The following is a 56052-nucleotide window of genomic DNA, read 5'->3' on the forward strand; positions in this document are numbered from 1 at the left end:
ACGAAGATGCACCAAACAGGTCAGACCGGCAGCGAGTGAACTCGGCTAACAGGTAGCGGCTGCGACCGCGCCGATCGAATGGAGCCTCGCTGAGCGGTTGGTATCTGGGTCCGCACACTCCTGTGCAACAAGACCGTTTGTAGATGTGCAGTCTGAATCTGTTGCTGCTATGCCGTCAGGCGCCGACGAAGGAGAGGCTTGAACTAACGGGAAGTCCTTGTAGACCTGTTAGGTCGCATTCTCGTCGAACGCGAAATTGCCATCCGGTTACTTGCCACTTGGAGATGGCAGTTGGCCAAAGCCAGCAATGACTGCGCCTGCGCCTATGAGCATAAACATAAAGACAAGTGCTACCGCGATTATGTGATACGCCACGGGCCGGTCCGAGTGCCGAATCTCGCCTTTCGGAAGCCGGAGTGGTCTGCGTGCAAGCCAGACCACGACGATGTGAAGCGTCCAGAGTGCAAGGCTGGCTACGAAGGCCGCCAGGGAGAGCCCCTTCACGGATGGGCCGCCCCATCGCATCCCGATAATCGCTGCGCATAGAAGCAAGCCCGCAGGGATGATTAGAAACCCTGTGACGCTGGAATTCGGCATTGAGTTGGGCAAAGGTCCTGTCAAGGGCACACCGCAAGCCGAGCAGTACCACTGTTTGGATTTAACGACTTCCCCACAATACGTGCATTGCCTAGATCGGGAGATAGGCTTCCACCCGGCCGATTCGGAAAATAGCGCGCCGCAGTGGGCGCATTCAGCCGCATCGTAAGCGCAGGGGGAGTGGCAGTTGGGACAGGTGGCGTCCATGCGACCTAACGTCGGAAATGACCGGCGGACAATAGGCCGGCGAAGCCGGCCGCTAGGACGTCCGTGTCGATTGACTTGTTAGACGTCACTGCGCGCTGCCAGACAGCTTCCGGAACTGCTCGTCGGCCTCTCCGCACGCGGTAAGCATTGCAACGACTGTCTTGTTCCACCATTCGGCCGCCTTCTCCAAATTGTCGATATCTTCATCTGAGACTTCAAGGCCCGCAAGTGACTTTGGGTGCATCAGTCTGTCGCGAACGGCAACGGCCTTCCGCATGGATTCCCATCCGTGACTTCCCGTGTCGGGAGCAAACTTCGCACCGTGATTCTTCACATAGGTCCGAAGTGAGAAGAGAAGATTGGGCAGGAATGGCTGGAAGTTCTCTCGAGGCTCCGTTTCGCCCTTGGAGTTCAACTGGAATCGCTCTTCCCGCAAGAGAGCGAGCTCGGCGTGTGTGAGCAAGTCAGTTTCGGCCAGCGACGCAAGCGTGGTCTGGCGGAACTGAAACGCAAGCCCTTCCACAAAGGCAATGTAAGTACGCACCAGAGTTCGTCGGGCAAACTGATCCGGTTTTGCGCGGCCGGCAGCAAGAGCTGCATCGACGTCTGCGGATAGCAGCGCGTACACGCGCTTCATTTCGTCAACAGCGGCACGACGGTCCATGACGTCTAACGTTGGAGGTGACCGGCACGTACCGGCAGCGCGCCGCAAGGTGCACGATCCCCCGCGCGCCTTGCGGCGCGCTGCCGGTGCGTGTCCGTGTCGACCGACTTGTTAGACCTCAACTCGACTTGCCCACCAAGCTTCCGCGTCTGGAAGAACATCAAGAACCTGCTTCGAAACATCTGCGACAGGCCGATTGTCATAGCGAAACCAGGCTTCGGTATCCGAGCCTTCCCGAGGTTGTATCCGGCGACGACTATCGGGGTGGAGATCCAATGCAGTGAGCTTGCTCGCGGGGATGAGCATGCCCCAGTGAGTCGTGAAGCCGGCCGCAGAAGCGCGGGTAATCTCCAACACGAATCCGCCACCCCACTTATCGAATTGAAACGTCAGCAGATCGACGTAGGGTCCCGACAAACGCCGGAAGTGCGGATAACTACCCTTGAATCCCACTAAGCGCAGAGCAGGCACTACGGCAGCCTTTAGCTCGGCATCCATGCTCTCGCGCGGCGTTGCCATTGAGGTCTAACTTGATTTAGAGCGCAACCCGCCCACGATTTCCCGCACCGCCACCCGAATAACAACCAGCACTCTGCACCTCGTCCCCCTGCCTGCCTTCATCCAAGTGCTTGTTTTATATCCGGCTTTCACCGCCCCGCTCTCCTCCCTCCGGCCTAACTACATCGGCGAACCCCGCCAACTCGCGGCATAACACCCACCGTGTCCACCCGACCGCCGCCACCCCCTCTCCGCAACCCCTTGATTTCCATTGCTTCGCGATCGATACTGTATGGATGAACAGCCATAACGCGCCACCCAATGTCCTCCGCATCGCCCCCCGACCGGCGTTGCAGGCAACCCGCATCCTCGGGCAGTTGCGCGAGCGGCTTCGTTACCTGCACTACAGCCTTCGCACCGAGGAAGCGTACGTTTACTGGGTCCGTTACTTCATCCGCTTTCATGGTTTGCGGCATCCCCGCGAGTTGGGACAGCCCGAGGTCGAGGCTTTCCTTACCATGCTGGCCACGCAGCGGCAGGCGTCGACCTCCACGCACCGGCAGGCCCTCAGCGCGCTGCTGTTCCTCTACAAGGAAGTGATGGACCAGGAACTGCCATGGCTGGCCGAAATCGGCCGGCCGATGCCGCACAAGCGCATCCCTACGGTCGTCACGCCGCCGGAGGTCGAACGCCTGCTCGGTTTTCTCGAGGGCGACGTGGGCCTCGTGGCGCGCCTGCTCTATGGCACGGGCATGCGGCTGCGCGAGGGACTGGGCCTGCGCGTGAAGGACATCGACTTCGCGCGCCAGGTGATCGTCGTCCGCGAAGGCAAGGGCAGCAAGGACCGGGTGGTGATGCTGCCGCGCTCGCTCGAGGAGCCGCTGCGCATCCAGCTGCGGCACGTACATCTCGTGTGGGACTCCGACCGCGCCGCAGGCCGCTCCGGCGTCTACCTGCCGCATGCCCTCGACATGAAGTACCCGCGCGCCGGCGAATCGTGGCCCTGGCAGTGGGTATTTCCCTCGCCCAAGCTGTCGATCGATCCGCGCACGGGCGAGGAGCGCCGGCACCATCTGCATGACGAGCGTCTCGCCCGCGCGATGAAGCGGGCCGTGGTGATGGCGGGGATCGACAAACACGTCTCGGCGCACACCCTGCGCCACAGCTTTGCCACGCACCTGCTGCAGGCCGGCGCCGACATTCGCACGGTGCAGGAACTCCTGGGCCACAGTGACGTGAGCACCACGATGATCTACACCCACGTGCTCAAGATCGCCGCTGGCGGCACCGGCAGTCCTCTGGACGCCCTTGCGTCCCTGTCGGCGCCGGTGGCCCCGCACTTGCGCGAACCGTCACCTCCGTGGGGAAACCTGGCACTTTGCGCCTAGCGTCGGCCAGGCAGGTGCGCGGCCCTTCATTGCAGCACCCAGAGGATGGACTGCCGGTACCAGCGGCCAGGCCCCAGGTCCGCTTTGATCTCCGGGATGGCAAGGCACTTGCCGGCAATCTGCAAGGCCCCCGCATCGAGGCGCGCGGACCCGCTCGAACGGATTACCCTGAATTCAGGAGCGCCGTCGCCCACCGGCACCAGGAAGGCGAACGTGGTCGTTCCTTCCTCTCCCCAGCGCAACGCGTCGGGCGGGTACTCGGGGCGGATGCAAGCCTGGAAAGAAGGGCGCGGCGCCAGCAGCGGCGGCTCTCCGCCGGGCGCCTCGGCGATGGCGGGGCCGGTGACCAGGAACAGGTGCGCGGCGGCAAGCAAGATTCGATGCATGAGCGCCAGAATGTACTTGCCTTGGAAGCACGGGCCCGGACCCGCGCCCGGCCAGGCGAGTGCAGGCTAGCGGTGACCCTTGGTCTGCGGCCGGTGGCGTTGCGCCATGGTGCGGGCCTCGGCGCCCAGCTTGGCCTGGATCTCGAACTGCCGCAGTTGCGCCGCGCGGCGCTCCTCGGCAGCCTTCGGGTCGAAGCGGCCGTTCACGTAGTTGGCCGCGTTGTCTTCCGGAGACTCCTCCAGGTAGTCGATACGTTGTCCCATTGCACACCTCCCTCTTGTCCGGGCCAGCTTAAGGCGGGCGATGCACTCCGGGCAAGGACGCGTGAGATTCGTTACGCCCTGGTGTTGCGGATTACCAGCGCTACATCCCGATCACGTCGGCAAATTTCTCACTCTCGGCGCTTTGCTGCAGTGCCCACATGTCCGCATAGCGCCCGCCCCGGGCCAGCAGTTCCTGGTGGGTGCCGCGCTCGATGATGCGGCCGGCGTCCATCACCAGGATCTGGTGGGCGTCGACCACGGTGGAGAGCCGGTGCGCGATGACCAGCGCGGTCTTGTTCTGGGCGGCGCTTTTCAGCTCCGCCTGGATCGCACGTTCGTTGGCGCTGTCCAGGGCCGAGGTCGCCTCGTCGAAGATCAGGATCGGCGGGTCCTTCAGCAGGGTGCGGGCGATCGCCACGCGTTGCTTCTCGCCGCCGGACAGCTTCAGGCCCCGCTCGCCCACCATCGTCTCGTAGCCCTTGGGCGTGGAGGCGATGAAGCCGTGGATGCGCGCCGCGCGGGCCGCTTCTTCCACTTCCGCGCGGCTCGCGCCGGGGCGGCCGTAGGCGATGTTGTATTCCACGGTGTCGTTGAACAGCACCGTGTCCTGCGGCACGATGCCGATGGACTTGCGCACGCTGCCCTGCGTCACGTCGCGGATGTCGCGGCCGCCGATGCTGATGCGCCCCTGCTGCACGTCGTAGAAGCGGTACAGCAGCCGCGCCAGCGTCGACTTGCCCGATCCGCTCGGGCCGACGACGGCCACCGTCTTGCCGGCGGGGATCTCGAACGACACATCGTGCAGGATCGGCCGCGCGGGTTCGTAGGCGAAGTTGACGTGGTCGAAGCGGACGGTCCAGTCCGCCTGTTCCTGCAGCGCCGTCGCGCCCGGCTTGTCTTCCACCTCCCGCTCGCGCTCCATCAGCGTGAACATCTTGTCCAGGTCGGTCAGGCTCTGCTTGATCTCGCGGTACAGCACGCCCAGGAAATTCAGCGGGATGTACAGCTGGATCATGTAGGCGTTCACCATCACCAGGTCGCCCAGCGTCATGCGGCCGTCCACCACGCCCAGCGTTGCGCGGTACAACATGGCCACCAGGCCGACGGCGATGATCATCTGCTGCCCGGTATTCAGCAGCGACAGCGTGGTCTGCGCCTTCAGGCGCGCGCGGCGCAGGCGCTCCAGGCTCTGGTCGTAGCGGTTCGCCTCGAAGCCTTCGTTGTTGAAGTACTTCACCGTCTCGTAGTTCAGCAGCGAGTCCACCGCCTTGGTGTGCGCGGCCGAATCGAATTCGTTGGCTTCGCGGCGGAACTGCGTGCGCCACTCCGTCACGCTGACCGTGAAGGCGATGTAGACCACCAGCGCGGCGATCGTGATCCAGGCGAACCAGACGTCGAACTTCACGGCCAGGATCGTCAGCACCATCGCCACCTCGATCAGGGTGGGAACGATGCTGTAGAGCGAGTACGAGATCAGCGACTCGATGCCGCGCACGCCGCGCTCGATGTCGCGCGTCATGCCGCCGGTCTGCCGCTCGAGGTGGAAGCGCAGCGACAGGGAGTGCAGATGCTGGAAGGTTTCCAGCGCGATGCTGCGGGCCGCGCCCTGCGTGGCCTTCGAGAACACCAGTTCGCGCAGTTCGGTGAAGAGCGAGGTCGACAGGCGCAGCAGGCCGTACGCCAGGAGCAAGCCGAAGGGGACGACCAGCACCGCCTTGGCGTCGCCGGGCTTCAGGTCCATGGCGTCGACCAGCTCCTTCAGCAGCATCGGCACGCCGACGTTCGCCAGTTTGGCGCCGATCATGAAGACCAGCGCGGCGATCACGCGCCACTTGTACTGCAGCAGGTAGGGCGCCAGCCGCTTGAGCGTGGTCCAGTCCGAGCGCGGCTGCGCCTTGCCGGCGCCGGCCGTGGTGGAAACGGGAAGGGACGAGGAGCTCAGTTCGCCGCCGCGGCGCATGGAGGACAATCCGGAGACACAGACAGAATCGAGATTGTGCCCATGTCCGCAAATGCAAGTGCCCCGCAGGGCATCCCCGCCGCGCCGCCGCCTTCGTCGAAGGAGCTGGTGCTCAAGGTGATCCCGCTGCCGGCCGACACCAACGGCAACGGCGACATCTTCGGCGGCTGGGTCATGGCCCAGGTCGACCTGGCCGGCTCGGTGCTGCCCGCGCGCGTTATCCGCGGCCGCATGGCGACGGTGGCGGTCAAGGAGTTCATCTTCAAGCACCCGGTGCGGGTGGGCGACATCCTCAGCTTCTTCAGCTCGGTCACGCGCATCGGCCGCACCTCGGTCACGGTCGACGTCGAGGTGTTTGCCGAGCGCTTCGGCACGCAGGGTCAGTTCGTCAAGGTCACGGAGGCGCTGCTGACGTACGTGGCGATCGACGACCAGGGGAAGCCGAAGGAAATCCAGAAGTAGCGTCACCGGGTTTTGTCATCCCGGCCTCGAGCCGGGATCCAGCCCGGCGGCCGATTGATCGCCGGAGCTGGATTGCGGGTCAAGCCCGCAATGACAAGGTGCGCTACTCTCCGTGCCGCCCCTCCCCGGACGCAAACCGCCCCGCCCCCTCCAGCCCATCGGCAATGCGCTGCTTGCTGCGCTCCCACTCCGCATGCATGGCCTCGGGTACGGCCTTGCCCCACTGTTCGTAGGCATTCATCCGGTCCGCCAGCATCGTCGCCTGCGGAAACTTCGCCAGCTGCTGCGCCAAGGCGATCGCGGCCTCGCGTGCACCGCCGCGCGGCACCACGCGATTCGCGAGGCCGATGCGCAGCGCTTCCTCCGCCTCCACCTTGCGCCCGGTGAGGATCAGGTCCATCGCGTGCCCCAAGCCCACCAGCCGCGGCAGCCGCACGGTGCCGCCGTCGATCAGCGGCACGCCGAAGCGGCGGCAGTAGACGCCGAAGTAAGCGTCCTCCTCCATCACGCGCAGGTCGCACCACAGGGCCAGTTCCATGCCGCCGGCGACGGCCGCCCCAGCAATCGCAGCGATCACGGGCTTTTGCAGCACCAGGCGCGTCGGGCCCATGGGCCCGGGCGGCCGCACGTCGGTGGGCGCGAAGTCCAGCTGGCCGATCACCTCCGCCGCGCTGCCCGCAAGCTGCGCGCCCGCCTGCAGGTCCCAGCCGGCGCAGAAGTGGCCGTGGTCGCCGTGGAACACGGCCACCTTCGCCCCGGCGTCGGCCTCGAAGGCCAGGAAGGCCGCGTGCAGTTCGCGCGCGGTCGCCGCATCGACCGCATTGCGGACCTCCGGCCTCGCCAGGGTCACGATGGTGACATCGCCTTGCTTCTCGGTGTGGACCATGTCGCGCATTAGACAGCAGCCGGTGCGCTGCGGCTAGGGCAAGCCCTGTCCCTGCTGGTGCGATGCGCCAGCTATAACGGTTCGCCACCACACGGGAGACGGCACCGGTGCAATTCCTTCAACTGGTGATCAGCGGCATCGCGCAAGGATGCATCTACGGCCTGATCGCCCTCGGCTTCGTCCTGATCTACAAGGCCACCGAAACGGTCAGCTTCGCGCAGGGCGAGCTGATGATGCTGGGCGCCTTCTTCGGACTGGCCGCCATGACGCTCATGGGCTTCCCCTTCTGGCTGTCCGTCATCGCCGCCATCGCCGGCATGGCGCTCTTCGGCGTGCTGCTGGAGATGCTGGTCATCCGCCCCATCCTGGGCCAACCCGCCTTCTCCATCGTGATGCTCACCATCGGAATCGGCTACGTCGCGCGCGGGCTCATCACGATGCTGCCCAACATCGGCACGGAGACGCACACCCTGCCCGTGCCTTACAAGGACCAGGTGTGGAACGCGGCCGGCCTGGTGCTGAACGTGGAGCAGATGGTGGTGATCGCCGCCACCGCGGTTCTTTGCGGCGTGCTCTACACGGCGTTCAAGTACAGCAAGGTCGGCATCGCGATGCAGGCGGCCTCGCAGAACCAGCTGGCCGCTTACTACATGGGCATTCCGGTCAAGCGCCTCAACTCCCTGGTGTGGGGGCTCGCTGCGGCAGTCGCCGCGGTCGCCGGCCTGCTGCTCGCGCCCATCACCTTCGTGCACGCGAACATGGGATTCATCGGCTTGAAGGCGTTTCCGGCCGCGGTGGTCGGCGGCTTCGGCAGCCTGCCGGGCGCCATCGTCGGCGGGCTCGTGATCGGCGTCGTCGAATCGCTGTCCGGCTTCTACCTGCCGGAGGGCTTCAAGGACATCGCGGCGTATGTCGTGGTGCTGATCATGCTGGTGGTGATGCCTAACGGGCTCTTTGGCGAAAAGCTCCGCAAAAAGGTCTAGATGCGTTTCCTTTTCAAGACCGACTACGGCCAGGACCTGAAGCTCGCCAAGCATGGCGGCCACGTCTTCTGGTATTCGCTGCTGTGCCTGTGGCTGGCGGCAGCGCCCTGGCTGGTGTCCGAATACCTGCTGGCGCAGCTCACCTTCATCCTGATCTACGGCATCGTCGGCCTCGGGCTGATGATGCTGGCAGGCTTCACGGGCCTGTTCTCCATCGGCCATGCGGCGTTCTTCGGCGTGGGCGCGTATGCCCAGGCCGTGCTCACCGGCATGGGCTGGCCTTTCCCGCTCGCGCTGGCGACGGGCGCCATCCTCGCCGCCGCGGTGGGCGTCGTCGTGGGCTTGCCGGCCTTGCGGGTCAAAGGCATCTACCTCGGCATTGCGACGCTGTCCTGCGGCTTCATCGTCGCCGAAGTGTTTGCGCGCTGGGAAAGCGTCACCGGCGGCAACGCCGGCAAGACGGTGGGGCCGGTCAAGATGTTCGGGTGGACGGCCGACAGCGGCAACTCCTTCTACTTCGTCTGCCTCGTGGTCGCGGCGATCTGCACGCTGGCCTGCCTGAACCTGCTGCGCTCGCCCACCGGCCGCGCCTTCGTCGCCATCCGCGATTCGGAGATCTCCGCGCAGAGCATGGGCATCCACCTGGCGCGCTACAAGACCCTCAGCTTCGCGCTGTCGGCGGCGCTGGCGGGCATTGGCGGCGCGCTCTACGCGCACCAGATCCGCTTCATCTCGCCCGACCAGTTCGACATCATCCAGTCCATCGACCTGCTGCTGATGGTCGTCATCGGCGGCCTCGGCTCCATCCACGGCGCCTTCCTCGGCGCGATCTTCCTGATCGGGCTGCCGCAGGCGATCGGCGCGGTGAAGGACTACCTGCCGCAAGCCATCGGCCAGGCGCCCGGCCTGAAGGCCGTGGTCTACGGCGCGGTGCTGATCGCCTTCGTGCTGTTCGAGCCGCTGGGCCTGTACGGCCGCTGGCTCAAGGTGCGCACCTACCTGCAGCTCTTCCCCTTCTACCGCAAGGGCCTGTTCAAGCGGCAGAAGTCCTTCCAGAAATCGGATCGCCTCAGATGAACGAAGTTCTTCTCTCGGCCCGCGACCTGAGCGTGCGCTTCGGCGGGGTGCTGGCGGTCAACAAGGTCAGCTTCGACGTGCGGCGCGGCGAGGTGTTCACGCTGATCGGCCCCAACGGCGCGGGCAAGACCACCGTGTTCAACCTGATCTCGCGCATCTACAACCCGACCACCGGCACGCTGTCCTTCGAGGACCAGCCGCTCACCCAGCAGCCGCCGCACCGCATCGCCAAGCTGGGCATCGCCCGCACCTTCCAGAACATCGAGCTGTTCGAGCACGCCTCGGTGCTGCACAACCTGCTGATCGGCCGCCACACGCACCGCGCCAGCAACGTCTTCAGCGAAATGTTCTTCACGCCCAAGGTACGCGCCGCCGAGATCGCGGCGCGCGAGAAGGTGGAGCAGGTGATCGAGCTGCTGGACCTGCAGCACCACCGCGACACCATGGTCGCCGGCCTGCCTTACGGCGTGCGCAAGGTCGTGGAGCTCGCCCGCGCCCTGTGCACCGAGCCCAAGCTGCTGCTGCTGGACGAGCCCTCTTCCGGCCTCAACGTCGAAGAGACCGAGGACATGGCCTTCTGGATCCAGGACATCCAGCACGAGCTGGGCATCACCGTGCTGATGGTGGAGCACGACATGACGCTGGTGTCCAAGGTGAGCGATCGCGTGCTGGCCATGAACCAGGGCGAAGTGCTGGCCACGGGCACGCCGCGCGAGGTGCAGGAGCATCCGGGGGTGATCGAGGCCTACCTGGGGTCGATCGAGGACGTGTCGTCGCTGCGAAGGGCCGTGGCATGAGCACCAATCCTCCCGCCATCAGCGACCAGCCGGTGCTGAAGCTGCTGAACGTCGAATCGGCCTACGGGCCGATCAAGGCGATCCGCGGCGTCAGCCTGCAGGTGCGGCGCGGCGAGGTGGCCACGGTGCTGGGCTCCAACGGCGCCGGCAAGTCGACCATCCTCAAGACCATCAGCGGCATCATCGACCCGCGCAAGGGCAGCATCGAATTCAAGGGCGAGGACATCACCGCCCGCGACCCCGCGCACATCGTGCAGCAGGGCCTGTCGCACGTGCCCGAGGGCCGCGAGGTGTTCCCGCTGCTGTCGGTGCACGACAACCTGCTGATGGGCGCCTACACGCGCAGCGACCGCGACGGCATCGCCCGCGACATGGAAGCGGTGTACCGCTACTTCCCCATCCTGCAGGAGCGCGCCGCGCAGGACGCCGGCCTGCTGTCCGGCGGCCAGCAGCAGATGCTGGCGATCTCGCGCGCCATCATGGCCGCGCCCGACCTGATCCTGCTCGACGAACCGAGCCTCGGCCTTTCGCCCAAGCTCACCAAGGAGATCTTCGAGATCGTGGTGCGCATCAACCGCGAGCGCGGCACCACCATCCTGCTGGTGGAGCAGAACGCCAACATGGCGCTCAACGCCGCCGACTACGGCTACGTGCTGGAGAACGGCCGCATCGTGATGGAAGACACCTGCGCCAAGCTGCGCGAGAAGGAAGACATCAAGGAGTTCTACCTGGGCATGAAGGAAGCCGGCGTGCGCGGCGAGCGGCGCTGGAAGAAGAAGAAGACCTGGAGATGACCATGCGCGCACTCTGGAACCTCGCCCACATCCAGCCCGAGACGCGCGTCGTGCTCGAGGGCGACACCATTCCCGCCATGTTCTGGAACGGCGTGACGCAACGCGGCGACCGCGTCTGGATGCGGCAGAAGGAGCTGGGCATCTGGCGCAGCTGGAGCTGGAAGCAGACCGGCGACGCCGTGCGCGAGGTCGCGGGCGGCCTGCTGGCCCTGGGCTTCGCGCCGCACGACACGGCGTCCATCCTCTCCAACACCGTCATCGAATGGGTGCTGGCCGATCTGGCCGTGCTGTCCTGCGGCGGCGTCGCCAACGGCATCTATCCCACCGACGCGGCCACGCAGGTGCACTACCTCTGCGAAGACTCGCGCACCAGCATCCTGTTCGTCGAAGACGACGAACAGCTGGACAAGGCGCTCGAAGTTCGCGACCGGCTGCCGATGCTGCGCAAGATCGTCGTGTTCGACATGGAGGGCCTGCGGGACCTCGACGAAGCCGACGTCATCAGCCTGGACGAATTGCGCCGCCTCGGCCGCGAGTACAACGCTGCGCACCCCGATGAAGTGATGCAGCGCGTGCAGCAGGTCCAGCCCGCCGACCTGGCGATCCTGGTCTACACCTCCGGCACCACCGGCAAGCCCAAGGGCGCGATGCACTCGCACCAGGGCCTGGTCTACACGGTCCGCGGCTACAACACGCTGATCGCGCGCTCCGAGGCCGACGAGTGCATGTGCTTCCTGCCGCTGTGCCACATCGCCGAGCGGCTGGGCGGCGAGTATTTCTCGCTCTACACCGGGGCCAATCTGAATTTCGTCGAGAACCCGGAGACGGTGCCGGAGAACGTCCGCGAGATTTCCCCGACCGTCTTCACCGCGGTGCCGCGCGTCTGGGAGAAGTTCTATTCGGGCGTGATGATCGCGTTGAAGGAAGCCAGCGGCGTGCAGCAGGCGGCCTACGCGTGGGCGATCGGCGTCGGCACCCGCATCGCGGACCATGTGATGGCCGGCCGGCCCGTGTCGGCCAGCCTGAAGGCGCAATACGCGCTGGCCAACTGGATGGCGCTTTCCAACGTGCGCAAGATGATCGGCATCGACAGGGCGCGCTTCCTGGTGACGGGTGCGGCTCCCATCTCGCCCGAGCTGGTGAAGTGGTACCTGGCGCTGGGCGTGCCCATGCTGGAGGTCTGGGGCATGACCGAGACCTGCGGCGCCGCCACCGGCATTCCGGCCACGCGCATCAAGCCCGGCTCGATCGGGCCGGCGGCCGCGTACAACGAGGTGAAGGTCGATCCGGCCACCGGCGAGATCCTGGTGCGCGGTCCCAACGTCTTCATGGGCTACTTGAACCAGCCGGAGAAGACGGCGGAGACGATCGATGCCGATGGCTGGCTGCACACCGGCGACGTCGGCACGGTCGACGAGGAAGGCTTCTTCCGCATCACCGACCGCATGAAGGACATCATCATCACGGCCGGCGGCAAGAACGTGACGCCCAGCGAGTTCGAGAACGAGCTGAAGTTCTCGCCCTACATCACCGACGCCGTGGTCATCGGCGACAAGCGCGCCTACCTGACTGTGATCGTGATGATCGACCAGGAGAACGTGGAGAAGTACGCGCAGGACAACGACGTGCCCTTCTCCAACTACGCCAGCCTCACGCGCGCCCCCGAGGTGCAGGCGCTGATCCAGTCGGAGATCGACCGCGTCAACAGGAAGTTCGCGCGCGTGGAGCAGGTCAAGAAGTTCTTCCTGCTCGACACGCAGCTGTCGGCCGAGGACGAGGAGCTGACGCCCACGATGAAGCTCAAGCGCAAGCTCGTGCAGCAGAAGTACGCCCCGCAGATCGAGGCGATGTACACCTGATTTTCAACAAGGAGACACCATGAAGCTGAAGTCCACCCTGGCCCTGGCGATCGCCGCGCTGGGTTGCTCGCTGGCCCTGGCGCAACAGCAGGGCGTGAGCAAGACCGAGATCCTCGTCGGCACCATCCAGGACCTCTCCGGGCCCCTGGCCGGCTACGGCAAGCAGGCACGCAACGGCATGCAGTGGCGCATCGAGGAACTGAACGAGCAGCAAGGCAGCATCCACGGCCGCAAGATCCGGCTGCTGACCGAGGACGACGGCTACGACCCCAAGAAGGCGGTGCTGGCGGCGCAGAAGCTGGTGAACCAGGACAAGGTGTTCATCGTGGCCGGCCACCTGGGCACGGCGCAGAACATGGCGGCCATGCCGGTGCAGTTCGAGAAGAACGTCGTCAACTTCATGCCGATCACCGCGGCGCGCGAGATGTACGAGCCGTTGAACCGGCTGAAGTACTCCTTCGCCGCCACCTACTACGACCAGATCCGCCAGGCGCTGCCCGTGATGGTGAAGGAAAAGAACATCAAGAAGGTCTGCACCATCTACCAGGACGACGACTTCGGCCTGGAAGTGCTGCGCGGCGGCGAGGCCGGCCTCAAGTCGATCGGCATGGACTACACCGAGAAGACCACCTACAAGCGCGGCGCCACCGACTTCAGCTCGCAGGTCGCCAAGATGAAGTCCTCCGGCTGCGAGCTCGTGGTGCTGGGCACCATCATCCGCGAGACCATCGGCACCATCGGCGAGGCGCGCAAGACCGGCTTCAACCCGGTCTTCCTCGGGTCCAGCGCCGCCTACACGGACCTGATCCACAAGCTGGGTGGCAAGGCCATGGACGGCCTCTACGCCACCATGACGGTGCAGCACCCGTACCTGGACGAGGCGGCGCCCAACATCCGCGCCTGGGCCAACAAGTACAAGACCAAGTTCAACGAAGACCCGACGGTGTTCTCGGTCTACGGCTACGTCATCATGGACAGCTTCATCCGCGCCGCGCAGAAGGCCGGTCCCAACCTCACCACCGACAGCTTCATCAAGGCCATGGATTCGATGACCTTCGAGCCCGACATGTTCGGCAGCCCGCAGTCCTCGTACACGGCCACCAAGCGCCTGGGCAACGACAAGTCGCGGCTGTCGCAGATCGTCGACGGCAAGTGGAAGGTCATGAGCGACTACGGCAAGTAAGCCGTCCTTCCCGCGGAAACGGGATTCCAGGGCCGCCCATGGGCGGCCTTTTTGTTGATACCCTCGCGGCATGCCCAACCCGTCGAGCAACCCCGGCCTGGAATTCCGTTCGCTGCTGCTGCTGGTGCTGGTCGCCACCGTCCTGTTCGCCCTGATCGTCTGGCCCTTCTTCGGCGCGGTGTGCTGGGCGATCTTCATCGCCATCGTGTTCTGGCCGCTGCACCAGCGCTTCCTGCGCAACAGCCGCGGCAAGCCCAACGTGGCGGCGCTGGCGTCGCTGACCGTGATCCTGCTGATCGTGATCCTGCCGCTGGCCATGATTACCGGTTCCATCACGCAGGAGGCCTCGGTGTTCCTGGGCAAGATGAAGTCCGGCGAGCTGCAGATCGGGCCTTTCTTCCAGCGCGTGATCGATGCCCTGCCGGCCTGGCTGCACGGGCTGCTGGACCGCTTCGGTGTCGGCAACCTGGCCGTGGTGCAGCAGAAGCTGATCACCGCGGTGGGCAGCAGCGGGCAGATGCTGACCTCGCGCGCGCTGGACGTCGGCCAGGGCACGCTGGACTTCATCGTGTCCTTCTTCCTGATGCTGTACATGCTGTACTTCCTGTTCCGCGACGGCGAGCAACTCACGCAAAGCATCGCCCGCGCGATCCCGCTGGAGCCGCAGCACACGCGCCGCCTGCTGCAGCAGTTCGCCCTGGTCGTGCGCGCCACGGTCAAGGGCAACATCGTCGTGGCCCTGGTGCAAGGGGCGCTGGGCAGCGCCGCCTTCTTCGTGCTGGGCCTGCCGGGCGCGCTGCTGTGGGGGGCGGTGATGGCGCTGCTCTCGCTGCTGCCCGCCGTCGGCGCCGCCATGGTGTGGGGGCCGGTGGCCGCCTGGTACTTCTTCACCGGCGAACCGGTCAAGGGCATCGGCCTGGTGATCTGGGGCTCGCTGGTGATCGGCCTGGTCGACAACGTGCTGCGCCCCATCCTGGTCGGCAAGGACACGCGCATGCCGGACTACCTGGTGCTGCTGGCCACGCTGGGCGGCATCGTGGTGTTCGGCCTCAACGGCTTCGTGATCGGCCCGGTGATCGCCGCGGTGTTCCTGGTCAGCTGGGAGATGCTGGCGAGCGTGCGCAAGCAGCAGGCCTCGCCGCCGCAGCCGCCCCTGCCGCCGGCGGGCGGCTAGGATGGCGCCCATGAAGACGGAGACCCCGCGCGCGCCCGCGCGCCAGAACCGCGAGCGCGTGCTGGCGGCCATCCGCGAGGCAGCCATCGCCGAATTCAGCCAGAACGGGCTGAAGGGCACGTCGACGCAGGCCATCGCCGAACGCGCGGGCCTCACCAAGCCGCAGCTGCACTATTACATCGAGGGCAAGGAAGAACTCTACGAGGAGCTGCTGATGTCGGTGGTGGCCGACTGGAAGGGCATCTTCGACGCCGCCTCGACCGATCCGGCCCAGGTGCTGGGCGACTACATCGCCTCCAAGATCCGGCTCGCCTTCGACAAGCCGGAGATCTCGCGCATCTTCACACGCGAGGTGCTGGACGGCGGCCCCTACCTGGAGCAGTTCTGGCCCGACTCGCGCAAGAACACGCGCGAGAAGGTCGCCGTCATCAACGGCTGGATCGCGCGCGGCCTGATGCAGCCCGTGGACGCGCACACGCTGCTGTTCTCCATCTGGGCCATGACCCAGTTCTACGCCGACTCCGCGCTGCAGGTGCAGCAGCTGAAGAAGCCGAACCAGCCGGGGTGGATGCCGGAGCGCGAGAAGCTGGTGGCGGAGCTGACCGCTTTCGTTCTGAGGGGCTGCGGGATCAAGTAACCGCACGCCTTGTCATTGCGGGCTCGACCCGCAATCCATCCCCCGAAAGTCGTCGATCCCCGCCGCTGGATCCCGGGTCAAGCCCGGGATGACAAGGTGTGCCAGGCACGCCCCTTGCTAAATCTGACCAATCGATCAAATTGATTGGTCAAATTGCAAACCCTCGCCTGCCCCGCCGACTTTCCCTGCGCCGACCCGGTGCATGCCTGAGGACGCGCGCACCATGCACGTCCTCGTCGTCTACTGCCACCCGGTCGAGACCAGCTTCGCCGCCGCGCTGCACCAGGAGGTGCTGGCCCGCCTGAAGGCAGCCGGCCACACGGTCGACGACTGCGACCTGTACGCGGAGGGCTTCGACCCGGTGATGTCGCGCGCGGAGCGCCTCGGCTACCACCAGGTGCCGGCCAACCAGGCGCCGCTGGCGGGCTACGTGGAACGCCTGCGCCGCGCCGACGCCATCGTGCTGTGCTTTCCCACCTGGTGCTTCGGCCTCCCGGCGATGCTCAAAGGCTTCTTCGACCGCCTGCTGATGCCGGGCGTGGCCTTCGACATCAGCGACCCCGGCAACGTCAAGCCGATGCTCACGCACATCCGGCGCATCGCGGCGGTCGTCACTTATGGCCGCCCGCGCTGGATGGCCTGGTACATGGGCGACCCGCCGCGCAAGATCGTCACGCGCTACCTGCGCCGCCTCACGGGCAACCGCGCCCGCGCCGACTTCCACGCCTACTACCACATGAACGTGGCCACCGAACCGCGCCTGGCACGGTTCAAGCAACGCGTGGGCGCCGCCATGGCCCGCTTCGCCTGAAGGATTCCCGATGATGCACGGCTACATTCCCCCGCACCGATTCCTGCCCTACCTGAGCTGGACCGAGATCGACGCACTGCCGGACCGCGAGAACACGGTGATCGTGTTGCCGGTCGGCGCGATCGAGCAGCACGGCCCGCACCTGCCTTGCGCGGTCGACAGCGTCATTTCTGCCGGCGTGCTGGGCAAGGCGCTGGAGAAGCTGCCCGCCGAGGTGCGCGCCTTCGGTCTGGCGCCCATCACCTACGGCAAGTCCGACGAGCACCTGCATTTCCCCGGCACCATGACGCTGACCGGCCCCACGCTGCTGAACGTGGTGCAGGAGATCGGCGAGTCGGTGTACCGCGCGGGCTTCCGCAAGCTGCTGCTCGCCAATGGCCACGGTGGGCAGCCGCAGGTGCTGGAGATGGCGGCGCGCGAACTGCGCCTGCGGCACGGCGACTTCGTGATCGTCCCTTTCCACGTGTCGCGCCTGCCGAACGCCTCCGGCAAGTACGTGAGCGAGCAGGAGAAGAAGCTCGCCATGCATGCCGGCCACTCCGAGACGGCGCTGATGATGGCGCTGGCGCCCGAGACGGTGCACATGGAACGCGCGGTGGCCAACTTCCCCCCGGTGTTCCCGTCGAAGCTGCTCTCGCCGGACGGCCGCCCCGCCTGCGCCTGGACCGCGCGCGACTTCGGACCGAGCGGCGTCATCGGCGATCCCTTCGGCGCCACGCCGGAACAGGGCGAGGAAATCCTCGACACGCTCTCCAACAGCTGGGTCACCGCCATCACCGACCTGTACCGCATGCAATGGGTGGTGCGCGATGTGCCTTCGTGGGGCCACGTGCACCAGCGCGGGCACATCGAAGCCGGCACGCGCTGACGCGCCGCCGCGGCCCGCAACTTGCAATGAACTCCCACCGATCCACCTCCCGGAGCCAACGATGAAGCAACTCTTCTCCCGCACCCTGTTCGCTGCCGCTGCCCTGGCGCTCTGCTCCGCCGCCCAGGCCGAGGAAAAGTTCACCTACATGACCAACTGGTACGCGCAGGCCGAGCACGGCGGCTTCTACCAGGCGGTGGCCACGGGCCTGTACAAGAAGGCCGGCCTCGACGTGTCCATCAAGATGGGCGGCCCGCAAGTCAACGTGATGCAGCTCATGGCCGCCGGCCAGGCCGACTGCATCATGGGCAGCAGCGACCTGCAGGTGATGATCACCCGCGCCGGCGGCCTGCCGATCACCACGGTCGCCGCGGTGTTCCAGAAGGACCCGCAGGTGCTGATCTCGCACGAAGACGTGGACGGCTTCGAGCAGATGAAGGACAAGACCATCCTCATCGCGCCCTCCGCGCAGCGCGGCTACTGGCTTTGGCTGAAGCAGAAGTACGGCTTCACCGACGCGCAGACGCGCCCCTACACCTTCAACATCCAGCCCTTCGTGGCCGAGAAGAACACGGTGCAGCAGGGTTACCTGACCAGCGAGCCTTTCGCGATCCAGAAGGCCGGCGTCAAGGCCAAGGCGCACCTGTTCGCCGACAAGGGCTGGACCTCCTACGCCACCACCATCTCCTGCATGGACGCCACGGTGAAGGACCGCAAGGCCGCCGTCGCCGCCTTCGTCAAGGCATCGATGGAAGGCTGGAAGAGCTACCTGGCCGATCCCGCGCCCGGCAACGCGCTGATCAAGAAGGACAACCCCAACATGACCGACGAACAGCTCGCGTACAGCGTGGCCAAGCTGAAGGAGATGGGCATGGTTACCGGCGGCGACGCCGTGAAGCTGGGCATCGGCATGATGGACGACAAGCGTATTGCCGCCAACTACAAGTTCCTGCTCGATAACAAGCTGGTCGAAGCCGGCAAGGTGACGCCCGCCGACGCCTACAACTTCTCCTTCATCAAGGATGCGAAGGTGATGCCGTGATGCGCGAACCGCCCGCCGTGCTGGCGGAAGCCGCGCCGGCGATCGAAGTCCTGTCGGCGCACAAGACCTACCCGAACGGCACGGTCGCCCTGCAGCCGGTGGACCTCACCGTGCCCGAAGGCGAGTTCGTCACGCTGCTGGGCCCCTCGGGCTGCGGCAAGAGCACGCTGCTGAAGATGGTGGCCGGCCTGCTGGAACCCACCGACGGCCGCCTGCTGCTGTGGCGCAAGCCGGTGCAGCAGCTGGAACAGGCGGGCAAGAAGATGGCCTTCGTGTTCCAGTCGCCCACGCTCATGCCCTGGGCCAGCGTGGCCGCCAACGTGCGGCTGCCGCTGGACCTGGCCGGCGTGGCGCGTGCGGAAGCCGATGCGCGCGTTGCCGATGCCCTGGCGCTGGTGGGCCTGGCGAAGTTCGCCAAGGCGCTGCCGCGCAATCTGTCGGGCGGCATGCAGATGCGCGTGTCCATCGCACGCAGCCTCGTGGTGCAGCCGCAGCTTCTCTTGATGGACGAGCCCTTCGGCGCGCTCGACGAGATCACCCGCCACAAGCTCGATGCCGACCTGCTGGAGCTGTGGCGCAGCAAGAAGCTGACGGTGGTCTTCGTCACCCACTCGATCCACGAGGCCGTCTACCTGTCGAACCGCGTGATCATGATGGCCGCCCGCCCGGGCCGCATCGTCGAGGAAGTGGTGATCGACGAGCCTTACCCGCGAAGTCCCGACTTCATGGTGACGCCGCGCTTCGCCCAGTACGCCAAGCGCCTGCAGGACAGCCTGCTGCGCGCCAGCCAGGAAAACGAGGAGGCGCTGCCGTGAAGCTCGCCAAGGCCAATTACCAGAAGGTGGTGTATCCCGCCTTCGTCGCGCTCGTCCTGCTCACCGCCTGGCAAGGCCTGGTCACCGGGCTCAAGCTGCCGCCCTACCTGGTGCCTTCGCCCATCCTGATGCTGCAGACGCTGGTGACCGACTGGCAGACGCTGGGCGGCTCGCTGCTGTTCACGCTGAAGATCACGCTGCTGTCCTTCCTGGTCGCAGTGGTGCTGGGCGTGTTGATTTCCTTCCTGTTCGTGCAGAGCCGCCGGATCGAGACCGCCCTCTTCCCCTACGCCGTGCTGCTGCAGGTGACGCCGATCGTGGCGGTCGCGCCGCTGATCATCATCTGGGTCAAGAACCCGACCGCCTCGCTGGTGATCTGCGCCGCCCTGGTGGCCCTGTTCCCCATCATCAGCAACACCACGCTGGGGCTGCGCAGCATCGACCCCGACCTGCAAAGCTACTTCGCGATGAACCGGGCCAACCGCGCCCAGACCCTGCTGCGCCTGCGGATTCCGAGCGCGCTGCCCTACTTCTTCGGCGGCCTGCGCATCTCCAGCGGCCTGGCGCTGATCGGCGCGGTGGTGGCGGAGTTCGTCGCCGGCACCGGCGGCAACAGCACCGGCCTGGCCTACCAGATCCTCTTTGCCGGCTACCAGCTGAACATCCCGCGCATGTTCGCCGCGCTGCTGCTGATCTCGCTGACCGGCGTGGCCCTGTTCGTGCTCATGGCATGGCTCTCGAAACTGGCCCTCGGTTCCTGGCATGCCAGCGAACTCTCCCGCGACTGACATGAACGCACCGATCCATCCCATCGAACAACTGCACGTCGCACTGCCGGACCTGGACTGGGTCACGGACGGCTCGCGCATCGCGCGCCTGTCGCAGGACTTCTCCTGGTTCAGCCCGGTGCTCAAGCGCCAGCTGGCGGGCAAGAGCGCCGACGCCGTCGTGCGGCCGCGCAACGAGGACGAGATCAAGCGCCTGGTCTCCCTGTGCGCGAAGCTGCGCATCCCCATCACCATCCGCGGCAGCGGCACCGGCAACTACGGCCAGTCCGTGCCCCTGCAGGGCGGCGTGGTGCTGGACATGAGCGGCTACAACCAGTTCCTGTGGGCGCGCGACGGCGCCGCCCGCGCGCAGGCCGGCATCCGTCTGTTCGAGCTGGAGACCAAGACGCGCGCCGCCTGCAACATGGAGCTGCGCTGCATGCCCAGCACCTACCGCAGCGCCACGCTGGGCGGCCTCTTCGGCGGCGGCTTCGGCGGCATCGGCTCGATCAACTACGGGCCGCTGGCCGCCCGCGGCAACGTGCTGGGCATCAAGGCCATCACGGTCGCCGAGGAGCCGGAGATCGTCGAGCTGCGCGGGCCCGAAGCGCTGCTGATGCACCACCTGTGGGGCACCAACGGTCTGGTGCTGGAGATCGAACTGGCGCTCGCCCCCGCCTACGACTGGCAGGAGCACTTCGTCGTGTTCTCCACGCTGGACGACGCGCTGGACTTCGGCCAGGCCGTCGCTTCGGCACCCGGCATCGTCAAGCGCGAGGTCGGGCTGCTGGCGCACCCCGTGCCCGCCTACCTGAAGCAGCATGCGGCCGAACTGCCGCCCGGCTGCCACGCGATGATCCTGGCCATCGCGCCGTCCAGCGAGCCGGCCGTGCGCGAGCTGGCGGCGCAGTGGCGCGGCGAAGTCACCTACAGCAAGAGCGCCGAGGAAATCGCGCGCACCCACCGCACGCTGCTGGAATACACCTGGAACCACACCACCCTGGCCGCGTTCAAGGTGGACAAGAACATCACCTACCTGCAAAGCGCCTTCGTGCCGGGCCAGCACCTGGAGCAGGTGCGGCGCATGGACAAGTTGCTGAGCCCGGAAGTGCAGATGCATGCCGAGTTCATCCGCAACCTCGACGGCGTGGTGACCTGCACGGCGCTGCAGATCGTGCAGTTCACGACCGAGGAGCGGCTGCAGGAGATCATGCAGACCTACCGCGACAACGGCGTGCGCATCAACGACCCGCACGTCTTCATCGTGGAAGACGGCAAGGCGGGTGGCGCGCTCTCGCAAGCCATCCAGGAGGTGAAGCAGCGCTTCGACCCCTTGAACCTGCTGAACCCCGGCAAGGTGCGGGCCTGGTCATGAGCATGGGCACGCCGATGGCGAACTACGCGTCCGCGCGGCGCGCCGGCGACTTCGTGTTCGTCAGCGGCGTGGTGGCGGTCGACCCCGCGCGCAAGGCCATCGTGGCGTCCTACGAGGACCTGCCGGCGCAGGCGCGCGAGCAGCTGCGCTCCATCGGCTACGACACCGGCCAGATGACCGTCGACCTCTACGAGGCCCCGGCGGTCGCGCAAAGCTGGTTCGTGCTGGAACGCATCCGCCAGATCGCCGCCGAACACGGCGCGCGGATGGAAGACGCCATCAAGCTGGTGCAGTACTTCCGCGACCTGCGCCACTACCCTTTCTACAACCGCGTGCGCGGCCTGTTCTATCCCGCGCAGCCCCCGGCCAGCACCGTCGTCGAAGTGGCACGGTTCATGCCTGGTGATGCCTGCCTGATCGAGGTGGAGGCCACGATCCACTTGAAATAGCCAACACGTGTCATTCCCGCGAAGGCGGGAATCCAGAGCGTCCCGAAGTGCCGGCGCAGCCGGCAGCCAACGCGGAAGCCCTGGATCCCCGCCTGCGCGGGGATGACCCCAGACCGCAGAGTAGAAGCTGGCAGTGGCGAGAGCCATGGGTCATTGCTCTGATTTCCACCCCCACCGGAGATCCAACCATGCTCAAACCTGCCCTCACCGCCCTCACCCTGGCCGCCGCGGCCACCCTGGCCCACGCCCAGGACAAGGTCACCTTCCTCACCTCCTGGTACGCCCAGGCCGAACACGGCGGCTACTACCAGGCGATCGCCAACGGCACCTACAAGAAGTACGGCCTGGACGTCACCATCAAGATGGGCGGTCCGCAGGTCAACGCGGTGCAGCTGCTGGCCGCCGGGCAAGCCGACTTCATGATGGGCAAGGACCTGCAGACGCTGACCGCGCTCAGCCAGGGCGTGCCGCTCACCACCGTGGGCGCCGTGTTCCAGAAGGAACCGCAAGGCATGGTGACCCACACCGATGTCAACACGCTGGCCGACCTCAAGACCCGCACCATCCTGGTCGCCACCAGCGGCCGCACCTCCTGGTGGCCTTGGCTGAAGGCCAAGTACGGTTTCACGGACGAACAGACGCGCCCCTACACGTCGAACATGCAGCCCTTCTTCAACGACAAGACGATGGCGCAGCAAGGCTACCCGGGCTCGGAGCCCTACACCGCGGAGCAGGCCGGCCAGAAGGTCAAGTTCTTCCTGTTCGCCGACGAGGGCTACCCGCCCTACGGCAACACCATCGTCACGCTGCAGAAGACGGCCAAGGACAAGCCGGACATGGTGCAGCGCTTCGTCAAGGCCACGCTGGAAGGCTGGAAGAGCTACCTCGACAACCCCGCCGCGGGCAACGCCCTGATCAAGCAGGACAACCCGAAGATGGACGACGGCACGCTGGCCTTCGCCCACAGGAAGATGAAGGAGCTGAAGTTCTTCGACGGCGGCGACGCCGCGAAGCTGGGCGCCGGCATCATGACGGATGCGCGCTGGGCCAGGACCTACGAGTTCATGCTGGCCAGCGAACAGATCAAGCCGCTCGCCAACTGGAAGGACGCCTACACCCTCCAGTTCGTCAAGGACGTGAAGGTGATGCCCTGATGCTGGTCACGCGCCAACCCGTGCTGCGCCGCTTCTGGTACGCCGTGATGCCCATGGCGAAGCTGGACGCCGGCCCGCAGCCCTTCACGCTGCTGGGCGAGAACATCGTGCTGTGGAAGAAGGCCGACGGCACGCCCGCCGCCGTGCGCGACCGCTGCTGCCACCGCACCGCGAAGCTGTCCAAGGGCTTCGTGCAGGACGGCAACATCGTTTGCGGCTACCACGGCTGGACCTACGACTGCAGCGGCGCCTGCGTGAAGATCCCGCAGGCGCCCGACATGCAGATTCCCGCCGGCGCCAAGGTGCCGGCCTACCACTGCGCCGAGCGCTTCGGGTACGCCTGGGTCGCGCTGGACGACCCGCTGATGCCGCTGCTGGAGGCGGAGGAGGAATCGCTCGGCTACCGCCGCATCCACCAGTTCGACGAAACGTGGAAGACCGGCGCGCTGCGGCTGATGGAGAACTCCTTCGACACCGCCCACTTCGCCTTCGTGCACAAGGGCACCTTCGGCCAGGGCGACCAGCACAAGCCGGAGCACTTCGCGCTGGACGAGACGGACTACGGCTTCGAGGCGCGCGTGGTGGTGAAGATCAACAACCCGCCCGTCTCGCACCGCATCACCGGCACCACCGACCCAGTGACGACGCGCAGCTTCTCCAACCAGTGGCACCTGCCCTTCCTGCGCAAGCTGGGGCTGGCCTACCCGAGCGGCATCCGCCACACCATCTTCACCTGCGCGACGCCGATCGACGACGAGCACATCCAGGTGATCCAGTGGCTGTACCGCAACGACACGGAAGAAGACTGTCCCGCCGAACTCCTGAACGACTGGGACACCCGCGTGGTGCTGGAAGACAAGGTGATCCTCGAATCGGTGGATCCCGATGCGCCGGTGGACGTCGGCCGCCGCGACGAACAAGGCATGGCCAGCGACCGCCCCGGCATGCTGATGCGCAAGCGCCTGCTGGCGCTGCTGAAGGAACACGGAGAAACCGAAGTGCACGGCTGGACCCGCATCCAGCCCGTGCGGGAGAACGCCGCATGCTGACCACGAAACAGAAAGTGTTGCGCCGCTTCTGGTACGCGCTGATGCCCATGTCCGACCTGGACGCGGGCCCCAAGCCCTTCCGCCTGATGGGCGAGGACCTGGTGCTCTGGAAACAGGCCGACGGCACGCCCGCGGCCGTCAGGGACCGCTGCTGCCACCGCACCGCCAAGCTCTCCAAGGGCTACGTCGAGAACGGCAACATCGTCTGCGGCTACCACGGCTGGACCTACGACTGCACCGGCGCCTGCGTGAAGATCCCGCAGCAGCCCGAGTCGCAGATCCCGGGCAATGCCCGCGTGCCGGCTTACCGCGCGCAGGAGAAGTACGGCTACGTCTGGGTCGCGCTGGACGATCCGCTGCGGCCCATCCCGCATTTCCCCGAGGACGGCCAGCCGGGCTTTCGCCGCATCTTCCAGTTCTACGAGGAGTGGAAGACCTCGCCGCTGCGCATGATGGAGAACTCCTTCGACAACTCGCACTTCTCCTTCGTGCACAAGGGCAATTTCGGCCTGATCGACCAGCCCAAGCCGGCGCCCTACCAGTTCACCGAGACCGACTACGGCTTCGAGGCCGAAACGCTGGTGCCGATCCGCAACCCGGAGCAGAGCCACCGGATCACGGGCACCACCGAGCCGATCACGCACCGGCACCTGGTCAACCGCTACTACCTGCCCTTCTCGCGCCGCTTCGGCTGCACCTATCCGGCCAGCGGCATCGCCCACATCATCTACAACTGCGCGACGCCGATCGACGACGACCGCATGATGCTGGTGCAATGGCTGTACCGCAACGACAGCGAGCAGGCGTGCAGCACGCAGTCGCTGATCGACTGGGATGCCGCCATCACGGCGGAAGATCGCGACATTCTGGAGGCGACCGATGCCGATGCCTGCATCGACACCACGCGCAAGGTGGAGTTCCACATGCCTTCGGACAAGCCGGGGCTGGTGATCCGCAAGCAGCTGCTGGACCTGCTGCGGGCGCACGGCGAGGAAGAAGTGCACCGCGGTTCCCTGCCGCGCGCGGGGGTGGCGGCATGAGCGACTTCCTGATTCGCAACGCCACGGCCATCCTCACCGGCTTGAAAGGCGATGCCGCTCGCGCACGAGGTTCCGACCTTCGGGTGCGCGCCGGCAAGATCACCGGGATCGGCACGCTGGCGCCGTTGCCCGGCGAGCGCCAGGTCGATGCGAGCGGATGCGTGGTCTACCCCTCCTGGGTCAATACGCACCACCACCTGTTCCAGTCGCTGCTGAAAGGCGATCCGGAAGGCCTGAACGCGACGCTGTCGCCGTGGCTGCTGGCCACGCCGATGCGGCTGCGGCCGCTGATGACCGAAGAGGACTTCCGCCTGTCGGCACGTGTGGGCCTGCTGGAGCTGGCGCTTTCGGGCTGCGCCACGGTGGCCGATCACAACTACCACTACTTTCCCGGCATGCCTTACGACGGCAGCGCCATCCTGTTCGAGGAAGCGGCGAAGCTGGGGCTGCGCTTCGTGCTGTGCCGCGGCGGCGGCACGCTGTCACGCTTGCCCAGCAGTGACCTGCGGCCGGAGTCGCGACCGGAGACGCTGGACGGCTTCCTGCGCGACGTGCAGCGCGTCGCGCGCGAGTTCCACGATCCGGCGCCGGACGCGATGCAGCGCGTGGTGATGGCGCCGACCACGCCGCCGCACTCCATGCTGCCGGAGGAGATGCGCGAGACCGCGCGGGAGGCGCGCCGTCTCGGCCTGCGGCTGCACTCGCACCTGTCGGAGACCGTGCAATACCACGACGCCGTGCACGGCAAGCACGGCATGAAGCCCGTGCAGTTCTGCGAATCGATCGAGTGGCTGGGGCCGGACGTGTGGTTCGCGCACCTGGTGAAGCTGGACGAAGACGAGATCGCCTTGCTGGGCAAGACGCAGAGCGGCATCGCGCACTGCCCGCAAAGCAACGGGCGTCTGGGCAGCGGCATCGCACCGGTGCGCCAGCTGGAGGCGGCCGGCGCGAAGGTGTCGATCGGCGTCGACGGCGCGGCGTCGAACGAAGCGGCGGACATGCTGTCGGAGACGCATGCGGCCTGGTTGATGCAGCGGGCGCGGGGCGGACAGGATGCGGTCGCTTTGTACCGGGGTGGCCAGGGCGAAGGCGACGCGGCGGCGACGACCGTGGAAGACGTCGTGCGCTGGGGCAGCGCGGGCGGTGCGGCTGTGCTGGGGCTGGATGCGGTAGGGACGCTGGAGCCGGGCAAGGCGGCCGACATCTCGATCTATGGCCTCGACCGCGATCCGCGCTATTTCGGGCTGCACGATCCGGCGATCGGGCCGGTGGCGAGCGGCGGCAATGCGGACCTGCGGTGGATGTTCGTGGCGGGGAAGGAAGTCGTGCGCGATGGGAAGGTGCCGGGGCTGGATGTGATCGAGCTGGGACGCAAGAGCGCGGCTGCGGTCAAAGGCATCCTGTCACGGCTTTGAACTTGCCGGTCATCCCCGCGAAGGCGGGGACCCAGGGCGCCCTGGCTTCCCGCCTTCGCGGGAATGACGTCACGCAATGATGTAAGCCGCCGCCCCCGTCGCCAGCAGCTTCCCGTCCGCCCCCATGAACTCCATCCGCGTGCTCGCCACCCGCGAGCCGAGCCGCAGCACCTCGGCCTGCAGCTCGAACGCCTCGCCGATGCCTGGCCGCAGGTAATCGATCCGCAGGTCGATCGTCCCGAGCTTGCCGAAGCGCTGCAGCCTTTGCCCCGGCGCTTCGTCCATGTGGCGGGCACCGATGGCCGCCATCACGGCCAGCCCGCCCATGGCGTCGAGACCGGCGCTGATCACGCCGCCGTGGATGCGGTTGAAGCTGTAGTGGCCCACCAGGTCCGGCTTCATCGCGATGCGGCCGGTCACACGCTCCGGCTTGAGGCTGGTGATGCGCAGGCCCAGCACGCGGTTGAACAGGATCTTGTCCTCGAAGATCTCCTTGAGTCCGGCGACGAACGCGTCTTCGAACTCGATGGGAACCGGCGGCGGATGGCGCGTCATAGCCCGAGCTGCCTCGCGGCCAGGTCCTTCATGATCTCCTCCGCACCGCCCCCGATCATCATCACCTTCACCTCCCGGTAGATCCGTTCGCTCCTGGTCCCGCGCATGTAGCCCATGCCGCCGAGGATCTGCACCGCCTGGTCGGCGCAGAACTGCATCGCCTGCGTGGCGTGGTTCTTCAGCATGCAGATCTGGGCCACCAGGTTGGGGTCAACGAAATTGGGGTCAGAACCCAATTTCTCGAGGGAAATTGGGTTCTGACCCCAATTTTGATCTGCGGTCTCGGTCACCTGATGCAGCCACGCTTCGGTCGAAGAGATGCGCATCTGCATGTCCACCAGCTTGTGGCGGATCACCTGCTTCTCGACCAGCGGGCCGCCGAAGGCGTGGCGGTCGCGGGCCCAGGCGAGGGCTTCGTCGTGACACGCCTGCGCGAAGCCCAGGGCCAGCGCCGACATCGCCAGTCGCTCGCCATTGAAGTTGCCCATGATCATCCGGAAGCCGGCGCCCTCTTCGCCGACCAGGTAGCGCGCGGGCACACGCACCTCGTCGAAGCGCAGCTGCGCGGTGTCGCTGCACAGCCAGCCCATCTTGTCGAGGCGCGTGCGCGAGAGGCCTTGGCTGTCGCCCGGGACGACGAGCATCGAGATCCCTTTCGTGCCGGGCTCGCCGGTGCGCACCGCCACCGTGATCCAGTCGGCGCGCATGCCGGACGTGATGAAGACCTTCTCGCCGCTGACGACGTAGTCGTCGCCGTCGCGGCGCGCGCGCGTCCGCAGGGCGGCCACGTCCGAGCCGCCATCCGGCTCAGTGATCGCCAGCGCCGCGATCTTCTCGCCGCGCAGCACACCCGGCACGATTTCCTTCTGCAAGGCCTCGCTGCCGTGCCGAAGGATCGGCGGCAGCGCGATGTTGTGCGAGAACAGGCTGGCCAGCACCCCGCCGCTCGCGCCCCAGCGCGCCATGGCGACCGACAACGCATTGCGCACCGCATAAGGCGCCGGCACGCCGCCCAGTTCCTCCGGATAACCCATGCCGAGGATGCCCAGCTGCCCCGCCTCGCGGTACAGCTCGCGCGGCACTTCGCCCACCGCTTCCCACTGCGCGACATGCGGCACCACGCGGTCGTTCATGAAACGGCGCACGCTGTTGGCCAGCGTCGCCAGGTCGAAGCCCAGGTCGTCGTCGTTCATGCCGCGGCCGCCAGCGTCAGGAGAACGCGCGCCGTGGCCACCTGCTGGCCCGGCTGCACGTGCACGCTCTGCACCACGCCGTCGCGCGGCGCGGCCAGCGCGTGCTCCAGCTTCATCGATTCGATCACCAGCAAGGTTTCCCCTTTCTTCACGCTGCTGCCGGCGCCGGCCTGCACCGCGATCACTTTCCCGTTGAAGGGCGCGCGCACCTCGCTCGCGCCGCCGCCCGCGCCATCCGCCTCGGGCGGCTCGAAAGATGCATCGGCGACGAACAGGTCGACCGCGCCGACCTGCACGTGCCACTGCCCGGTCCCGGTTTCCACCACCGTGGCCTGCGACGGCAGCACGCCGTCGGATTCACGCAAGGGCACGTCCAGCACCGCATCGCGATGGCGCACGCGCAGCGGCCGCTCGAAGGGCGAGGCCAGCGACGGGGCGGAGCCTTGCGGCAGCAGCGCCGCGCAGGCCGCCTCGGGCACGTAGCCGATCTTCTCGTCCTGCAGTTCGCGCCGCAGTTCCTCGCCGTGTTCGGCCAGGAAGGGCACCAGCGCCTCGCCGCGCGCGAACACCGGATGGCGCAGGCAGGCCGCGAGGAAGCGGCGATTCGTCGGCAGCCCCAGCACGCGCAGGTCGTCCAAAGCGGCCGTGAGCTGCGTCAGGGCCTGCGCGCGGGTCGGCGCATGCGCAATGAGTTTCCCGAGCATGCTGTCGTAATAGGGCGAGACGCGCATGCCTTCGGCGATGGCGTGGTCGAAGCGCAGCGGCGGCTCCCCGCCGAAGTGCCGCACCACGCCGGTGTGCGGCCGGAACTCCTCGTCCTCCGCGCACAAGCGCACTTCGATCGCATGGCCGTTCAGGCGCACTTCCTTCTGCCGCCGCGGCAGTTCCTCGCCGCAGGCCACGCGCAATTGCCACTCGACGAGGTCGAAGCCGGTGAGCGCCTCCGTCACCGGGTGCTCCACCTGCAGCCGCGTATTCATTTCCATCAGGAAGAAGTCCTGGCCTTCCAGCAGGAATTCGACCGTGCCCGCGCCGACATAGCCCGCGGCCTGCGCCAGCTCCACCGCGCACTGGCCCATGCGCTCGCGCAAGGCCGCATCGACCGCGGGACTCGGCGACTCCTCGATCAGCTTCTGGTGCCGCCGCTGCACCGAGCAATCGCGCTCGCCCAGGTGGATGCCGCCGCCATGCATGTCGCAGAAGACCTGCACCTCCACATGGCGCGGACGCAGCAGGGCGCGCTCCAACAGCAGCTCGCCGGAACCGAAAGCGGACTCGGCTTCCGACCGGGCGCTGCGCAGCGCAGCGGGCAAGTCCGTCGCTTCCATCACGAGGCGCATGCCTCGCCCGCCACCACCCGCCGCAGCCTTCACCATCAGCGGATAACCGATCTCGCCCGCCGCCGCCAGCAGGCGCTCGTCACCCTGGTCCTTGCCCTGGTAACCCGGCAGGCAGGGAATGCCCCGCGCCTGCGCCAGTTCCTTGGCGCGCGATTTGTTGCCCAAGGTTCGGATGGCGCCGGCCGGCGGTCCGATCCACAGCAGCCCCGCATCCTCGACCGCCTGCGCGAAGTCGGCGTTCTCGCTCAGGAAGCCGTAGCCCGGATGCACCGCGTCGGCGCCGCTGGCCCGCGCCGCGGCAATCAGCTTGTCGATGCGCAGGTAGGACTCGGCCGGCGTATTGCCGCCCAGCCCGTAGGAGCGCCCGGCTTCGCGCACGTGCAGCGCCTGCGCATCGGCCTCGGAGTACACCGCCACCGTCGCGATGCCCATCGCGCGCGCGGTGCGCAGCACGCGGCGCGCGATCTCCCCGCGGTTGGCAACCAGCAGGCGGCGGATCTGCAAGCTCATTCCTTCGCCGGCCGCTTGGCTACGCCCATCAGCCGGGCCAGGATCTGCAGCATCACCTCGTCGGCGCCGCCGCCGATCGAAGCCAGGCGGCCGTCCCGGAACATGCGTGCCACCTTGTTCTCCCAGGTGAAGCCCATGCCGCCCCAGAACTGCAGGCAGGTGTCCGGCACCGTGCGGTTCAGGCGGCCCGCCTTCAGCTTGGCCATCGAGGCGAGTTCGAGCACGTCCTGGCCCTGCACGTAGAGGTCGCAGGCGCGGTAGGTCAGCGCCCGCAGCGCCTCCACCTCGGTCTTGCATTCGGCCAGCTTGAACTGCACCCACTGCTGATCGGCCAGCGCGGCGCCGAACAGCTTGCGCTCCTGCGCCCAGTCGATCGTCCATTGAATGCAGTTGGTGAGCGACTGCAGGCAGCTCGCCGCGGCCCACAGGCGCTCCTCCTGGAACTGCTGCATCTGATAGATGAAGCCCTGGCCTTCGGCGCCGATGCGATACCGTTGCGGCACCCGCACTTCGTCGAAGTAGATCAGGCCGGTGTCGCTGCTGTTCATGCCGATCTTGCGGATCTTGCGCGCCACCTCGATGCCGGGGCGCAGCTTGCCGTTCTCGCGCATGGGCACGATCACCAGCGACTTGTTCCTGTGCACGGGACCTTCGCCGGTGTTCACCAGCATGCACATCCAGTCGGCCTGCAGGCTGTTGGTGATCCACATCTTCTGGCCGCTGATCACGTAGTCGTCACCGTCCTTGCGGGCGCGGCTCTTGATGCCGGAGACGTCGCTGCCCGCACCCGGCTCGCTCACGCCGATGCAGGCCACGGCGTCACCCGCGATGGCCGGCGCCAGGAACTCGCGCTTCAGCTCCTCGCTGCCGAAGCGCGCCAGCGCCGGCGTGGCCATGTCGGTCTGCACGCCGATGGCCATGGGCACGCCGCCGCACTCGATGTGGCCGAGCGCTTCGGCCATCGCCATCGAGTACGAGTAGTCGAGGCCTGCGCCGCCGTGCTCCTCCGGCTTGCACAGCCCGAGCAGCCCCAGCTGGCCCAGGCGCTTGAAGACCTGGTGCGCGGGAAAGATCTCGGCCTCCTCCCACTCCTCGACGTGGGGATTGATCTCCTCGGCTATGAAGCGTTTCAGCGTCTTCTGGATCTCGAGGTGTTCGTGGCTGTAGTCCATGGGCTCCGTCTCCTCACATGCGCGCGACGCCGAACTGCAGCGGTCGCAGGTCCTTCGCTTCCGCCTCGGCGATGGTGTCCAGGCAGAACGCCAGCACCGAACGGGTGTCGCGCGGGTCGATCACGCCGTCGTCCAGCAGCAGGCCCGAGGTGTAGAAGGCATCGGCCTGCGCCTCGAACAGCGCGACGATCTTGTCGAATTGCGCCTGCGACTGCGCCGCGTCGGGCGCGATGCCTTTGCGCGCCAGCGCCGCCTCGGTGACGATCTGCATCGTGCGCGCCGCCTGCTCGCCGCCCATCACCGCGGTCTTCGCGCTCGGCCAGCTGAAGAGGAAGCGCGGCGCGTAGCCGCGCCCGCACATGCCGTAGTTGCCGGCGCCGAAGGAGGCGCCGCACTGGATGGTGAGCTGCGGCACCGTGGCGTTGGTCACGGCCTGGATCATCTTGCTGCCATGCTTGATCATCCCGCCCTGCTCGCTTTCCTTGCCGACCATGTAGCCGGTGGTGTTCTGCAGGTAGACGATGGGGTGGCCCAGCTGGCACATCCACTGGATGAAATGTGTCGCCTTGTTGGCGCCGGCGACGTCGATCGGACCGTTGTTGGTGATGAAGCCGACCGCGTGGCCGCCGATGCGGCCTTGCGCGCACACGGTGGCTGCGCCGTAGAGGGGCTTGAATTCCAGCAGCGATTGGTCGTCGACGAGCCGCGTGATCACCTCACGCATGTCGACCGGCTCGCGAAGATTGGCGGGCATGATTCCGAGCAGTTCGTCCCGCTGCTCTTGCTCCCTCCCCCCCTGGGGCAGGGCTGGGGTGGGAGCGCTGCCGTCGCGCGCGAGGCGTGCAACGACATCCCGCGCGATGCCAAGCGCCTGCCGATCGTCCTCGGCGAGGTACTCCCCCAGCCCGGACACGCTCGTGTGCATCTCCGCCCCGCCGAGCTCCTCCTCCGTCGCCACCTCGCCCGTCGCCGCCATCAACAGCGGCGGCCCAGCGAGGAACGCGCGCGAGCGGCCCCGCACCATGATCACCACGTCGCTCAGCCCCGGCATGTACGCACCACCGGCCGTCCCCGACCCGTGCTGCACGGTGATCACCGGAATGCCCGCGGCCGACAGGCGTGCCAGGTTGCGGAACAACGCCCCGCCCTGCACGAACCCTTCCACGCGATAGCGCAGGAGATTGGCGCCTGCGCTTTCGACCAGGTGGATGAAAGGCAGCTTGTTCTGCAGCGCCAGTTCCTGCACGCGCAGGATCTTCTCCAGCCCCATGGCCTGGATCGCGCCGGCATCAATGCCCGAGTCGCTCGCCACCACCATGCAACGCACGCCGCCGACGAATCCGATGCCGGCAATCATCCCGCCGCCCGGCACCGACGCCGCCGGGTCCTTGCTGTCCTGCAGGTAGCCGGCCAGCGAACACAAGGGCAGGAAGGGCGCGCCCGCGTCCAGCAGCAGGCCCACGCGTTCGCGCGGCAGCAACTGCCCGCGCCGCTCGAACACGGCGCGCGCCTCGGCCGACTTGTCGGCCGCCCGCTGTTCCAGCGCGCGCAGCTGCGCGACCCGCTCGCGCATCGCCTCTGCACGGCTCACGACTGCAGCACCTTGGGCGCCTCGTAGCGATGGAAGCCGTCGAAGGGCTTGACCGCATCGCGCTGCTGCGCCTCGGGCGCCGCCGCGACGTGGCCCCAGCCGAGGCGCACCTGCGGGCGCGCGCCGTCGATGCGCAACACGCTGCCGCTGATGAAGGACGCCGCCGGGCTGAGCAGGAAGACGATGCCCGCCGAGGTTTCGGCTTCGGTGCCGAAGCGCCCGGCTGGAACCGTCGCGCGCATGTCGCGCAGCATCGCACCCGCTTCCGGCGGGTAGTGGTCCATGCCGCTCGACGCGATGTAGCCGGGCGCCACGGCGTTCACGCGCACGCCGCTCTTGGCCCACTCCAGCGCCGCCGTTTCGGTGAAGCTCACCATGCCCGCCCGCGCCGCGCCGCTGTGCGCCATGCCGGGCATCGAGCCCCAGATGTCGGCCACGATGTTGACGATCGCGCCGCCATGCGCCTGCATGGACTGCTTGTAGCACTCGCGCGCCACCAGGAAGCCGCCGGTGAGGTTGGTCGCCACGACGGCATCCCAGCCCTTGGCACTGATGTCTTCCAGCGGCGTGATGTACTGGCCGCCGGCGTTGTTCACCAGGCCGTGGATGCGCCCATGCGCCACCACGATCGCCTGGACCACGTCCTGCACCTGCAGCTCGCTGCGGATGTCGCAGGCATGGAAGGCGCAGCGGCCGCCGTCGGCGACGATCTCGCTGGCGACGTGCTGCAGCTTGTCCAGCTTGCGTCCCAGCAGCACCACGTGCGCGCCCAGCGCCGCGAGTTCGTGCGCGGTGCAGCGCCCTATGCCGGAGCCGCCCCCGGTGACCAGCACCACCTGGCCCTGGAAGAGCCCGGAATGGAAGACGGAGCGATAGCCCTTGTGCTTGTCGTTCATGCGGTTTCCCCGATGAAAAGGCCCATGGCGGCCGCAGTCAATTCGTCCAGCGAGGCGCCCTTGCGGCTGTCGAACCACTGGGCCGACCAGTTGAGGGCGCCGAAGATCAGCAGGCGGGCCAACTTGACTTCCGCCTTCAGCCGGCCCGCGGCATGCAGCGCTTCAAGCACCGGCACCCAGGGCGCTTCGTAGGCGCCCTGCAAGGCGGCCAGCGACGTGCGCTGGCGCGGCGTGATCGAGCGCGCCTCGTACAGCATCACGGGAATGAAGTCGCTGCCGGCGCCGAGCAGCACCTCGAAGTGATTCCGCACGAGCACCCGCAGCGCCTGCGCCGGTTCGGCCGCGCCCGAGCTTTCCAGCACGCGCGCCTGGCGCTCCAGCGCCGAACGCATGCCCTCTTCCATCACGGCGAACAGCAGCGCCTGCTTGCTCTTGAAGTGATAGAAGGGCGAGCCGCTCTGCATGCCGGCGGCGGCGGCGATGTCGCGGGTACTGGTGGCGGCGAAGCCCTTGCGCCGGAACAGCTTCGCCGCGCCGACGATCAGCGCGCGCCGGCGATTGCCGTCGTCGCGCTCGTCGACCGTCTTGCGCGGGCGGCCGCGCGGGCGCTTGGCAGGTGCGGTGGAACGGGCGGGCACAAGGTCCATTTGGACCGCGACGTTAGCAGGTCGCCGGAATTACGGCAAGCGGGCGCTCGGTGAAATTAATTCTTGTCATCCCCGCGCAGGCGGGGACCCAGGACGGCGCGCAGCGCCTGCTTCAATGCCCTGGATTCCCGCCTCCGCGGGAATGACGGGAGAAGGCTACTTCTTCCCCAAACTCAACTCGAACAAGACCGTCGGAATCGAGAAGTCCCCGAACTCCGGCCCCAGCGCGATCTCGCCGCTGTCGTGCAGCACGCAGTCGTCGCGCCGCAGCTTCAGCTCGGTCGGCGCGCCCTGGAAGCGCACGCAGGTGCCGTAGCTGCTCAAGTCGACCAGCACGAAGGAATCGTTGCGCCAGTCGATGCGGGCATGCAGGCGCGACACGCGCGGATCGGCCACCACGAATTCGGCTTCGCGCACCCGCCCAAGATGGATCGGCAACTGGCCGGTGGTGTACTCGACGGCCTGGTCCAGGTAGCGAAGCTGCAGCTTGCCTTGCACCACCGGCTTGAAGGGGCTGCGCTTGCCGGGGTCGAAGGCCGGCAGCGTCATCATGTCGGTGGACGCGTCTTCCTGCCAGTCGATGCGGTAGACGTTGGTGGCCTGCGCCTTGCCGCGGATCGGCACCGGGCCCAGCGGATGGAAGCGCGCGCCGGGTGGCGGCGCCTGCAGCTGGCCGACCACGTCCGCGCTGGCCCAGATCTGCCGGGCGCCCGACAGGTCGGAAAGGCGGGACGCGACGTTGACGGCGTCGCCGTAGCAGTCGCCGTCCTGCTCGACGATGTCGCCGGAGTCCAGGCCCACCTGCAGCTGCAGCTTCTGCACCGGACCGCGCGCGGTCTGGCGGCGCGCATGCTCGCGCTGCATCTGCACCACGGCCTGCACGGCGCTGCCGCCGTCCGGGAAGAGCGCCAGGACCCCGTCGCCCAGCATCTTGACGACGCGGCCGTCGTAGTCGGTCACGACCTGCGCGATCCAGTCGGTCAGCGCGGTGATGGCCTGCGTGGCCTTGGCGTTGCCCAGGGCCTCGAAGACGCCCGTGCTGCCGGTGAGGTCGGCGAACATCACCGTCGTCTTTGCCGTCATGGCTCCCTGGCGTAGTTAGGTCCGGGCCAGTTTAGCCTCATTGGCCGCCGGACTCCGCCAGGCACTCTGCCAAATAGTGCGCAGTCCGGCTCTCCCGCACCCGCGCGACCTGCTCCGGCGTGCCCGCGGCCACCACCCGGCCACCTTGCTCGCCGGCGCCCGGCCCCATGTCGATCACCCAGTCGCTCTGGGCCACGACCCGCATTTCGTGCTCCACCACGACGACCGTGTTGCCCTCGTCCACCAGCCGCTGCAGCTGCGCCATCAGGCGGTCGGCGTCGGAGGCGTGCAGGCCGGTGGTCGGTTCGTCCAGCACGTACAAGGTGTCACCGCGGTGCATGCGCTGCAGCTCGGTGGCCAGCTTGATGCGCTGCGCTTCGCCGCCGGAGAGTTCGGTGGCCGGCTGGCCGAGGCGCAGGTAGCCCAGGCCGATGTCCAGCAGCACCTGCAGCGGACGCTGCACGGCCGGCTCCTCCGCGAAGAAAGCCGCCGCCTCTTCGACGGTCATCGCCAGCACTTCGGCGATGCTCTTGCCGTTCCACTGGATCTCCAGCGTCGGCGCGTTGTAGCGCGCGCCGTGGCACGCGGGGCAAGGCGCGTACACGCTGGGCATGAACAGCAGCTCCACCGACACGAAGCCTTCGCCCTCGCAGGTGTCGCAGCGGCCCTTGGGCACGTTGAAGGAGAAGCGGCCCGCGTCGTAGCGGCGCCTGCGCGCGGCCGGCGTCGCCGCGAACAGCTTGCGCACGGCATCGAAGAGGCCGGTGTAGGTCGCGAGATTGGAACGCGGGGTGCGGCCGATCGGCTTCTGGTCCACCTGCACCAGCCGGCGGATCGCCCCGGTGTCGCCGGCGAGGCGCCCCGACCACGAGCCGTCGCGCGCGCTCGGCTCGTAGGCCGCTTCGTCAGCTTCTTCCTCGCCGTCGGGCACGTCGCTGCCCAGGTGCTGCGCCACCAGTTCCAGCAATGCGCGGCTGACCAGCGTGGATTTGCCGGAGCCCGACACGCCGGTGACCGCGGTCAGGCAGCCGAGCGGAATCGCGGCATCGAGGTGATCGAGGTTGTTGCGGGTGATGGCTTCCAGCCGCAACCAGCCGCGTGGCGCACGCGCTTCCTTGCGCGGCAGCGGCACCTCGCCGAACAGGTGGCGCCGCGTCTGCGAGCGCTCGACCTGCGCCAGGCCCGCCGGCTCGCCGCTGTACAGGACTTCGCCGCCGCGTTCGCCGGCCGCGGGGCCCACGTCCACCAGCCAATCGGCGTTGCGCATCAGCGCCAGGTCGTGCTCCACCACGTACACGGAATTCCCCGACGCCTTCAGCCGCTGCAAGGCTTCCAGCAGGGCCACGCCGTCGGCGGGATGCAGGCCGGCCGAGGGTTCGTCCAGCACGTAGATCACGCCGAACAGCTGCGAGCCGAGCTGCGTGGCCAGGCGCAGCCGCTGCAGCTCGCCCGGCGACAGGGTCGGCGTGCTGCGTTCCAGCGTGAGGTAGCCCAGTCCCAATTGGCGCAAGGTCTGCAGGCGCTGCACCGCGTCCTGACCCAGGCGCTGCGCCGCCAGGCGCTTCTCCTCGGACACCGCGGAGGTCAGCCGCACGTCCGGTGCGCCCGCATGCGAGGCACCGCCCTTGGCCACGCGCGCTTGCGTCGCCTTGCGCGAGGCGGAGCGGCTGATCCTGTCGCTTTCCGGCACGAGTCGATCGAGGTGGCCTTCGGCAGCGGGTCGCAGGACCTCCAGCACCTGCTCGATCGGCAGCTGCGACAGCGCACCGATGTCGTAGCCGGCGAAAGTGACCTGCAGCGCCTCGCGTTTCAGGCGCTTGCCTTCGCACGCGGGACAGGCACTGCTCACCATGTAATGGCTCACGCGCTTTTTCATCATCGCGCTCTGGCTGTGCGCGAAGGTGTGCAGCACGTAGTTCCTGGCGCTGGTGAAGGTGCCCATGTAGGCGGGCTCGGTCTTCGCCCGCAAGGCCTGCTTGGTCTCCTTCGGCGTGAAGCCGGGATACACCGGCACCGTCGGCGTCTCGTCGGTGAACAGGATCCAGTCGCGCACCTTCTTCGGCAGCTCGCGCCAGGGCGTGTCGACGTCGTAGCCCAGGGTGACCAGGATGTCGCGCAGGTTCTGCCCGTGCCAGGCCGGCGGCCAGGCCGCGATGGCGCGTTCGCGGATGGTGAGCGAGTCGTCCGGCACCATCGACGCCTCGGTGGCGTCGTAGATGCGGCCCTGGCCGTGGCAGCGCGGGCAGGCGCCTTGCGGCGTGTTGGGCGAGAAGTCCTCCGCGTACAGCATGGGCTGGCCCGGCGGATAGTGGCCCACGCGCGAATAGAGCATGCGCAGGATGCTGGAGAGCGTGGTCACGCTGCCGACCGAGGAGCGCGTGCTGGGCGTGCCGCGCTGCTGTTGCAGCGCCACCGCCGGCGGCAGGCCGTCGATGGAGTCGACCTCGGGCACGCCGGCCTGGTCGATCAGGCGCCGGGCATAGGGCGACACCGACTCGAGGTAGCGCCGTTGCGCTTCGGCATAGATCGTGCCGAACGCGAGCGAGGACTTGCCCGAGCCCGAGACGCCGCTGAACACCACCAGCGCGTCGCGCGGGATGTCGACGTCGACGTCCTTGAGGTTGTGTTCGCGCGCGCCGCGCACGCGCACGTAACCGCGTTCGCGCGCGTCCGTTGCCGGCGGCGAGCGCTCCTCCGTGGCCGGGTTGGTGTTGTGGATGCGTTCCTTGCCCATGCTGCCACGCTAGGGCTTGCCTGCCCCCAGCCCGGTCAGACGGGACTGTCGCCCCTCGTAGGGGTTCGCGCAGCGACCCCACCACCCCACTTGCTGAGCCACACGCCCAGCGCCGTCGCGGTGCCGTACAAGGCCATCGCGCCACCCACCACGGCAAACAGCGCCCAGGGCTGCGGCGCGATCCTCGCCACGGCATGGCCGGCCAGCAGTACGAACAGGAAGCGCAGGAAGGAGGCAGCGACCGGCGCCGCGACATTGCCGGCGCCCTGCGCGGCGAAGTAAAGCGTGAGGCCGAGGCCGAAGAGGCCGAAGCCCGGCCCCGCCCAGCGCAGGTAGCTGCGCGCATGGGCGAGCACGGCCGGGTCGCTGCTGAACCAGCGCGCCCACAGGTCGGGCGCGACGAGCAGCAGCACGCCGATGCTGCCCAGCAAGGTCGCCGACACCGCGCCCGCGGTCCAGGCGACGCGGCGCGCCCGCGCGACGTCGCCCGCGCCGATGGCCATGCCGACCATGGGCACCGCGGCGACGCCGACGCCGAAGGCGATCGGCACCAGCAGGAACTCCAGGCGCGAGCCGATGCCGTAGCCGGCCAGCGCATCGTTGCCGTGCGCGGCCACCAGCGAAGTCACCACCAGCACCGTGCCTATGGTGAGCAGCGGCGACAGGCAGGCCAGCGCGCCGACGCGCAGGATGTCCTGGAACAGCGGCCACTGCAGGCGTACGCCGCCCAGGGCCAGGCGGATACGCGCCGGCCCTTGCCGCAGGTACCACCAGAGCGCGATCGCCGCGGTGTAGTAGGCGATCACCTGGCCGAGCGCCACGCCGCGCATGCCCAGGCGCGGCACGCCCAGCAGGCCGAGTCCCAGCACCGAACCGAAGGCCACCTGCAGCAGGGCCGCGGCGAGGATGGAGCCGGAGGGCAGCCGCATGTTGCCGCTGCCGCGCACCAGCGAGATCAGGGTGTTGAACAGCCAGATCGCCGGGATGGCGCAGAAGGCCCAGGCGCCGTAGACCTGCGCCTGTTCGAGCACCTCACCGCTGCCGCCGAGGCCGCGGAAGAGTGCGGGCCCGAAGACCCACAGCAGCAAGGTGAAGGACAGGCCCGCGGCGACGCCGATGCACAGCGCGTGCACGGCCAGCGCACGCGCCTTCTCCGCCTGCCCGCCGCCCAGCGCGCGGCTGATCGCCGACGACACGCCGCCACCCATCGCGCCCGCCGAGAACATCTGCATCAGCATGACGAAGGGAAACACCAGCGCCATCGCGGCCAGCGCGGTCTTGCCGAGAAGGCCCACGTAGAGCGTCTCGCCGATGCCGACCGCGGTGGCCGCCGCCATCGCGAAGACGTTGGGCACGGCCAGGCGCAGCAGCGTGGGGAGGATGGGGCCTTGCAGCAGGGGCGACGTCAAGCCAGGTTCTCCGCCCGCGCCTGCAGCAGCTCCTTCTCCCGCGCGTTCCCCGCCAGCGCCGCCGCCTGCAGGAAGGCTTCGCGCGCCTCGGCATTGCGCCCCAGCTTGGCCAGCAGGTCGCCGCGCACGCTGGGCAGCCACTGGTAGTTGCGCAAGGCCTTGTCATCGAGCAGGAGGTCGACGATCGCCAGGCCGGCGGCGGGTCCTTCGGCCATGGATACCGCCACCGCGCGATTGAGCTCCACCACCGGCGACGGCGCCACCTGCGCAAGCTGTGCGTACAGCGAGGCGATGCGCGCCCAGTCCGTAGCGGCGGCGGTGGTGGCGCGCGCGTGGCAGGCCGCGATGGCCGCTTGCAGCGCGTACACGCCTTGCGCGCCGCCTAGCGCTTCCGCGCGCGCCAGCGCGGCCAGGCCGCGGCGCACCAGCAGGTGGTCCCAGCGGGCGCGGTCCTGGTCCTGCAGCAGGATGGGCCGGCCGGCACGGTCCGTGCGCGCCGGCAGGCGCGAGGACTGCAGCTCCAGCAGCGCGGCCAGGCCGTGCGCTTCCGGCTCCTGGTTCGCCAGCTCCGCCAGCATGCGCGCCAGCCGCAATGCCTCCTGCGCAAGCGCCGGCCGCATCCAGTCCTCGCCGGCCGTCGCCGTGTAGCCCTCGTTGAACACGAGGTAGATCACCTCCAGCACCGAGGCCAGCCGCGGGCCGAGCTCGGCGCCGCGCGGCACTTCGTACGGCACCTTGGCCTCGCTCAGGGTGCGCTTGGCGCGCACGATGCGCTGCGCGATCGTCGGCTCGGGCACGAGGAAGGCGCGCGCGATCTCGTGCGTGCCCAGGCCGCCCAGCAGCTTCAGCGTGAGCGCCACCCGCGCCTGCGCCGGCAGCACCGGATGGCAGGCGGTGAAGATCAGGCGCAGCAGGTCGTCGCCGATATCGTCCTGGCGCGCCGCATCGAGCGCGTCGACGAAGTCCGGCACCACCAGCGCTTCCTGCGCCTCGAGGTCGAGGCCCAGCTCCTCGAGCTTCTCGCCCTGCATCTTCAGGCGCCGCAGGTGGTCGAGCGCGCGCCGCTTGGCGGTGGTCATCAGCCAGGCGCCCGGGTTGTCCGGGACGCCGTCGCGCGGCCAGTGCTCGAGCGCGGCGACCAGCGCGTCCTGCGCCAGTTCCTCCGCGACGCCGATGTCGCGCACCATGCGCGCGACCGCGGCGACGATGCGCGCCGACTCGATGCGCCAGACCGCCGCGATCGCCTGGTGGGTCGCCGAATGCATCTGCGCTGCGGCCTCAGGCGTGCGGCGGCGCGGCGTTCGGGTCCATCCACATCAGCTCCCAGACGTGGCCGTCGAGGTCCTCGAAGCCGTGGCCGTACATGAAGCCGTGGTCCTGCGGCGCATTGGGTGCGGTGCCGCCGGCGGCCAGCGCCTTCTGCACCAGCGCGTCGACCTCGGCGCGGCTCTCGCACGACAGGCACACCAGCACTTCGGTGGACTTCTTCGCGTCCGAGATCGGCTTCTTGGTGAACGACTGGAAGAACGGCTCGACCAGCAGCATCGCGTAGCTGGCGCCGTCGTTGATCACCATGCAGGCGCCCTGCTCGTTGGTGAACTGCGGATTGAACGTGAAGCCGAGCGCGCCGAAGAAGGCCTTGCTGCGCTCCATGTTCTTGATGGGAAGGTTGACGAAGATCTGGCGGGCCATCGTGGAACTCCTTGGTGTTTTCTTACTGCATGCCCAGGTCGCGGAAGCGCTGCTCGGTCTCGGGCCGGAGCATGCCTTCGAAGTCTTCCATCTCGTACAGCTGCCGCACCTCGATGTGGCAGGCCATGCCTTCGCCGACCGGATTCGGGAAGCGGCGCGTCCACTCGATGGCTTCGTCGCGGGTGCGGGTCTGGATCAGGGTGTAGCCCGCCACCAGTTCCTTGCTTTCGGTGAAAGGCCCGTCGACGACGGTGCGCTTGCCGCCGTCGTACTGCACGCGCCAGCCCTTGCTGCTCGGCTGCAGGCCGGAAGCATCGAGCAGCACGCCGGCGCGCGACAGCTCCTCGTGGTACGCCCCCATGGCGGCGAACAGCGGCTCGGGGTTGGGCGGGAAACGGCCGGCCTCGCTGTCGGGCGTGGCCTTGACGATGATCATGAAGCGCATGGCGGACTCCTTCGGGTTGGGGAAGCCGCGTTTGGGCGGCTTCTCTGGACACGACGAACGAGGGCTGGCGGAATCGACATGGGGTGCAAAAAACGCAAAGCCGGGGTTGCCACCCCGGCCTACGACTCCCCGTAGGCCGGGGTGGCAACCCCGGCTTCCCCTGCTACAGGTAACAGGGCGCCGTCTCGCGCACTTCCACGGTCGCCCACTCCGCCGCCGGGCACTCCCGCGCCAGCGCCAGCGCTTCCTCGCGCGTCTTGCAGCGCACGAGGAAGAACCCGCCGATCATCTCCTTGGCTTCGGCGAACGGGCCGTCGAGCACCGCGGCCTTGCCGGCGCGCACCTGCACTCGGGCGCCGCTGTCCTGCGGGGCCAGCGATTCGACGGCGAGGAGGAGGTCGCGCTTCTGGAGGTCTTCCGCGAAGCGCACCATGCGGTCGTAGACCGCTTCGCCCTCGGCGCGCGTGCGGGTAGCGCGCTGGCCGACGGGTTCCTGGATCAGCAGCATGTAAGCCATGCGGCCATGATAAGGGTCAGGAGGTCAGGCCCAGACCCGCGAAGCTGCTCTGGAAGGCGGTCGGCCGCGGCGGCAGGATGACCGTGGCCTGCACCAGCGCCGTGCCGTCGAACTCCTCGGACACCATCGCGCCGCCGACTTCGTCGCCGAAGGCATCGCCCAGCGCCGCATGCGTGCCGGCGGAAATCGCGACGGTGCCGGCAACGGCGTTGAATGCCATCGCCGCGGCCTGCCGGCGTTCCGCGCCGACCACCACGGCCCACTGCCGGCTCTGCGCCTGGAACACCGCCAGCGTGCAAGGCCCGGTGTAGAGGCCGACGCGGAACTGCACGGCCTCCACCGCGTGCTGCAGCGACAGCGCCATGCGCAAGGCGGCGCGCGGGCTCTTGAACAGCGTGAGCGAGCCCGGCTCCGCGCTGTGGTCGGCGCGTCCACCGTTGCTGGCGGCAAGCCAGCGCAGTTCGCGGCGCACCCGGGCGGCCTCTTCGCTGCCGGCAGCCACCGAAGGCTCGGCATGCAGCAAGGTGAGCGTGCACTGTTCGAAAGAGACGCCCCGGCCCGCCATGTCGCCGAACACCTCCTGCCAGACGGCAGGCGGCAGGGAGCGCTGGATCTTCGCGGAGAGACTCTCGAGCAGGGTGGAGGCGGTCATGTCGTCGTTCCTTGTCTTGTGGACTGCTGTTGGCAGGGATCGCAACGAATTGCTGGAACGAATTACAACTGCTTTCAAATGGCGCATCGTAGGGCGATTCACTGCGGCCCCGGAGCCAATTCCCTAACCCACGATGAAACTCAGGCGCGGACGCGCGTGAGCATGCGGCCGACCACCGACAACGCTGCCGCCACGTAGGCGAACCCGGCCGGCACCCACATCACCAGGCCACCCAGCTGCTGGTCCTGCACGGGATCGACACCGAGCGACGCCGCCGGAATGAGGTAGGCCGGATACCAGGGCGTCGGCGCAAGACTGAGCAAGGCGCCCAGTGCGGCCGTGTGCAGCATGGTGGTGAAGAGGTAGGCGACGGAAGGACCGGGGCCGTAGCGGCCGCGCGGGTCATGGCCCAGGACGGCCCACCAGAAGAACAGCGCCGTCGCCAGGAAGGAAACGTGCTGCGCGATGTGCACCGCCTCGTCGTGCAAGGCGGCATCGAACAGCGCCGGCACGTGCCAGCTCCAAAGCGCCAGCGCATGGAGGGCCCAGGCGGCGAGCGGGTCGGTGAGTGCACCCCACAGCAGCGACCAGGGGCCGCGGCCGGTCCAGCGTCCCACGGCGCGGCTTGCCCCCGCCGGCAAGGCCCAGGCCCAGGCCGCCAGCGGGCGCCCCAGGACCAGCAGCGGCGCGGCGACCACCATCAGCAGCTCGTGCTGCACCATGTGCGCCGAAAAGAGCCAGCCGCCCAGCGCGTCGAGCGGCGACACCAGGGCCATCGCCAGCGCCAGCCAACCCGCCGCGAACGCTCCGGCCTGGCGCAGCGCGATGCCGCGGCCACGCCCCGCGTTGCGCCACAGGCGCCGCACGCCTAGCGCGTAGCCACCGGCCGCCAGCAGCATCGACACCACCAGCCACGGCGCGGAATTCCAGTTCGACCAGGACGGCGGCAATTCGGCGGTGGCGTGCGCGCGGGCCGCGAGCGGCAGCGCGGCGGCCAGCATCAGGGCCAGGGCGCGCATGGCGACAGGACCAGCAGGCCGAACCACATGGCGAGAATCACCAGCGCCGAGAGCGCCGACACTGCGACCGCCAGCAGCGCCAGGAAGCGCCGCGTCGCGCCGGGAGTGCCGGCGTCGCTGTCCGGGCCGCCGGGCTCCTCACGCCGCGCCGACCAGTCACTGACGGCGAGCGCCAGCAGGACGAGCACGATGGCGAGCGCCGCGGCGGCCGCGCCGTGCAGGCCCAGCCGCGACTGGCTGGCGCACGCAGGCGTCACCTGCGCATACAGCGCGCTTTGCGCGGCCAGCGCGATGGAAGGCGAGAGCAGCAGGGCGAACCAGCTTCTCATCTCAGGTCACCCTCGCGCCCCAGTAGATCACCAGGTAGATCGGCAGCCAGGTGAGCACGACGAAGTACCAGTAGAACGAGTTCTCGCTGGCGTCGACGAAGCGCTTGCCGTCCAGCGGGCCCTTGAAGAACAGCACGGCCAGCACCAGGGTGTCGATCAGGTCGGTCACGATGTGCGTGGTGTGCAACGCCAGCAGCAGCCACACCACCGAGCCGTAGGCGCTGCTGTCCCAGCGGCAGTTCAGGGCGGCGAATTCCATGACGCGCAGCGCGACGAACGCCAGGCTGAACAACACGCTGATCACCAGCCAGCGGCGCACGCCCTGCAGCCGCAGGGCCTCGGCTTCCTTCTTGGCCATGTGCGCGGGGATGAAGCTCGCCAGCATCACGCCGGTGTTGAGCGTGCCCCAGAACAGGTCCGGCGGCGGCGCCGTCATCGGCCAAGTGGCGGAGTGGCTGCGCAGGTAGAAGTAGGCCATGACGGCCAGCGCGAACACCGTGCCTTCGATGGCCATCATCCCGAGCGTTCCCCACCACATCAGGCTGCGGTGCGAGAACACGACCGTCGGCAGCTCGCGGACGTCGAGCGCGCGCATTTCGCCGCTCATGCCTGCTTCTCCAGCGCCAGTTCTTCCGCCGCCTCGCGCCGCCGCGGCCAGAACCAGCAGATGCAGGCGATGACGACGGGCACCGTGCCCCAGACGGCCGCCCAGGGCGTGAAGATCGAGCCGATGAAGAACACGGTGGTGGCCACCGCGGTGAGGAACGGCCAGGGCGAAGGGTCGGGGAACATCGCCCGGGCGTCGGGACGCGCATCGGCGACGGTCGTCGTCAGCACTTCGCGCAGGTCCGCCGCGAGGCCGCTGACGTGGTCCGGCGTGCCCTCCGGGGCCGGCTGCCACAGCGCGTCGCGTCCGTGCACCACGGGAAGGGCGGGGAAGTTGCAGGGCCGCGGCGGCGATTCCGCCAGCCACTCGAGCGTGCCCGCACCCCATGGGTCGGCTCCCGCCAATGCTCCGGCGCGCGCGCTGCGAATCGCGTTGACCAGCGACAGCAGGATGCCGGTGGCCAGCGTGATCGCCCCGACGGTCGACAGCAGGTTCAGGTTGCCCCAGCCCATCTCGGCCGGGTAGGTGTACACGCGCCGCGGCATGCCCTGCAGCCCCAGGAGGTGCATCGGGAAGAAGGCGACGTTGAAGCCGGCGAACATCAGCCAGAAGCTCCAGCGCCCGAGCGCTTCCGACATCATCCGGCCGGTGAACTTGGGGAACCAGTAGTAGAAGGCGCCGAACAGCGGGAACACCGCGCCCCCGAGCAGCACGTAGTGCAGGTGCGCCACCACGAAGTAGCTGTCGTGCACCTGCGTGTCGATCGAAACCGAGGCCAGCATCAGCCCCGTCATGCCGCCCAGCACGAGGATGAAGAAGAAGGACAGCACGTAGAGCATCGGCGTCTTCAGCGACAGCCGCCCGGTCCACAGCGTGGCGAGCCAGCAGAAGATCTGCGTGGCGGTCGGGATCGCGATCAGCAGGCTGGCCGCGGTGAAGAAGGCCTTGCCCAGGTCCGGCAGGTTGGTGGCGAACATGTGGTGCACCCAGAGGCCGAAGGCGAGGAAGCCGGTCGCGATGAGCGACAGCACCATGGCGGTGTAGCCGAAGACGGGCCGCCGGGCGAACGTCGGCACGATGGCCGAGATGAAGCCCAGGCCGGGCAGGAAGATCAGGTAGACCTCGGGGTGGCCGAAGAACCAGAACATGTGCTGCCACAGCAGCGCGTCGCCGCCCTCGCCCGGGTTGTAGAAGTGCGTGCCGACCAGGCGGTCCAGGATCAGCAGCGTGCTGGCCGTGGCGACCGCCGGCATCGCGAACATGATCATGAACGCCGTCACCAGCATGCTCCACACGAACAGGGGAATGCGGTTGAGCGTCATGCCGGGTGCGCGCATCTTGAACACCGTGCAGATGATGACGATGGACTCCATCAGCGCAGACACCTCGGTGAAGGTGATCATCTGGGCCCAGAAGTCGCTGCGCTTGCCGGCGCCGTAGTCGGGGCCGGCCAGCGGCACGTACGAGAACCAGCCGGCGTCCGGCCCGCTGTCGAGCGCGAACACCACGTACAGCATGATCCCGCCGAACAGGAAGATCCAGTAGGCGTAGGCGTTCATGCGCGGGAAGGCGACCGAACGCGCGCCGATCATCAACGGCACCAGGTACATCGCCACCGCCTGCATCACCGGCACGGCGAACAGGAACATCATGGTGCTGCCATGCATGGTGAAGACCTGGTTGTAGAGGTCTGGTCCCATCAGCGTGTTGCCCGGGCGCGCGAGCTGCAGCCGCATCCACGCCGCCAGCAGGCCGCCCAGCGCAAAGAACACCAGCGTGGTGACGATGAAGCGCCTGGCGATCGTCTTGTGGTTGATGGCGCAGAACCAGCCGAGGAAGCCGGGCGGGTCGCTCCAGGTGGCGTCGAGCGCCTGCGCGACCGCTTCGCCGCCGGCCAGGCCGTCCTTCAGCTTGCCCTTGTGCGGGTCGGGGCGTTCGCCCAGCGGGCCTTCGTTCATTTCAGCGTCCCCAGGTAGGCGACCAGCGCGGCAAGGTCGGCGGCGGCAAGCGGCGTCGCGGGCATGTTGGTTCCGGGCTTGAATTTCTGCGGGTCGGCGATCCAGGCCGCCAGGTGGGCCGGGGTGTTGGGCAGCGTTCCTGCCGCGAGGGTCTGGCGGCTGGCGACGTGGCTGAGATCGGGCGCGTGCTTCGCGCCGGCCAGCGTGCCGGCCACGCTGTGGCACATCGCGCAGCTCGCGGCCTGGAACACCGCCTGCCCGCGCAGCGCCTGCGCGTCGGTCGGCGCAGGCGCCGCGGCCAGCTGTTGCTGACGCCATGCTTCGAACTGCGCCGGCGACTCCGCCTGCACGTTGAACGCCATGAAGGCGTGCTGCAGCCCGCAGAACTCCGCGCACTGCCCGCGGTACACGCCGGGCTGGTCGGCGCGGAAGGTCATCACCGCGGTGCGGCCGGGAATCAGGTCCTTCTTGCCGGCCAGGCTGGGCACCCACAGGCTGTGGATCACGTCTTCGGATTTCAGCTGCACGATCACCGGGCGGCCGACCGGCACGTGGATCTCGTTGGCGGTGACGAAGGTCTGGTCCGGATCGCCCAGGTACTTGATGGTCCACCACCACTGGTGGCCGGTGATCTCGATCTGCACGGCATCGGCCAGCGACAGGCGCTGCATCGCGCGATCCGTGAACACGCTGGCCACCAGCAATGCAAGCAGCAAGAGGACGGACGCGGTGACGGCGGCGACCACGCCGCGGCGCGGACCGGGCTCGGGCTGGTTCACCGTGCTCAGGTCGGGCGGCACCGGCGTGTCGACCCGCGGCGCCCGCCGCAGCGCGAGCAGCAGCCCCGCCAGCACCGCGCCGAACACCAGCGTGCACACCAGCAGGAAGATGTGCCACAGGTCGATGAAGTGCGCGGCCTGCGGGCCCATGGCCTGGAGCGCGTCGTGCAGGCCGGGGTTCATGGCTTCTTCTCCGGTTGCGCCGGCTGCTCGGAGCGCGCGTTCTCGGGGTTGCCGGAATACAGGCCGTCGGCGCGCGATGGCGCCACGTCCTTGCGCGCGCCGCCGCTCATGGACTGCACGTAGGCGACGATCTGCCAGGCCTGGTCCTCGGGAATGTGGCCGCCGAAGGAGGGCATGCCGTTGGGCCGGCCGCGCATGATGCTGGCGAAGATGCTGGCCGGGTCGCTGCCGTAGCGCCACTCGGTGTCCATCAGCGGCGGGCCCATGCCGCCGCCGCCGGCCGCGTGGCAGCCGCTGCAGTTGTACCAGCGGTACAGGCGCTTGCCCTGGCTCACCGCATACGCGTTGCGGATGTAAGGGCTGCGGTTCTCCTGCGCTTCGGTCACGCCGTCGGCGCGCGCCAGCGCCGGCTGGTTGGCCGACAGGCGCGCCGCATTCGCGCTCGGGGTGGTGTTGCCCGCGGGCGTGGTGAAGCGGCGCTGCTCGCGTTCGCAGCCGGAGAGCGCCAGCACCGCCAGCACCGCCAGCGCCGCCAGCAGCAGGACCAGCGCCCTCATGGCTGCGCCTCCACCAGGGGGACGGCGTAGTCGGCCAGGATGCGGGCGATGGCGTCGTGCCGGCGCACCAGCCAGGCGTCGAGCCGGTCGCGCAGCGCCTGGTCGCCGCGCCGCACGCCCATCGCGATCGCGAAGTCGAAGCGCTGCGTGGCCACCTGCTGCGGCGGCGCGATGCGCTGCAGTTGCAGCGGCGCCGCGCTGGCCTTGGCGAAGTAGCCAGCCTGCGGACCCCAGACGAAGGCCGCATCCAGTTCGCCGCGCGCCAGCGCGTCCACCATGCGCGCGGCCGCGGGCTGCGCGCCGACGATGGGAAAGCCCACCACGTTGTCGGTGACGCCCATCGCGGCCAGCGCGTAGCCGGGCGGCGAGGTCGCGAGGTCGTCGCCGACCAGCTGCACCCCGATGCGCCAGCGGCGCAGGCGCGGGTCGTCGAAGCCACACAGGGGCTCTTCGTCGCTGCCCTTGCGTTGCAGCAGCACGTAGCTGGAACGATAGTAGGACCGCGTATTGAGCGTGCGCTCGAAGCCCGCCGGCACGCCGACGATCAGGTCGCACAGGCCCGCGCCCATCGTCTTGCGCACGAAGCCGCGGCGGTCGGGCAGCCACGTGTATTCCAGCGGCAGGCCGAAGTCGGCGGCCACCAGTTCGGCGATGCGGTTCTCGAAGCCGGCACCGTCGGCGCGCGAATACGGCAGGTTGTCCGGGTCCGCGCACACGCGCAGCGCCGGACGCGCATCTTCCGCAGCGGCCGCGGCCAGCGCGAAGAGCACGAAGCACGAGGCCAGCAGCTTGCGCATCACTTCATCCCTGCCGGCAGCGCGAACACGTAGAGCTCGCCGCCGCGCTTGGTGGCCAGCGGCAGGTCGCGCAGCGTGTTGACCCAGCCGCCGCCGGCGGTGGCGTCGCGCGGGTCGAGGTTGCCCGACACGATGGCGCCGGCCCAGCCGCCGATGCCGGCCAGCACCGCGATGTACTGGCGTCCGTCCGGGCCTCGGTAGCTGACCGGCTGGCCGATGATTCCCGAGGCCGTCTTGAACTGCCACAGCAGCCTGCCGTTGCGCGCGTCGAAGGCCTTGAAGACGCCGTCCATGGTGCCGTAGAAGACGACGTCGCCGGCCGTCACCAGCGCGCCGCTCCACACCGGATACTCCTCGCCGATCTCCCAGGCCTTGCGCCCGGCGATCGGGTCCCAGGCGGTGAACACGCCGCGGTTGCCGCCGGGTCCCGGGTACATCTTCGCGTCGACGCCGACGAAGGGCGTGCCCGCGATGTAGCTGGCCTCGTAGGTCACCGCGTCCTGGCAGATGTTTTGGTGCGGGATGTACATCAGCCGGGTGCGCGGCGACCAGGCGGCGGGCTGCCAGTCCTTGCCGCCGGGCCCGGCCGGGCAGATGCTGCGCGTGGGTTCACCGCCGCGCGGGTTCTTCGCCGCGTTGTATTGCAGGCGCCCGGTCTGCAGGTCGACGCCGGTGGAGGTGGTGATGTGCACGAAGGGCTTGGCCGACAGCACCTGCCCCGTCGCCCGGTCCATCACGTAGAGATAGCCGTTGCGGTCCGCGCGCAGCAGCAGCTTGCGCGGCGCGCCCTGCCAGTCCAGGTCGACCAGGATGTTCTCGTTGACGCCGTCGTAGTCGTGCAGGTCGTGCGGGCTCTGCTGGTGGTACCAGATGGCCTCGCCGGTGGCGGGGCGGCGCGCGAACACGCCGGAGGTCCACTTGTTGTCGCCCGGGCGCTGGTCGGGGTTCCACGGGCCGGGGTTCGCGGTGCCGTGGTAGACCAGGTCCAGCACCGGGTCGTACGAGAGGAAGCCCCAGACCGTGCCGCCGCCGATCTTCCAGGCATCGGGCGGCCACGACTTGACGCCGAGGTCGGTGCCGCGGTCGGACGCGTACCAGGGCTTGAAGTTGGGGCCGATCAGCACGTCCTTGTCGGGGCCCGTGCTGTAGGCGCGCCACGCGATCTTGCCGGTGGCGGCATCGAGCGCCGTCAGCCAGCCACGGACGCCGAACTCGCCGCCGCTGTTGCCCACCAGCACCTTGTCCTTCACGACCAGCGGCGCCATGGTCATGCTCTCGCCCATCTTGATGTCGCCGAGCTTCGCGCGCCAGAGCTCCTTGCCGCTGCGCGCATCGAGCGCGATGGTCTGGCTGTCCAGGGTGTTGAAGAACAGGCGGCCGTCGGCGTAGGCCGCACCGCGGTTGACGGTGTCGCAGCAGGCGACGCCCTGCGCGTTCGACTCGGGCTTGGGCTCGAACTTCCACTTCAGCGGCGCGCCCGGCTTGGTCAGGTCGAGCGCGAAGACCGGATTGGGAAAGGGCCCGACGATGTACATCGTGCCGTCGGCGACGATGGGCGCGGCTTCCTGGCCGTTCTTCTGGCCGGTGGAAAAACTGAACGCCAGCTGCAGCTGGCCGGCGTTGGCCGCGGTGATCTGGGTCAGCCCGCTGAAGCGGGTGTTCGCGGGATCCTTGCCGGCGAGGCGCCATTCGCCATCGTCCGCGGGCTGGGCATGGGCGGCGGCCAGCACCAGCAGCGCGAGGCAGGTCGACAAGGTACGGCTCAACACATCATCTCCCCGATGACGACACGAGCCCCCTTCGTCTCCCGCGCCGCAGCGCGAACTCCACCTGTTATGTGGCCGCCATGCGGCTCTGCTTTATGCGGGGAAGTCTACACAGCACGCGCACTCTTGTGGTGCCCCGCGCGCCGAAAAATCCATTTGTCCCAAACTGTCGACGTCAGACCTTGCTGAAGTCGGGCTTGCGCTTCTGCATGAAGGCCGTGAAAGCCTCCTTGGCCGCCGGCTCCTGCAGCATGCGCCTAAAACTTTCGCCCTCATCCTGCATCTGCTGCAGCGTTGCGTGCTGCTGCCCCTTCTTCATCAGGCGCTTGGTTTCCACGAGGCTCGAGAGCGGCTTGCCGGCCAGCTTGCGCGCCTGCGCCTGCGCGAAATTGTTGGCTTCGGTGGGCGGCAGCACGCGGTTGACCAGGCCCACCTCGAGCGCGGCTTCGGCCATGAAGGGCTCGCCGAGCAGCAATGCCTCGGCGCCGCGGTGGTAGCCGAACATCTGCGGCACCAGCAGGCTCGAGGCCGCCTCGGGGCAGAGCCCGAGGTTGACGAAGGGCATGGAGAAGGCGGCGTTGTCGCCGGCGTAGACCAGGTCGCAGTGGAACAGCATGGTCGTGCCGACGCCGACGGCGGGCCCGCACACGGCTGCCAGCAGCGGCTTGCGGAAGGTGGCGATGCCCTGCAGGAAGCGGAACACCGGCGAGTCGTTGCCTGCGGGCGGCTGGTTCAGGAAGTCGCCGATGTCGTTGCCGGCCGAGAACACCGTCTCGTGCCCTTGCAGCACCGCGACGCGCACGTTGGCGTCTTCCTGCGCCGCATGCAGCGCATCGGCCAGCATGCCGTACATGGCGGAAGTGATCGAGTTCTTGCGCTCGAGCCGGTTGAGGGTGATGGTCATCACGCCGGCTTCGGCGTGAACCTTGATGTCGCTCATTGCAATGCCTCTTTCACGAAATCGAGCCGGTCCTGGCCCCAGTACATCTGGTCGCCGACGAAGAAGGTGGGCGCGCCGAACACGCCGCGGCCCACCGCCTGGGTGCTGTTGGCCTTGAGCTGCTCCTTGACCTCGGGGTCCGAGGCGAGGTCCTGGAACTGCGGCTTGTCGAAGCCGGCGTCCTTGATCACCATGGCGACGACGGCCGGGTCGCCCATGTTGCGGCCGTCGACCCAGATGGCGTGGAAGACCGCGTCGACGTACACCGGCATGCGCGCCGGCTGGCGCATCTGCAGGCCCACGGCGCCGCGCATCAGCATCAGCGTGTTGATCGGGAAGTGCGGGTTGTGCGCGAAGTCCACGCCGTAGCGGCGGGCGTAGCGCTGCAGGTCCTGCAGCATGTAGTGGCCCTTGGCCGGCACTTCCATCGGCGACTTGTTGCCGGTGGCCTGGAACACGCCGCCCAGCAGGAAGGGGCGGTAGACGACCTGCGCACCCGTCTCGGCGGCGATCTTGGGCAGCTGCTTCCAGGCGAGGTACGCGGCCGGGCTGCCGACGTCGAAATAGAACTCGACTTCCTTGGCCATCAGAATTTCTCCATCCAGGGACGCAGGTCCAGTTCGTGGGTCCAGGCATCGCGCGGCTGCGCGTGCAGCAGCCAGTAGTTCTCGGCGATGTGCTCGGGGTTGAGGATGCCGTCTTTTTCCTTCAGCGCATAGCGCTCGGGAAAATTCTCGCGGATGAATTCGGTGTCGATGCCGCCGTCGATCACCACGTGGGCCACGTGCAGGCCGCGCGGGCCGAGCTCGCGCGCCATGCTCTGGGCCAGGGCGCGCAGGGCGTGCTTGGCGCCGGCAAAGGCGGCGAAGTTGGCGCCTCCGCGCATCGAGGCGGTGGCACCGGTGAAGAGCAGCGTGCCCTTGCCGCGCGGCGCCATGCGCCTGGCCGCCTCGCGCGCCGTGACGAAGCCGCCGAAGCAGGCCATCTCCCAGACCTTGAAGTAGCGGCGCGCCGTTTCCTCGAGGATGGAGCTGGGCACGTTGGCGCCCACGTTGAACACGAAGACTTCCACCGGGCCGATGTCCTTCTCGATCTGCTCGAACAGGGCGACGACCTCTTCCTCCTGGCGGGCGTCGGTGCCGAAGCCGTGCGCCTGGCCGCCTTCGGCGCGAATCCTTTCCAGCAGCGGCTGCAGCTTGTCGGCGTTGCGGCGGACCGCGCACACCGTGTAGCCGCCGCGGGCGAAGCGCCGGGCGATGGCGCCGCCGGTGGCGTCCCCGGCGCCGATCACGACGGCAACGGGGTTCTGCAGCGTGGCTTCGGCCATGGCCTCACTCCTTGTAGTAGACGACCTGGTGCGTGGTGGCGAGCAGCTCGCCGGCCTCGTTCCACAGCTGGCCCGCGTGGTCGAAGTAGCCGCCGCCGAAGCCCTGGCCGCGCGCCTGCAGCAGCAGGTGGCCGGTGCCGGTGGCCTGCAGCTGCGCGCCACCGGCGTGGAAGTAGACGGTCATCGAGACGGTTCCCAGCGGCGTGAGCTTGGCGCGGCGCAGCCACAGGCGCGGGAAGAACACGTCGGCGAGCGCGGCGAGCGCGGGAAAGTCGAGCGGCCGCGGCGGCTCGTCGCGCACCCACAGCCGGCTCAGGCTCTCGCCCACGTCCTGCCCGTTCCACTCGCGCGGGATGCCGCCGGTGAGGAAGCGCATGTCGTAGCGGTGCAGCCATTCGACGCCGCGGCGCTGCGTGCGCGGCGTCTCGGCCGGCGACGGCACCTCGGGCATCGTTGCTTCGTGCTCGCCCCAGGTCGCGCGCCGCGCCGCCGTCACGACGGTGGCCGTGATGACGACCTGGTCCTCCTGCAGGACCTCGACGATCCAGTGCTGGGTGGAGCGGTTGGTGCGCGCGGGCCGCGGCCGCACGATGAAGGTGCCGTCGGCCAGCGCGGCGGCGAAGTTGACGGTGAGGGCGACCGGCTCGCCGAGCAGCTGCGGGTGCTGCAGCACGCCGTTGAGCACCTGGGCCGCCGTGATGCCGCCGTAAGGGCCGATCATGTTCGCGTAGGCTGGCGACGTGCGCCCTTGCCACAGGCCTTCGCCGTGCGGCGCCAGCGCGATCGCTTCGTCGAACACGTGGGCTGCGCCCATCCCCACCTCCGTCAGACCCGTTCGAAAATCCCCGCGGCGCCCTGGCCCATGCCCACGCACATCGTGACCATGCCGTACTTGAGATTCTTGCGCCGCAGCGCGTGCACCACTGTCGCCGAGCGGATAGCCCCGGTGGCGCCGAGGGGATGGCCCAGCGCGATGGCGCCGCCCATCGGGTTGACGCGCGACGGATCGAGCTTCAGCGTTTCGATCACGGCCAGCGACTGCGCCGCGAAGGCTTCGTTCAGCTCGATCCAGTCGATCTGCTCCTGCTTCAGGCCGGCGTTCTTCAGCGCCGCGGGAATCGCCTCGATGGGACCGATGCCCATGATGTGCGGCGGCACGCCGCGGCTGGCGTAGCTGACGAAGCGCGCCAGCGGCTGCAGGCCGAAGCGCTTGACGGCAGCCTCGCTGGCCAGGATCAGCGCACCGGCGCCGTCGGAGGTCTGCGAGCTGTTGCCGGCCGTGACGCTGCCGCGCGCGGCGAACACCGGACGCAGCTTGGCCAGCGCTTCGACGGTGGTGTCGGGGCGCGCGCCTTCGTCCAGGTTGACGGTGCGCTTGCTGATCGCCACTTCGGCGGATTCGAGGTCCAGCGAGCGGTCGGCCACTTCGATGCCGGTGATCTCGTTGGTGAACTCGCCGGCTTTCATCGCGGCGACGGCTTTCTGGTGCGACTCGTAGGCGAAGCGGTCCTGCGCTTCGCGGCTCACCTTCCACTGCTGCGCGACCTTCTCCGCCGTGAGGCCCATGCCGTAGGCGATGCCGTAGCTTTCGATGTCGTCCGGGTTGGAGAAGATGGTGGGGGACAGCGAGGGTGAGTTGCCCATCATGGGCACCATGCTCATGCTCTCCGTGCCGGCGGCGATCATCACGTCGGCCTCGCCGACGCGGATGCGGTCGGCGGCCATCTGCACCGCGGCCAGGCCGGAGGCGCAGAAGCGGTTGACCGTGATGCCGCCGACGCTCTTGGGCAGTCCGGCCAGCACCGCGCCTATGCGCGCGACGTTCAGGCCTTGCGGGCCCTCGGGGATCGCGCAGCCGCAGATGATGTCCTCGACCGCATGCGGATCGAGGCCGGGGACCTGCGCCATGGCGGCGCGCAGCACGGAGGCCAGGAGTTCATCCGGCCGCGTGTTGCGGAAGAAACCCTTGTGCGAACGCCCGATGGGCGAACGGGTGGCGGCGACGATGTAGGCGTCCTGGATTTGTTTGCTCACTGAATCAGTCCTCAATTCCGAACGGGCTTGCCGGTACTCAACATGCCCAGGATCCGCTCCTGCGTCTTCTTGTGCTGCACCAGCGAACCGAAGGCCTGGCGCTCCAGCGTCATCAGGTATTCCTCGGTGACCAGCGTGTTCGCGTCGACGTCGCCGCCCGTCACCACGCCCGCGATCAGCGAGGCGATGTGGAAGTCGTGCCGGCTGATGAAGCCGCCGTCGCGCATGTTCACCAGCTGGCCCTGGATGGTCGCCTTGGCACTGCGGCCCGCGACCGGGAACATCCGCTTGTGCGGCGCTCGGTAGCCGCCGTCGAACATCGCCTTGGCCTGCTGCACGGCGACGTACAGCAGTTCGTCCTTGTTCGGCAAGATGATGTCGCTGTCCAGCAGGTAGCCGAGGCGGCGCGACTCCAGCGCGCTGGTGCCGACCTTGGCCATCGCCGCGGCGGTGAAGCCTTCGGTGACGAACTTGAGCAGGTCCTTGTCGGTGCTGGCCACCGAATTCTCCGCGGCACGGCGGGCGATGTAGGTCAGGCCGCCGGCGCCCGGCACCAGGCCCACGCCCACCTCGACCAGGCCGATGTAGCTTTCCATCGCCGCCACCCGCTTGGCCGAATACAGGGCCAGCTCGCAGCCGCCGCCCAGCGCCAGGCCGCGAATTGCGGAGACGACCGGCACGGACGCGTAGCGAAGCCGCAGCATGGTCTGCTGCATGAA

At 68.2% G+C, this 56052-nt stretch carries 56 protein-coding genes (1 of these 56 only partly in view); 21 read left to right on the forward strand and 35 right to left on the reverse strand.

Going from position 1 to position 56052, the window contains the following annotated elements:
* Positions 1-889 precede the first annotated feature (889 nt).
* Both LZ009_RS00005 and LZ009_RS00010 read right to left on the reverse strand, forming a co-directional pair.
* Positions 890-1468 carry a hypothetical protein gene (locus LZ009_RS00005; protein WP_275695826.1) on the reverse strand — a complete coding sequence of 193 codons (579 nt, stop codon included), beginning with the start codon at positions 1466-1468 and terminating at the stop codon, positions 890-892.
* A 111-nt stretch (positions 1469-1579) separates the two neighbouring features.
* Complete coding sequence (locus LZ009_RS00010; protein WP_275695827.1) at positions 1580-1987, reverse strand: DUF4304 domain-containing protein; 408 nt, start codon at positions 1985-1987, stop codon at positions 1580-1582.
* A 275-nt stretch (positions 1988-2262) separates the two neighbouring features.
* Between LZ009_RS00010 and LZ009_RS00015 the strand changes: the two genes are divergently transcribed.
* Positions 2263-3354, forward strand: coding sequence for an integron integrase (locus LZ009_RS00015; protein ID WP_275695828.1), 1092 nt, complete (start codon positions 2263-2265; stop codon positions 3352-3354).
* A 26-nt stretch (positions 3355-3380) separates the two neighbouring features.
* On the opposite strand, the gene LZ009_RS00020 is transcribed toward LZ009_RS00015, so the two are convergent.
* The 3 genes from LZ009_RS00020 to LZ009_RS00030 all read right to left on the reverse strand — a co-directional run bounded on the left by LZ009_RS00020 (position 3381) and on the right by LZ009_RS00030 (position 5964).
* A complete protein-coding gene (locus tag LZ009_RS00020) occupies positions 3381-3728 on the reverse strand; it encodes an energy transducer TonB (RefSeq protein ID WP_275695829.1) in 348 nt (115 codons plus the stop codon).
* A 78-nt stretch (positions 3729-3806) separates the two neighbouring features.
* Positions 3807-4004 carry a hypothetical protein gene (locus LZ009_RS00025; RefSeq protein WP_275695830.1) on the reverse strand — a complete coding sequence of 66 codons (198 nt, stop codon included), beginning with the start codon at positions 4002-4004 and terminating at the stop codon, positions 3807-3809.
* A 100-nt stretch (positions 4005-4104) separates the two neighbouring features.
* Positions 4105-5964, reverse strand: coding sequence for an ABCB family ABC transporter ATP-binding protein/permease (locus LZ009_RS00030; RefSeq protein WP_275695831.1), 1860 nt, complete (start codon positions 5962-5964; stop codon positions 4105-4107).
* A 42-nt stretch (positions 5965-6006) separates the two neighbouring features.
* Here LZ009_RS00030 and LZ009_RS00035 point away from each other — a divergent pair, with 42 nt between their 5' ends.
* The gene (locus LZ009_RS00035; RefSeq protein WP_275695832.1) at positions 6007-6426 is read left to right on the forward strand and encodes an acyl-CoA thioesterase; all 420 of its coding nucleotides are present in this window, start codon (positions 6007-6009) and stop codon (positions 6424-6426) included.
* A gap of 103 nt (positions 6427-6529) precedes the next feature.
* Here LZ009_RS00035 and LZ009_RS00040 read toward each other — a convergent pair whose 3' ends face one another.
* Complete coding sequence (locus LZ009_RS00040; RefSeq protein WP_275695833.1) at positions 6530-7321, reverse strand: crotonase/enoyl-CoA hydratase family protein; 792 nt, start codon at positions 7319-7321, stop codon at positions 6530-6532.
* A 98-nt stretch (positions 7322-7419) separates the two neighbouring features.
* Between LZ009_RS00040 and LZ009_RS00045 the strand changes: the two genes are divergently transcribed.
* From LZ009_RS00045 to LZ009_RS00135, 19 genes are all read left to right on the forward strand, one after another.
* Positions 7420-8295 (forward strand): branched-chain amino acid ABC transporter permease, encoded by an 876-nt coding sequence (locus LZ009_RS00045; protein WP_275695834.1) that lies wholly within the window; start codon positions 7420-7422, stop codon positions 8293-8295.
* Positions 8296-9372 (forward strand): branched-chain amino acid ABC transporter permease, encoded by a 1077-nt coding sequence (locus LZ009_RS00050; protein ID WP_275695835.1) that lies wholly within the window; start codon positions 8296-8298, stop codon positions 9370-9372. It abuts the gene before it with no gap.
* On the forward strand, positions 9369-10169 hold the full coding sequence (locus LZ009_RS00055; RefSeq protein ID WP_275695836.1) for an ABC transporter ATP-binding protein: 801 nt from the start codon (positions 9369-9371) through the stop codon (positions 10167-10169). Before LZ009_RS00050 ends, LZ009_RS00055 begins: the two co-directional genes overlap by 4 nt.
* Entirely contained in the window at positions 10166-10963 is a 798-nt protein-coding gene (locus LZ009_RS00060) for an ABC transporter ATP-binding protein (protein ID WP_275695837.1), read from the forward strand. Before LZ009_RS00055 ends, LZ009_RS00060 begins: the two co-directional genes overlap by 4 nt.
* A 2-nt stretch (positions 10964-10965) precedes the next feature.
* The gene (locus LZ009_RS00065; protein WP_275695838.1) at positions 10966-12822 is read left to right on the forward strand and encodes an AMP-dependent synthetase/ligase; all 1857 of its coding nucleotides are present in this window, start codon (positions 10966-10968) and stop codon (positions 12820-12822) included.
* Between the two features lie 19 nt (positions 12823-12841).
* Entirely contained in the window at positions 12842-14005 is a 1164-nt protein-coding gene (locus LZ009_RS00070; RefSeq protein WP_275695839.1) for an ABC transporter substrate-binding protein, read from the forward strand.
* Positions 14006-14075: 70 nt separating this feature from the next.
* Complete coding sequence (locus LZ009_RS00075; RefSeq protein WP_275695840.1) at positions 14076-15179, forward strand: AI-2E family transporter; 1104 nt, start codon at positions 14076-14078, stop codon at positions 15177-15179.
* Positions 15180-15189: 10 nt separating this feature from the next.
* Positions 15190-15816, forward strand: coding sequence for a TetR/AcrR family transcriptional regulator (locus LZ009_RS00080; RefSeq protein WP_275695841.1), 627 nt, complete (start codon positions 15190-15192; stop codon positions 15814-15816).
* Positions 15817-16039: 223 nt separating this feature from the next.
* Positions 16040-16627 (forward strand): NAD(P)H-dependent oxidoreductase, encoded by a 588-nt coding sequence (locus tag LZ009_RS00085; RefSeq protein WP_275695842.1) that lies wholly within the window; start codon positions 16040-16042, stop codon positions 16625-16627.
* 10 nt (positions 16628-16637) lie between these two features.
* Positions 16638-17495 (forward strand): creatininase family protein, encoded by an 858-nt coding sequence (locus LZ009_RS00090; protein WP_275695843.1) that lies wholly within the window; start codon positions 16638-16640, stop codon positions 17493-17495.
* 61 nt (positions 17496-17556) lie between these two features.
* The gene (locus LZ009_RS00095) at positions 17557-18537 is read left to right on the forward strand and encodes an ABC transporter substrate-binding protein (RefSeq protein ID WP_275695844.1); all 981 of its coding nucleotides are present in this window, start codon (positions 17557-17559) and stop codon (positions 18535-18537) included.
* Entirely contained in the window at positions 18537-19352 is an 816-nt protein-coding gene (locus tag LZ009_RS00100; RefSeq protein ID WP_275695845.1) for an ABC transporter ATP-binding protein, read from the forward strand. The genes LZ009_RS00095 and LZ009_RS00100 overlap by 1 nt, the downstream gene beginning before the upstream one ends.
* Positions 19349-20140, forward strand: coding sequence for an ABC transporter permease (locus LZ009_RS00105; RefSeq protein ID WP_275695846.1), 792 nt, complete (start codon positions 19349-19351; stop codon positions 20138-20140). The genes LZ009_RS00100 and LZ009_RS00105 overlap by 4 nt, the downstream gene beginning before the upstream one ends.
* A gap of 1 nt (position 20141) precedes the next feature.
* Positions 20142-21494, forward strand: coding sequence for an FAD-binding oxidoreductase (locus tag LZ009_RS00110; protein WP_275695847.1), 1353 nt, complete (start codon positions 20142-20144; stop codon positions 21492-21494).
* Positions 21491-21943: a RidA family protein gene (locus LZ009_RS00115; RefSeq protein WP_275695848.1), complete on the forward strand. Its 453-nt coding sequence runs from the start codon at positions 21491-21493 to the stop codon at positions 21941-21943. The genes LZ009_RS00110 and LZ009_RS00115 overlap by 4 nt, the downstream gene beginning before the upstream one ends.
* Before the next feature lie 188 nt (positions 21944-22131).
* On the forward strand, positions 22132-23097 hold the full coding sequence (locus tag LZ009_RS00120; RefSeq protein WP_275695849.1) for an ABC transporter substrate-binding protein: 966 nt from the start codon (positions 22132-22134) through the stop codon (positions 23095-23097).
* Entirely contained in the window at positions 23097-24146 is a 1050-nt protein-coding gene (locus LZ009_RS00125) for an aromatic ring-hydroxylating dioxygenase subunit alpha (protein ID WP_275695850.1), read from the forward strand. The genes LZ009_RS00120 and LZ009_RS00125 overlap by 1 nt, the downstream gene beginning before the upstream one ends.
* Entirely contained in the window at positions 24140-25186 is a 1047-nt protein-coding gene (locus tag LZ009_RS00130) for an aromatic ring-hydroxylating dioxygenase subunit alpha (protein ID WP_275695851.1), read from the forward strand. Before LZ009_RS00125 ends, LZ009_RS00130 begins: the two co-directional genes overlap by 7 nt.
* Positions 25183-26601 (forward strand): amidohydrolase family protein, encoded by a 1419-nt coding sequence (locus tag LZ009_RS00135; protein WP_275695852.1) that lies wholly within the window; start codon positions 25183-25185, stop codon positions 26599-26601. The genes LZ009_RS00130 and LZ009_RS00135 overlap by 4 nt, the downstream gene beginning before the upstream one ends.
* 69 nt (positions 26602-26670) lie before the next feature.
* On the opposite strand, the gene LZ009_RS00140 is transcribed toward LZ009_RS00135, so the two are convergent.
* The 29 genes from LZ009_RS00140 to LZ009_RS00280 form a co-directional block, all read right to left on the reverse strand.
* Complete coding sequence (locus LZ009_RS00140; RefSeq protein ID WP_275695853.1) at positions 26671-27156, reverse strand: thioesterase family protein; 486 nt, start codon at positions 27154-27156, stop codon at positions 26671-26673.
* Positions 27153-28349: an acyl-CoA dehydrogenase family protein gene (locus LZ009_RS00145; protein ID WP_275695854.1), complete on the reverse strand. Its 1197-nt coding sequence runs from the start codon at positions 28347-28349 to the stop codon at positions 27153-27155. Before LZ009_RS00145 ends, LZ009_RS00140 begins: the two co-directional genes overlap by 4 nt.
* Positions 28346-30187: an acetyl/propionyl/methylcrotonyl-CoA carboxylase subunit alpha gene (locus LZ009_RS00150; protein WP_275697082.1), complete on the reverse strand. Its 1842-nt coding sequence runs from the start codon at positions 30185-30187 to the stop codon at positions 28346-28348. Before LZ009_RS00150 ends, LZ009_RS00145 begins: the two co-directional genes overlap by 4 nt.
* Positions 30188-30195: 8 nt before the next feature.
* Positions 30196-31371, reverse strand: a complete 1176-nt coding sequence (locus LZ009_RS00155) for an acyl-CoA dehydrogenase family protein (protein ID WP_275695855.1) — start codon at positions 31369-31371, stop codon at positions 30196-30198.
* 13 nt (positions 31372-31384) lie between these two features.
* Entirely contained in the window at positions 31385-32944 is a 1560-nt protein-coding gene (locus LZ009_RS00160; protein WP_275697083.1) for an acyl-CoA carboxylase subunit beta, read from the reverse strand.
* 14 nt (positions 32945-32958) lie between these two features.
* Positions 32959-33858 (reverse strand): SDR family oxidoreductase, encoded by a 900-nt coding sequence (locus LZ009_RS00165; protein WP_275695856.1) that lies wholly within the window; start codon positions 33856-33858, stop codon positions 32959-32961.
* On the reverse strand, positions 33855-34505 hold the full coding sequence (locus LZ009_RS00170; protein WP_275695857.1) for a TetR/AcrR family transcriptional regulator: 651 nt from the start codon (positions 34503-34505) through the stop codon (positions 33855-33857). The genes LZ009_RS00165 and LZ009_RS00170 overlap by 4 nt, the downstream gene beginning before the upstream one ends.
* A gap of 156 nt (positions 34506-34661) precedes the next feature.
* Complete coding sequence (locus tag LZ009_RS00175; RefSeq protein ID WP_275695858.1) at positions 34662-35588, reverse strand: adenylate/guanylate cyclase domain-containing protein; 927 nt, start codon at positions 35586-35588, stop codon at positions 34662-34664.
* A gap of 37 nt (positions 35589-35625) precedes the next feature.
* Complete coding sequence (locus LZ009_RS00180) at positions 35626-38322, reverse strand: excinuclease ABC subunit UvrA (protein WP_275695859.1); 2697 nt, start codon at positions 38320-38322, stop codon at positions 35626-35628.
* 35 nt (positions 38323-38357) lie between these two features.
* Positions 38358-39731, reverse strand: a complete 1374-nt coding sequence (locus LZ009_RS00185) for an MATE family efflux transporter (RefSeq protein ID WP_275695860.1) — start codon at positions 39729-39731, stop codon at positions 38358-38360.
* A complete protein-coding gene (locus LZ009_RS00190) occupies positions 39728-40996 on the reverse strand; it encodes an RNA polymerase sigma factor (RefSeq protein ID WP_275695861.1) in 1269 nt (422 codons plus the stop codon). The genes LZ009_RS00185 and LZ009_RS00190 overlap by 4 nt, the downstream gene beginning before the upstream one ends.
* 13 nt (positions 40997-41009) lie before the next feature.
* Positions 41010-41423: a VOC family protein gene (locus LZ009_RS00195; protein ID WP_275695862.1), complete on the reverse strand. Its 414-nt coding sequence runs from the start codon at positions 41421-41423 to the stop codon at positions 41010-41012.
* Positions 41424-41445: 22 nt separating this feature from the next.
* Positions 41446-41868: a YciI family protein gene (locus LZ009_RS00200; RefSeq protein ID WP_275695863.1), complete on the reverse strand. Its 423-nt coding sequence runs from the start codon at positions 41866-41868 to the stop codon at positions 41446-41448.
* Positions 41869-42031: 163 nt separating this feature from the next.
* Positions 42032-42385 carry a YciI family protein gene (locus LZ009_RS00205; protein ID WP_275695864.1) on the reverse strand — a complete coding sequence of 118 codons (354 nt, stop codon included), beginning with the start codon at positions 42383-42385 and terminating at the stop codon, positions 42032-42034.
* 16 nt (positions 42386-42401) lie between these two features.
* Entirely contained in the window at positions 42402-43037 is a 636-nt protein-coding gene (locus LZ009_RS00210) for a hypothetical protein (protein ID WP_275695865.1), read from the reverse strand.
* A gap of 140 nt (positions 43038-43177) precedes the next feature.
* On the reverse strand, positions 43178-44056 hold the full coding sequence (locus LZ009_RS00215) for a cytochrome c oxidase assembly protein (protein WP_275695866.1): 879 nt from the start codon (positions 44054-44056) through the stop codon (positions 43178-43180).
* Positions 44038-44385, reverse strand: a complete 348-nt coding sequence (locus tag LZ009_RS00220) for a hypothetical protein (RefSeq protein WP_275695867.1) — start codon at positions 44383-44385, stop codon at positions 44038-44040. The genes LZ009_RS00215 and LZ009_RS00220 overlap by 19 nt, the downstream gene beginning before the upstream one ends.
* Before the next feature lies 1 nt (position 44386).
* Positions 44387-44992 (reverse strand): cytochrome c oxidase subunit 3, encoded by a 606-nt coding sequence (locus LZ009_RS00225; RefSeq protein WP_275695868.1) that lies wholly within the window; start codon positions 44990-44992, stop codon positions 44387-44389.
* The gene (ctaD, locus tag LZ009_RS00230; protein WP_275695869.1) at positions 44989-46950 is read right to left on the reverse strand and encodes a cytochrome c oxidase subunit I; all 1962 of its coding nucleotides are present in this window, start codon (positions 46948-46950) and stop codon (positions 44989-44991) included. Before ctaD ends, LZ009_RS00225 begins: the two co-directional genes overlap by 4 nt.
* Complete coding sequence (gene coxB, locus LZ009_RS00235; RefSeq protein ID WP_275695870.1) at positions 46947-47912, reverse strand: cytochrome c oxidase subunit II; 966 nt, start codon at positions 47910-47912, stop codon at positions 46947-46949. Before coxB ends, ctaD begins: the two co-directional genes overlap by 4 nt.
* Positions 47909-48469: a c-type cytochrome gene (locus LZ009_RS00240; RefSeq protein ID WP_275695871.1), complete on the reverse strand. Its 561-nt coding sequence runs from the start codon at positions 48467-48469 to the stop codon at positions 47909-47911. The genes coxB and LZ009_RS00240 overlap by 4 nt, the downstream gene beginning before the upstream one ends.
* Positions 48466-49266, reverse strand: coding sequence for a quinoprotein dehydrogenase-associated putative ABC transporter substrate-binding protein (locus tag LZ009_RS00245; protein WP_275695872.1), 801 nt, complete (start codon positions 49264-49266; stop codon positions 48466-48468). Before LZ009_RS00245 ends, LZ009_RS00240 begins: the two co-directional genes overlap by 4 nt.
* The gene (locus tag LZ009_RS00250; RefSeq protein ID WP_275695873.1) at positions 49266-51032 is read right to left on the reverse strand and encodes a methanol/ethanol family PQQ-dependent dehydrogenase; all 1767 of its coding nucleotides are present in this window, start codon (positions 51030-51032) and stop codon (positions 49266-49268) included. The genes LZ009_RS00245 and LZ009_RS00250 overlap by 1 nt, the downstream gene beginning before the upstream one ends.
* A 175-nt stretch (positions 51033-51207) precedes the next feature.
* Positions 51208-51972 (reverse strand): enoyl-CoA hydratase, encoded by a 765-nt coding sequence (locus LZ009_RS00255; RefSeq protein WP_275695874.1) that lies wholly within the window; start codon positions 51970-51972, stop codon positions 51208-51210.
* Complete coding sequence (locus LZ009_RS00260) at positions 51969-52559, reverse strand: 2-hydroxychromene-2-carboxylate isomerase (protein ID WP_275695875.1); 591 nt, start codon at positions 52557-52559, stop codon at positions 51969-51971. The genes LZ009_RS00255 and LZ009_RS00260 overlap by 4 nt, the downstream gene beginning before the upstream one ends.
* A complete protein-coding gene (locus LZ009_RS00265) occupies positions 52559-53299 on the reverse strand; it encodes an SDR family oxidoreductase (protein ID WP_275695876.1) in 741 nt (246 codons plus the stop codon). The genes LZ009_RS00260 and LZ009_RS00265 overlap by 1 nt, the downstream gene beginning before the upstream one ends.
* A 4-nt stretch (positions 53300-53303) precedes the next feature.
* A complete protein-coding gene (locus LZ009_RS00270) occupies positions 53304-54113 on the reverse strand; it encodes an acyl-CoA thioesterase (protein ID WP_275695877.1) in 810 nt (269 codons plus the stop codon).
* 11 nt (positions 54114-54124) lie between these two features.
* Positions 54125-55333, reverse strand: a complete 1209-nt coding sequence (locus LZ009_RS00275) for an acetyl-CoA C-acyltransferase (RefSeq protein WP_275695878.1) — start codon at positions 55331-55333, stop codon at positions 54125-54127.
* Between the two features lie 11 nt (positions 55334-55344).
* On the reverse strand, positions 55345-56052 hold the end of the coding sequence (locus LZ009_RS00280; RefSeq protein ID WP_275695879.1) for a 3-hydroxyacyl-CoA dehydrogenase/enoyl-CoA hydratase family protein. The gene runs 1692 nt beyond the window's last position; the window shows 708 of its 2400 coding nt (coding positions 1693-2400); its start codon lies beyond the right edge, outside the window — the gene reads right to left on this strand; its stop codon occupies positions 55345-55347.

Source organism: Ramlibacter paludis (assembly GCF_022012305.1).
Taxonomy (GTDB): Bacteria; Pseudomonadota; Gammaproteobacteria; order Burkholderiales; family Burkholderiaceae_C; genus Ramlibacter; species Ramlibacter paludis.

Coding starts and splice junctions, on each gene's coding strand:
- LZ009_RS00110 (WP_275695847.1), top strand. CDS start 20,142: ATGAACGCACCGATCCATCCCATCGAACAACTGCACGTCGCACTGCCG.
- LZ009_RS00145 (WP_275695854.1), bottom strand. CDS start 28,349: ATGAACGACGACGACCTGGGCTTCGACCTGGCGACGCTGGCCAACAGC.
- LZ009_RS00200 (WP_275695863.1), bottom strand. CDS start 41,868: ATGCGCTTCATGATCATCGTCAAGGCCACGCCCGACAGCGAGGCCGGC.
- LZ009_RS00165 (WP_275695856.1), bottom strand. CDS start 33,858: ATGAACGACAAGCACAAGGGCTATCGCTCCGTCTTCCATTCCGGGCTC.
- LZ009_RS00100 (WP_275695845.1), top strand. CDS start 18,537: ATGCGCGAACCGCCCGCCGTGCTGGCGGAAGCCGCGCCGGCGATCGAA.
- LZ009_RS00140 (WP_275695853.1), bottom strand. CDS start 27,156: ATGACGCGCCATCCGCCGCCGGTTCCCATCGAGTTCGAAGACGCGTTC.
- LZ009_RS00120 (WP_275695849.1), top strand. CDS start 22,132: ATGCTCAAACCTGCCCTCACCGCCCTCACCCTGGCCGCCGCGGCCACC.
- LZ009_RS00215 (WP_275695866.1), bottom strand. CDS start 44,056: ATGCGCGCCCTGGCCCTGATGCTGGCCGCCGCGCTGCCGCTCGCGGCC.
- ctaD (WP_275695869.1), bottom strand. CDS start 46,950: ATGAACGAAGGCCCGCTGGGCGAACGCCCCGACCCGCACAAGGGCAAG.
- LZ009_RS00055 (WP_275695836.1), top strand. CDS start 9,369: ATGAACGAAGTTCTTCTCTCGGCCCGCGACCTGAGCGTGCGCTTCGGC.
- LZ009_RS00025 (WP_275695830.1), bottom strand. CDS start 4,004: ATGGGACAACGTATCGACTACCTGGAGGAGTCTCCGGAAGACAACGCG.
- LZ009_RS00210 (WP_275695865.1), bottom strand. CDS start 43,037: ATGACCGCCTCCACCCTGCTCGAGAGTCTCTCCGCGAAGATCCAGCGC.
- LZ009_RS00190 (WP_275695861.1), bottom strand. CDS start 40,996: ATGCATTCGGCGACCCACCAGGCGATCGCGGCGGTCTGGCGCATCGAG.
- LZ009_RS00155 (WP_275695855.1), bottom strand. CDS start 31,371: ATGGACTACAGCCACGAACACCTCGAGATCCAGAAGACGCTGAAACGC.
- LZ009_RS00005 (WP_275695826.1), bottom strand. CDS start 1,468: ATGGACCGTCGTGCCGCTGTTGACGAAATGAAGCGCGTGTACGCGCTG.
- LZ009_RS00090 (WP_275695843.1), top strand. CDS start 16,638: ATGATGCACGGCTACATTCCCCCGCACCGATTCCTGCCCTACCTGAGC.
- LZ009_RS00035 (WP_275695832.1), top strand. CDS start 6,007: ATGTCCGCAAATGCAAGTGCCCCGCAGGGCATCCCCGCCGCGCCGCCG.
- LZ009_RS00115 (WP_275695848.1), top strand. CDS start 21,491: ATGAGCATGGGCACGCCGATGGCGAACTACGCGTCCGCGCGGCGCGCC.
- LZ009_RS00265 (WP_275695876.1), bottom strand. CDS start 53,299: ATGGCCGAAGCCACGCTGCAGAACCCCGTTGCCGTCGTGATCGGCGCC.
- LZ009_RS00130 (WP_275695851.1), top strand. CDS start 24,140: ATGCTGACCACGAAACAGAAAGTGTTGCGCCGCTTCTGGTACGCGCTG.
- coxB (WP_275695870.1), bottom strand. CDS start 47,912: ATGAACCCCGGCCTGCACGACGCGCTCCAGGCCATGGGCCCGCAGGCC.
- LZ009_RS00260 (WP_275695875.1), bottom strand. CDS start 52,559: ATGGCCAAGGAAGTCGAGTTCTATTTCGACGTCGGCAGCCCGGCCGCG.
- LZ009_RS00225 (WP_275695868.1), bottom strand. CDS start 44,992: ATGAGCGGCGAAATGCGCGCGCTCGACGTCCGCGAGCTGCCGACGGTC.
- LZ009_RS00080 (WP_275695841.1), top strand. CDS start 15,190: ATGAAGACGGAGACCCCGCGCGCGCCCGCGCGCCAGAACCGCGAGCGC.
- LZ009_RS00170 (WP_275695857.1), bottom strand. CDS start 34,505: ATGGACCTTGTGCCCGCCCGTTCCACCGCACCTGCCAAGCGCCCGCGC.
- LZ009_RS00085 (WP_275695842.1), top strand. CDS start 16,040: ATGCACGTCCTCGTCGTCTACTGCCACCCGGTCGAGACCAGCTTCGCC.
- LZ009_RS00220 (WP_275695867.1), bottom strand. CDS start 44,385: ATGAGAAGCTGGTTCGCCCTGCTGCTCTCGCCTTCCATCGCGCTGGCC.
- LZ009_RS00195 (WP_275695862.1), bottom strand. CDS start 41,423: ATGGCCCGCCAGATCTTCGTCAACCTTCCCATCAAGAACATGGAGCGC.
- LZ009_RS00050 (WP_275695835.1), top strand. CDS start 8,296: ATGCGTTTCCTTTTCAAGACCGACTACGGCCAGGACCTGAAGCTCGCC.
- LZ009_RS00075 (WP_275695840.1), top strand. CDS start 14,076: ATGCCCAACCCGTCGAGCAACCCCGGCCTGGAATTCCGTTCGCTGCTG.
- LZ009_RS00160 (WP_275697083.1), bottom strand. CDS start 32,944: ATGCGCGAGCGGGTCGCGCAGCTGCGCGCGCTGGAACAGCGGGCGGCC.
- LZ009_RS00135 (WP_275695852.1), top strand. CDS start 25,183: ATGAGCGACTTCCTGATTCGCAACGCCACGGCCATCCTCACCGGCTTG.
- LZ009_RS00065 (WP_275695838.1), top strand. CDS start 10,966: ATGCGCGCACTCTGGAACCTCGCCCACATCCAGCCCGAGACGCGCGTC.
- LZ009_RS00180 (WP_275695859.1), bottom strand. CDS start 38,322: ATGGGCAAGGAACGCATCCACAACACCAACCCGGCCACGGAGGAGCGC.
- LZ009_RS00095 (WP_275695844.1), top strand. CDS start 17,557: ATGAAGCAACTCTTCTCCCGCACCCTGTTCGCTGCCGCTGCCCTGGCG.
- LZ009_RS00030 (WP_275695831.1), bottom strand. CDS start 5,964: ATGCGCCGCGGCGGCGAACTGAGCTCCTCGTCCCTTCCCGTTTCCACC.
- LZ009_RS00060 (WP_275695837.1), top strand. CDS start 10,166: ATGAGCACCAATCCTCCCGCCATCAGCGACCAGCCGGTGCTGAAGCTG.
- LZ009_RS00010 (WP_275695827.1), bottom strand. CDS start 1,987: ATGGCAACGCCGCGCGAGAGCATGGATGCCGAGCTAAAGGCTGCCGTA.
- LZ009_RS00125 (WP_275695850.1), top strand. CDS start 23,097: ATGCTGGTCACGCGCCAACCCGTGCTGCGCCGCTTCTGGTACGCCGTG.
- LZ009_RS00205 (WP_275695864.1), bottom strand. CDS start 42,385: ATGGCTTACATGCTGCTGATCCAGGAACCCGTCGGCCAGCGCGCTACC.
- LZ009_RS00270 (WP_275695877.1), bottom strand. CDS start 54,113: ATGGGCGCAGCCCACGTGTTCGACGAAGCGATCGCGCTGGCGCCGCAC.
- LZ009_RS00175 (WP_275695858.1), bottom strand. CDS start 35,588: ATGACGGCAAAGACGACGGTGATGTTCGCCGACCTCACCGGCAGCACG.
- LZ009_RS00240 (WP_275695871.1), bottom strand. CDS start 48,469: ATGAGGGCGCTGGTCCTGCTGCTGGCGGCGCTGGCGGTGCTGGCGGTG.
- LZ009_RS00245 (WP_275695872.1), bottom strand. CDS start 49,266: ATGCGCAAGCTGCTGGCCTCGTGCTTCGTGCTCTTCGCGCTGGCCGCG.
- LZ009_RS00015 (WP_275695828.1), top strand. CDS start 2,263: ATGAACAGCCATAACGCGCCACCCAATGTCCTCCGCATCGCCCCCCGA.
- LZ009_RS00070 (WP_275695839.1), top strand. CDS start 12,842: ATGAAGCTGAAGTCCACCCTGGCCCTGGCGATCGCCGCGCTGGGTTGC.
- LZ009_RS00255 (WP_275695874.1), bottom strand. CDS start 51,972: ATGAGCGACATCAAGGTTCACGCCGAAGCCGGCGTGATGACCATCACC.
- LZ009_RS00040 (WP_275695833.1), bottom strand. CDS start 7,321: ATGCGCGACATGGTCCACACCGAGAAGCAAGGCGATGTCACCATCGTG.